This is a genomic window from Pseudofrankia sp. EUN1h, from assembly GCF_001854645.1.
Taxonomy (GTDB): Bacteria; Actinomycetota; Actinomycetes; order Frankiales; family Frankiaceae; genus Pseudofrankia; species Pseudofrankia saprophytica.
On the sequence record NZ_MBLN01000041.1, the window covers coordinates 57672 to 115342 of the forward strand.

The following is a 57671-nucleotide window of genomic DNA, read 5'->3' on the forward strand; positions in this document are numbered from 1 at the left end:
CCGCGATCCGTTGAACCGATGGCCTACGAGTGAACCGATGACCTGCGAGGTGCTTGATGCCGGATGCGACCGCCCCGCTGGCCGGGGTACGCGTGGTCGACGTGTCGATGCTCGGYCCGGGCGCGCTGACGACCCATCTGGCCGACCTCGGCGCGGACGTCATCAAGGTGGAGCCACCGGGCGGCGAGTACGTCCGCAGGATGGTCTGGCCGTTCATCCACGGCGTGTCACTGCTGCACTGGCACATCTCCCGGGGCAAGCGCTCGATCGAGCTCGACCTGCGCACCGACGCGGGCATCGAGGTCTTCAGGGAGCTCGTGCGCGGCGCCGACGCCGTCGTCGAGGCGATGCGGCCGGGGGCGCTCGACCGGCGTGGGCTCGGCTTCGCCGCGCTGCGCGAGATCAACCCGAAGATCGTCATGTGCTCCATCTCCGGCTACGGCGCCTCCGGCCCGTACCGCGACCTGCCGAGCCACGGCATCGCCTACGACACCTGGGCGGGTGTCGTGAAGCCGGCGGTCGACGATGACGGGTTCACCTACCTGCCGGAGCACGCCTCGATCGGCATCCACGCCGGCCCGCTGTTCGGCGCGTTCGCGCTCGTCGCGGCGGTGCTCGCGGCGCGCGAGACCGGGCAGGGGTCGCACGTCGAGGTCGGCCAGGCCGATGCCGCCGCCGCGATGGACTGGCTGCGCAGCGAGAGCTGGCGCGCCTACGAGCGGCCCGAGGACGAGGTGACCGGCAACCCGGTCGACAACTACGAGCGGCGCACCCCGGGAACCGCCGGCATGGAGGACGGGGTCCGCTACCAGATCTATCCCTCGGCGGACGGCCACATCCTGTTCATGGCCTCCGAGCGCAAGTTCTGGCGGAACTTCTGTGAGGGCGTCGGCCGGCTCGACCTCTTCGAGCGCCGCCCCGGGGCCGAGTTCGCCGACCACGCCCGCGGCGACACCGAGACACGCGTCGAGCTTGTCAAGATCTTCGCCACCCGGACGACGGCGGAGTGGATCCGGTTCGCGGGCGAGCACAACACGACGATCGCGCCGGTGAACACCCCAAAGTCGATCATGGAGGACCCGCAGTTCCGGGACCGGTTGCCCTGGCTGCCCGCGTCGAAGTTCGTCATCGACCAGCTGCCGTTCCCGGTCCGCTTCGACGGCCGCAACCCGGAGCCACAGGGGCCGGCGCCGTCGCCCGGTGAGGACTCCGCCGAGGTGCTCGCGGGCGTCCTCGGCTACGACGAGGCGAAGGTGGCGAGCCTGCGCGCGGCCGGCGCCTTCGGCAAGGTGGCCGACGCGGACGGCGGCGCCGACGCCGACGCGGGCGGAGCGGCGTGACGGCCGTCATTCACTTATGATATTTTATACAAAATCTTGATCAGCTGGCTGGGCTGACCGACGTAAGGGGCGGGCAATGGGGTTGCTCGACGGCAAGGTCGCGATCGTCACCGGTGCCGGGCACGGTATCGGCCGTGGCCACGCCCTGGAACTGGCCAAGCAGGGCGCGAAGGTCGTCGTCAACGACCTCGGCGGCTCGGTGYGCGGCGAGGGCGCCGGCCGAGCGGCCGACGAGACCGTCGCGCTGATCGAGAAGCGTGGCGGCACGGCCGTCACCGACTACTCCGACGTCGGTGACGCCGAGCAGTGCGGCGAGCTCGTCCAGCGGGCCGTCAGTACCTTCGGCAAGCTCGACATCCTGGTGAACAACGCCGGCATCGTGCGCGACGCGGTGATCTGGAACATGCCGCCGGAGGACTTCGACGCGGTCATCCGGGTCCACCTGCGCGGCACCTGGGCCACCTCCCACCACGCGGTGAAGTACTGGCGAGCGGTGGCGAAGTCCTCGGGCGGCAAGGTCGCCGGCCGGATCATCAACACCACCTCCGGCGCGGGCCTGGGCGGCAACTTCGGCCAGTCCGGCTACGCCGCCGCCAAGGCGGCCATCGTCGGCCTCACTCTGACGCTCGCGCTGGAGCTGCAGCGCACCGGCGTCACCGTGAACGCGGTCGGCCCCGCCGGCCTCACCCGGATCACCGCCACCATCCCCGGCATGGGGGAGGCGTTCGAGCCGGACGAGGTTCCCGACGGCGAGTTCCATCCGATGGACCCGTCGAACAGCTCCCCGCTGGTCGCCTGGCTCGCCAGCGACGAGGCCGACCATGTGACCGGCCAGGTCATCCGGGTCATCGACGACCGGATCATCTGGATGCGCGGCTGGACGGAGCGGGCGACCGTCGCCTCCGGCGGCAAGCGGTGGGACGCGACGAAGCTCGGTGAGATCCTCGCGCAGGACGTGTTCGAGACCCGGGGCGCCGGCCTGCGCTTCGCCCAGTCCTGACGCCATGGCGGTCGACCTCACCGAGCTGTTACGGCCGGCGCACACGGTCCTGCTCACCCAGGAGTGCCAGAACGGCGTCATCGGCACGCCCAGCTCCCTGCCGGCGCTCGCCGAGGTGGCACGCGCGTCGGGAATGATCGCCAACGTCGCGCGGCTGGCCGCCGGCGCCAGGGCCGCGGGCGCCGGCGTGCTGCACTGCATCGCGGCGCGCCGGCCCGACGGGCTGGGCGCCAGCACCAACGCCCGGCTGTTCCTCGGCACGGAGAAGTCGCCGGTCAGGCAGCTGCTCGGCACCCCGGCGGTCCAGGTGCTCGACGAGATCGGGCAGGAGCCGTCCGACCTGGTCTCGGTCCGGCTGCACGGCGTCTCGCCCGCCGGGGGCACCGACGTCGGCGCGCTGCTGACCAACCTCGGGGCGAGGACCGTTGTTATCGTCGGGGTGTCGACCAACGTCGCCATCCCGGCGGGGGTCTTCGACCTGGTGAACCTGGGCTACCAGGTCGTCGTCCCGCGCGACGCGATCGCTGGCTTCCCGATGGAGTACCGCGACATCCTGATTCGCAACTCGCTGTCGTTGTGCGCCACCATCGTCACGACCGACGACGTCCTGGCCGCGTGGGAGAAGGACGCCGCCGGCTGAGCGGTGTCGCGGCGGCGGACCTCCCGGCCACGGAACGCGAAGTTGACGTCAGAGTCAAAATCTTCTAGCGTGAGATGGCCCACGGGCCAGCTGGTGACCTTCCCGTGGCGAGCGAGTAACGACTGGAGGACGCATGACAGCGCTGAAGGCCGGCGCCCGGCTGCGGGATGACGCGACCGGGACGGAGGCGGTCGTCGTCCGGATCTCGGCGGAGTCGAGCCTCGAACTGCGCCCGGGCGGCCCGGTCTCGCTGGGCAAGCGTTACACCTGCGCGGTGTGCGACGCGCAGGTGCTCATAGCCAAGGCGGGCGCGGGAGAGCCGGTATGTCACGGCGAGGCGATGTCCATCGCGCAGGCCAAGCCGCTGCCGTCGTCCGACTGATTCCGCCGTCTGACTGATTCCTGATTCTCCCCGGCACGGAGCCGGCCGCCGCCGACTATTCGGCGGCGGCCTGGCCCGCGGGGGTCTCGGTGATCCGAAGGGCGTTCAGGAAAAGCTTTGCCAACTGTTCGACGCCCTCCTCGAACTCATAGTCGAACAGTTTTTGTACGAACCACATCTCGGCGAATCGGTTCATCATCGCGCCGAGTGCCGGCAGCGCCAGCTCCGGGTCCAGCGCCGGGTCGATGTGGCCGCGCTGCTGGAGCTGACGAATCATCCGCATGACCCGCGGGTTGCTCTCCTGCAGGTGCTCGTGGCGGGAGATGTTCAGCTCCCGGTCGTAACGGCAGACCAGCTCGATGACGCCGATGATGCGGGCCTCGGCCTGGTAGTTACGCAGGAACTGGCGGCTGCCCTGGCGGATCCGGTCGGCGGGGGAGGCCGTCGAGGTCGCGTCGAAGACGACGGTGGACAGCGGCGACTGGAGCAGGTCGGCGAGATCCATCGCGACCTCGCGGAAGATCTGCTCCTTGGAGTCGAAGTAATGGTAGAAGGAGCCGTGTGACAGGCTGGCGCGCTCGGCGATGTCGGAGATTCGCGCGTCGAGGAATCCGTCCTCCTCGAACACGGCCTTCGCCGCCCTGACCAGCCGCGCCCTGGTCGCGGCGCCCTTGCGGGAGCGCGGCCCCCCGGTCTTCTCCCGGTCCGCCGGCGCTGCCGTGGACACGTCATCCGTGGACGTCACGGTTATCCTCCACGAAATTCCTCCCACCGACGGTGTGGGACGAGTCTACCGGTGGATTGTCATTGACGTCGACGTTAAAATTAAATTGGGCGTGTCGATCCCGCCAGTACCGACCGGCCGGACTGGCCGGTCGGATGCGTGCCCATCGGTACGGCGAGATCGCCGGCCGCCCGGGACGGGTCGCCGGCCGCCGCCGGGCGCCAGCCATACCAGGTACCCAGTACTCCAGTTTCACCATGGCCACCGGGGCCCCGGCTATGCGGGCCTCGCGCCAACTATGTCAGGGAGAGTCGACATGTCGTTATTCGACGCGTTCCGCTACGACGGCAAGCACGTGTTGGTGGTAGGTGGCGCCACCGGTATGGGCGCGGCCGCCGCCGAGCTCGCGCTCGCCGCCGGCGCCGAGGTCACCGTCCTGGACATCGCCGAGATCACCGTGCCCGGTGTCAAGGCCGTCCCCGTCGACCTGCGCGACCCGGCGTCGATCGACGCGGCGCTCGGCACCCTCGGCGGCCCGGTCCACGCGGTGCTGTGCGCCGCCGGGGTCGCCGACGGCACGCCGGGCATCGAGAAGACCAACTTCCTCGGCCACCGCTACCTGCTCGAGAAGCTGCTCGCCGCGGACAGGCTGCCGCGCGGCTCGGCCATCGGCTTCATCTCGTCGGCCGCCGGGCTTGGCTGGGAGCGCAGCCTCGACGAGCTGAAGGAGTACCTGGCCATCGCCGACCTCGAGGAGGCGTCGGCGTGGGCGATCGAGCGCAAGCACGCGGACTACATGTGGAGCAAACAGGCCGTCTGCGCCTACGTCGCGACCCAGGCGCTGCCGCTGCTCAAGCGCGGCATCCGGATCAACGCGATCTGCCCCGGGCCGACCGACACGCCGCTGGCGCGGGCGAACGCCGAGACCTGGCTCGGGTTCGGCGCCGGCTACCGGGCCGAGGTCGGCATCGAGGCGGCCACCCCGCTGGAGCAGGGCTACCCGCTGGTCTTCCTGTGCTCCGACGCGGCCGCCGGGATCAGCGGCATCACACTGATCACCGACGCCGGCCACTTCGCCGCGGGCAACACCGAGACGTGGCCGGCGGACACGGGGGCCGTCCGCTTCCTGCTGGGCAAGTTTTGAGCCCCGCGCATGACCTCGGCACGACCGGTGACCTCGTCGGTGACGTCGCTGGCCGGCCGGCGCCGGGCGGCCCGCCCCCGCTGACGGGCGCGGTCTCGGCCGCCGACGTGCCGGGCATCCCGGGTGCCCGGCACGTGCGGCACGTGGCCCCGGAGGAACACGTCTTCGCGCCGATCCGGGTCTTCGTGCGCCGCGTCGGCGACGAGTTGCACGGTTCGATTCCGATGGTGCCCGAGCTGTACGTGCCGGGAACGACCTGCGTGCGGATGGCGGCGCTGGCCATCTGGACGGACTACCTCGGTGGGCGACTGTCCATCGGCGTGCTGGCGCCGCGGGTGCCCGTCACGCTCGACCTCGGCGTGGAGCTCAACACCCGTTCCTGGGAGACGCCCGAGATCCGGGTGACCGGTCGGCTGGTCAAGTCGGGGCGCTCGGTCGTCGTCATCGCGACCGACTTCCGGCGCCCCGACGGGACGCCGCTGGCGCTGGGCACGGCGGCGTTCATGACGGCGGGGGATCCGTCGCTGGTCATGCCGCCGCTGCGCTGGGAGGACGAGGACGAGACGCTGCGCTTCCCGCGCCCGCCGCTGCGCGGCCCACTGGCCGAGCACGCCGGCTGCGAGGTGCGCGCGCCGGGGGTCGCCGCGGTGGCGCGCACGGAGAACGGGCTCAACTCGTCGGACACCGTCAACGGCGGGCTGATCGCACTCGCAGCCGAGGAGGCGGCCCTGTCGCTCACCCCCGGGGTGCCACTTTCCTCGATGCTGCTGCGGTTCCTGAGCCCGGTGCGGCGGGGGCCCGCGGTCGCGACGGCGCGGGTGTCTGACGGCCTCGGAGTGGTGGAGGTACGCGACGCCGGGGCCGAGGACCGGCTCGCGGTCCACGCGGTGACGCGGAGCTTCCCTGACATCAGCAGTATGTGAATGCCCACTCCGGTGCCGAGGCAGCCGCCTGCCTCGGCACCGGCGGGTTCACGTGGGTGTCAGAGGCGGTAGAGCTTGCGGGCGTTCTCGCCGAGGATCTTGGCCTTCGCCTCGGGCGAGATCGTGTTCATCTTGTCCGCGACGGCCTCGAGCGGGGCGGGGTAGAGGCAGGTCGGGTGCGGGAAGTCGGTCTCGAACAGGATGCGGTCCTCGCCGACGGCCTCGACGAGCGCCGCCAGCTTGCCCTGGTTCTTCTCGAACCAGAATGTCGCGTAAATGTTGCTCCTGAAGTACTCCGACGGCGGCTTCTTCATCGCGGCCAGCTGGCGGGGAGCATTCTCGCTCATCTCGTAGTCGAGCGTCTCGAGAATGAACGGAATCCAGCCGACGCCGCTTTCCACCGACACGGTCTGTAGGTCGGGGTGCCGGTCGAATATGCCGGAGAGGATTAGGTTCGTCACCACCCGCGCATTGCCGATGAACAGCAGCGTGCCGCCGATGGCGAGCTTGGTGTTGGCGTCGTGTGACGGCCACGGGTACTTGCCGTAGAACGTCATGCCGGTGACGCTCGCGCCGATGTGGAAGTGCACCGGCAGCTGGAGCTCGGTGCAGGCCTCCCAGAAGGGGTCCCAGGCCGGGTCCCCGAGGTCGGGGGAGCCGAGGTCCTGCGGGTCCGAGGTCATGTTCACGCCGCGCGCGCCCAGCGCGGCCACCCGGCGCGCCTCGGTGACGCAGAAGTCGATGTCCCAGGCCGGCATCAGCGGGAGCGGGAGCAGCCGGTTGCCGGACTGCTCCTGGATCTCGGCCATCTCGTCGTTGTAGATCTGGATGGTCAGCTTCGTGAGCTCCGGGTCGGCGGACGTGCCCAGGTCCTGGCCGCCGAGGCCGATCGTGCTGGGAAAAATGATCTGGGCGTCGATGCCAAGGTCGTCCAGGACGCCGATGCGGACCTTGGGGTCGTGCGCACCCAGGTGGATCTGGTCGAATGTCCAGTGGAACAGGGCCTTGTCGGCTTCTTCCTTGCTGCCGTCCCGGGCGATGACGCCACCGGGGCTGAAGTGCCCCATAGGGTGACCGTCCATGACCCAGGTCGGCACACCGTTCACGTCACGTGGCTGGGGTACCCGGTCCTTGTAGGCGGCGGGCGCTCGGCTGGTGAAAAGATCGGCTCGTTCGGACCAGTGGGAGTCGGCGTCTACGATAAATAAGCCGTCCTTCGACATAGACGTCAATGCTAGATTTTCCCCATGGCATACGCAACCGTAGACGGTTTATCGATCTCCTATGAGATCGTCGGCTCGGGCGACGGTCAGGCATGGGCGATCACTCCGGGTGGCCGTTACAGTAAGGACACGCCCGGTATCCGTGAGCTGGCCACGGCACTCGCCGAGGGAACCGGCGGGCGGGCCCTGATCTGGGACCGTCCCAACACCGGCGCCTCGGATGTGTGTTTTACCGGCGAATCCGAATCCCAGATGCAGGCCGATGCCTTGGGCGGGCTGATCCGTCAGCTCGGGCTCGGGCAGACGATCATCGCCGGCGGCTCCGGCGGCTCCCGGGTCTCGATGCTGACCGCGGCCCGCCACCGCGACATCGCCGCAGGGCTGGCGATCTGGTGGATCAGCGGCGGTATCTACGGGCTGATGAGCCTCGGCGTGCACTACTGCTCCGGTTCGTTCGTCGCGGCGTGGAACGGTGGCATGGAGGCCGTTGCCGCGCTGCCCGAGTGGGCCGAGGTCATCGAGGCCAACCCGGGCAACCGCCAGCGCATCCTCGACCAGGACCGGCAGACGTTCATGGCCACCCTGGAGCGCTGGATGGCGGTCTACTGCCCCGACGACAAGGCGCTGGTCCCCGGCCTGTCGGACGCGGAGGCCGCCAAGCTCGACCTGCCCACGCTGGTGCTGCGCAGCGGTGCGAGCGACATCCACCACCGCCGCGAGACGTCCGAGAAGATCGCCGCCGCGCTGCCGAACGCCCTGCTGCGCGAGCCCCCGTGGGGCGACACCGAGTGGGCCGACCGGCACACCCCCGAGGCGGCCAAGGAGGGCCTGTTCGCCCGCTGGCCGCTGCTCGCGCCGTCGCTGCTCGAGTGGTGGCGCGAGGCCTCCGCCTGAGCGGCCCACCGGTACCCGTGGGCCGGCCCCGTCGCGGGCCGGCCCACAGGCCGGTCGTCTCACCTCTCCTCGGGGCGGCCCGGCGGCGGACTGGCGATCAGTCGCTGCTCGATAAGTAGGCATTTACTCTCTTTGTGGTTTTCGGGACGGGGTGTGCGATGGCGGCGCCGGTGCGGGTGGGAGTACTGGACGACCTCGCGGACGGGCCGCCGAGCCCGACGGACCTCACCCGCTGGCTGCGCCTCGTCGCCGACGAGGCGGTCGCCGGCGGCCGGCTCGACCGGGACGTCGAGCTCGTCCCCGCGTATGGCCTGGGCCTGCCGTCCGGTACGGCGGCGGCCGTCGAACGGGCCTTCGCCCGGCTCGTCGACGAGGATGTGCTGCTGGTCGTCGGACCGGCGATCGGTGACAACGCGTTGGTCGCCGCCCCGCTGGCCGAGCACCACCGGATCGCGACGATCAACTGGGCCGGGACGGAGCGGGCCCGCGGCGAGTGGATGTTCCACCTGCAGGTCGGCTCGCACGAGGACGAGGGCGTCGTGCTGGCCCAGCGCCTGGCCGCGCTCGGCGCCCGGCGCCTCGGCGTCGTCCACGACCGGTCGCCGATCGGGCGGCGCTACCTGCGGTTCCTGTCCGCCCAGGCGGACCTGCTAGGCCTCGCCGTCACGGCGACCGCGGTGCTGCCGCCGCTCGCCGAGGACGTCACGGCGCAGGTCGGGCAGGTCCTCGGCGCCGGTGTCGACGCGCTCGTCTACCTGGGGCTGGGGCGGACGGCTTCCGCGACGGGTCTCGCCGCGGCGGCGGCCGGCTGGGACGGCCCGCGGGTGATGAACTCGGCCGGCATGTTCGGCCGCCAGCCCGGCGTCGCCCAGGCGATCGACGGCTGGACGTACATCGACATGTACTCCGACGACAACGCGACGCTCGCCGCGCTGCGCCACCGCCTCGGCGTCCCGCCGGAGCGCTCGGCGGCCGTCGCCAAGGGCTTCGACCTGGGCCGGCTCGTCGTCGAGGGCATCGCCCGCGCTCCCGAGCTGACCCGCGCCGGCGTCCGTGAGGGCCTGGAACAGATCAAGTGGGTCCCGGCGGCCGAGGGTCACGAGGGCACCCTGCTCTCCTTCGGCCAGCACGACCGCGGCGCCCTGCACGGCCGCTACCTCGTCCTGCGCCAGTGGTCGGGCGGCGAATCCGTCGAGGTGCGCTGACCGGCGCCGGCTCCGGCTCCGCCCGCGCCTCGGTGGATGACGCTGGGTGTTGGCCGACGTGCCGCGTCAGCGGCTCTCGTAGCGGGCGCGGGCGAGGGCCGTCGCGGTGTGCGCGGCCTGCTCGAAGGGCTCGAGGGTTCCGGCGGCACGGCACAGGACGTGGGCGCCTTCGAGAAGCATGAGCAGGGCGGTGGCCAGGCCGGCCGCCTCGTCGGGCGGAAGCCCAGCCGCCGCCATCCGCTCGGCCAGCGTCCGGGTCCACGACGCGAAGATGCTGGCGGCGGTGCGCCGGAGGTTCGTGTCGCCAGGCTCCCCCTCACCATCGGCGACGCTGATTGCCGCGACCGCACAGCCACCGCCCGTCGCCGAGGCGGCCAGCACGGGCCGGACGGCGTCGAGGAACGCCGTGACCACGACGAGCGGGTCGCCTGCCGGCAGCGCGGCCAGACCGGTGCGCACGTCCTCGCCGTTGCGCGTCGCCGCCTCGGCGACGAGCTGCGCCTTGCCGCCGGGAAAGTGGTGGTAGATCGCGCCGCGGGCGGCGCCGCTGTCACGGAGAACGTCGGTGAACGACATCCCGGCCACACCGCGGCGCTGCAGCGCCTGGACTGTCGCGTCGACCATCCGGCCACGGGTGTCGGCCACAACGCACCTCCGCACGCCTTGACTAGTACGACCATCCTAGTGCAGGGTAATCGCTAGTACGTACGTACTAGCAACCGAAGCGGAGACCTTCATGCCCATCACCGTCACCGCCCCGCGCGGCGAACTCACCGAGACCGGCGAGCGCCAGATCCTCCCGCTGCTGACCGAGGCCCTGATGGCGGCCAGCGAGGCGACCGGCAATCCGTTCTTCACCAGCATCGTCGGCGGTACCGTCCATGTCCTGGACCCCCAGGACATCTATGCCGGCGGCGTCCATCGCCGGCTCGTGATGGTGGAGCTCAAGCTGCCGAACATCGGCCTGCCCGACCCCGCCAGCCGAGCCGCGTTCATCGCCGCGGCGACCGACATCGTCGACGACCTGACTGTGGACGGCCACGGCCGCGACGACACCTGGGTCAACATCCTCAACGCCCCCGACGGCGGCTGGGGTATCGGCGGCGTCGCCTACACCGGCGACGCCCTCGTCACCGCGGCCACCCGGTCCGCCCTGCTCGCCTGACGCCACCCCAGGAGATCGCCGTGCACGTGTTGTCAGCGTCGCGATCGCAGCGAAATCCCGACGCTGACAACACGTCGGTGCCGATCAAGGTGGTTGGCTGAGGACGCTAGGTCGATTTCTCGCCGGGGTTTCTGAGGCGCCGCGTTTGGAGAAGTCGTTGGCGCGTTGGCGCGTTGGCGCGTCGCGCCCGGGACCCGAGGACGGCCTGGTTCATGCCACGGACGATTGCTCGACGGTTGCGGGCCAGACGCGCGCAGCGTTGACGTTCTTCGTCGTTGCTTGGCTTGTGCGGCGCGCCGGCGTCGATGGCCGACGTCGCCGCGCTGGAGACCTTGTGGATCGTCGCACGGAAGACTTCGCCGCCGAGGATCTGACCGAGCAGGACCGGCCCGCCACGAGCCGGCGCGTGATCGGCCGTCGCGGTGTGATCGCCGGCCTGGCCGCCGCACCCGTCCTCGCCGCCGCATCCGCCTCTGCCGCCGCTGCCGCCGGGGCGGGCAGCGGGCAGGGCAAGCCCGGGCGGCCTGCGACCCTGGTGATCGGGCACCGCGGCGCGTCCGGCTACCGGCCAGAGCACACCCTTGCCTCGTACGAACTGGCCGCCCGGCTGGGCGCCGACTTCGTCGAGCCGGACCTCGTCGCCACCAAGGACGGCCACCTCGTCTGCCGGCACGAGCCCGACATCGGCGGCACGACCAACGTCGCCGACCACCCCGAGTTCGCCGCCCGCAAGGTGACGAAGACGCTCGACGGCGTCGCCCTGACCGGCTGGTTCACCGAGGACTTCACGCTCGCCGAGCTCAAGACGCTGCGCGCCAAGGAGCGGATCCCGGACGTCCGCCAGCACAACACGCTCTACAACGGCCGCTTCGAGATCCCGACGCTGATCGAGGTGCTCGACCTGCGGGGGCGCCTGTCGGCGGAGCTCGGCCGGGAGATCGGCGTCTACCCGGAGACCAAGCACCCGACCTACTTCCAGAAGGCCGGGCTCGCGCTGGAGAAGCGGCTGCTGGACACGCTGGTCCGCTACGGCCTCAACGACAAGAACGCGCCCGTGTTCGTGCAGTCCTTCGAGACGAAGAACCTGGGCCAGCTGCGCAAGCTCGGCCTGAAGGCCCGCGCCGTGCAGCTGCTCAGCGCCGCCGGCGCCCCGTTCGACCTGGTCGACGCCGGCGACCCGCGCACCTACGCGGACCTGATCACCCCGGCCGGCCTGAAGACGATCGCGACGTACGCGAACGGCATCGGGCCCGACAAGAACCAGATCATCCCGCGGGACGCCAGCGGCAACCTCGGCACCCCGACCACGCTCGTCGCCGACGCGCACAAGGCCGGTCTCGTCCTGCACCCGTACACGTTCCGCGCCGAGAACAGCTTCCTGCCCACCGACTACCGCGTCGGCACGGTGGCCAGCGACTACGGCCGGGCCATCGACGAGCAGGTGACCTTCCTCAGGACCGGCATCGACGGCCTGTTCACCGACAACACCGACGTCGGCATCCTCGCCCGCGCCGCTTTCCTGGGCGGCTGACCGCCCTCGGCACGCACCAGCACGATGGCGGCCGGCCGGGACCAACCACCGGACTCCCGGCCGGCGCACCATCCGTCCTGCGGCGCAGCCCGTCCGCCGCGAGCGCCGCGGTGACCACGTGGTTGGAGGCCCGGGAGCAGAAGTCGTCCCCGGCCGCCGACATCCGGTCAAGGCGCACATTTGTTGGTTCGTGCAGGGGAGTACGCCCCGCGGGCGTCTCGGCGGGCCGTCCGGGCGTGCGCCTGTCAGGAATCCGTGTTCCCGGTCTGCGTATCCCCTGTGTCGGCCTCCCCGAGCAGTTTGAGCAGGGCATTCCACACCCCCGGCCGTTTAATGGCCTTGTCGAGTGCCCCATGGAATGCGTAGTAGGCCGTCACGTCGGCTCGCGAGCGTCGCTCGCTGGCTCTTCTCGGCTTCGCTACCCAGCGGACGTACACCGACCGAACCTCTGCCGTCTGCTCCTCCCACTGCGACCAGGCGTCCGCGCGGCTGAGCGCCTCAAACAACTCGTCCGGAACCAGGTCCCGATCATCCGCCACGACGATGATGCTCCCACCGAACCGCCCTGGCGTGTCCGGAGGTTCTGATGTTCCGGGGCATTTCAGAACTTGACCCGTGGGTTCGCCGCCAGAGAGCCGCGGATCGACTTCTCCATCTGATCGTCTGGTGGGAAAACCGTAGCAGCGCGCCAGGCCGCACCCAAGATCCCATCAGATCGCTGGGCCGTTCATGATCTGGTGAGATCCTCGGAGTCCCAGCTCCGAAAATCCCACCGGATCACCGGCAGCTTCTCGCCGTGCGATCGTCGGGGACTCTGGCTTCAGGGCCGGTGGCTGGCGAGTGGTGGAATGCTGGTGGGACACGAGCCGGGACGCGTCGGCTTGCAGTGTTCGGCTGCAGGGGGCAGGTGGAGCAKGGCCTGACGGCGGTAGAGCTGGCCGGTGGTGGCGGGCTGTCGACCAGCGAGATTGTCAGCCTGATCTTATTTTGCGAAATGGCCGGGCGCTCCGGGGATGGTGACGCGGTCGAAGCTGAGCGACCTGCTCCGGCACCACCGACCGGGCGGGACCGCCGCGCTCCCGATTCCACCCGCCCGCCCGGGCAGTACTCGAGTTTCGTGGCTGTACGCGAGCCAGTGCCCGGCCGGGCTGGAAACATCGAACCAGTCAGCGGGCCCGGGGCAGGTGGCGGGTGTGGGTGAAGGTGCCCTTGCCGAAGGCGAGGATCTTCGTCGGCCGGACCGCGAAGACGAGCGCCAGGCCACCGGCCTCGTGGTGGAAGCCGTCGTCGGCGACGTCGAACTTCCAGCTGCCGTCCCACCTGGTCCGCCAGGCCGCGGCGAGCCGGGTGAGGGATGCCCGGTCGGTGACGCGGACCGCCTCGCCCTCGACCACCACGTCGAGCCCCTGGTCCCAGGCGTCGCTGCCGGTGGTCAGCACGACGTTGGGGTTCGTGGCGAGATTGATCGCCTTCTGCTCCGTCGGGCCGGTGGTGAAGTGAAGCGCCTCGTCGAGCCACACCGCGACCAGTGGCGTGACGTGCGGTCGCCCGTCGCCCCGCACGGTCGAGATCCAGCTGATCTGGGCCGCCTCGAGCACGGCCCGGGCCGCGGCCCAGGTGGTGGGCTGGCTGTCGGGATCGCTGAACCGCTCGTCGAGCTGGGTCACCGGGTCATCCATCGTTACTCCGATCGTCGGTGGTTGGCTTGTCCGGCCTGGCGGAGCCGGGGAACGCGTCGGCCACGATGCGGTCGATCTCGGCCGCGGCGGACAGATCCTGGCTGAACCGGTTCCGCATCACCGCCACGGCCACGCCCGAGTCGAGGTCGGCGTACGCCGCCGAGCCGTTCGACCCGACCATGCCGAAGGTCGATCCGGGCCGCGAGCTGGCGCCGCCTGGCCGGTAGGGGCTGAACCCGAACGTCCAGGTGGTGGGCACCTCCATGACCTCGTCCCACCCCTCGTGGCTGAGCGTCGCCATGGCCGCGAGGCGCGCCGGCGACACCAGGGCGACGCCCTCCACGTCGCCGAGCAGGGCGGCGTAGACGCGCGCCGCCCCACGGGCGGTCATGGTGCCGGTGGAGACGAGGTCGGCCGTGAGCACGTCGCGGCGGTTGGCGAGGTCCGCGTCGGGCCGGATGGCCGGTGGAACCGCCCGGTCGGCCGGCGAGCCCGGCTCCGGCGAGCCCGGCTCCGGCGGCGGTCCGGTAGGCCGGTGCTGGTGCGCGACTCGGACCAGCAGGGCCTCGGGGACGCCGAAGTGCACGTCGTCCTCGATCCCGAGCGGCGTCGTGACCGCCTCGCGCAGCCACCACGACAGTGGGCGACCCGAGGCGCGGCGGACGGTCTCGCCGAGCAGGAAGCCGAAGGTCTGGGCGTGGTAGCCGAACCGCGCGCCGGGCACCCACCACGGCTCGGAGCCGGCCAGCGCGGCGCACATGTGGTTCCAGTCGCACAACTGCTCGACGGTCGTGTCGTACGGCGGCGCCGGCACGCCCACCGTGTGCAGCAGCACGTGTCGCAGTGTCGCGTCCCGCTTGCCGTGGGCACCGAACTCGGGCCAGACCTCGGCGATCCGCAGGTCGTCGGTGAGCACGCCCCGCTCGACGAGCACGTGCGCCACCGCGGATGCCACCCCCTTGGCGGTGGAGRCCGCGTAGAACAACGTGTCGGGCCGGACCGGGAGCCGCCGCCCGGCGTCGCGCTGACCAGCCACCGCGTCGACGACCAGCTGACCGTGCCGCACGACGGCCACCTGCAGCCCCACCTCCGCGCCGTCCCGGACCATCCGGTCGATCGCGGCCTGCACGCGTGCCTGGAGGTTGTTCGCGCTCATGCGCTCGTCCATACCCGTTGGACTGGCATGGCCGGTACGACTCATCGGTCGAGTCAGCCGTCGGTGAAGGAAGCTGATGGCCCGCCGCCACGGCATACGGCTGGCTTAGGGTCGGCGTATGGCCGCCACGGAGCCCGGGGAGACGCCTTCGCCGGAAGCCGAGCTTCACCGGAACCGGGCGCGGGCCGAGTCGTTCGGCGCCGACGCCGAGAAGTACGACCGGTCCCGCCCCCGGTATCCCGAGGAGCTGGTGAGCCGGATCGTCGCGGGCAGCCCGGGTCCCGACGTCGTCGACGTCGGCTGCGGGACCGGTATCGCCGCGCGGCAGTTCCTGGCCGCTGGCTGCCGGGTCCTCGGGGTCGAGGTCGACGCACGGATGGCTGGCGTGGCGCGGCGGCACGGTGTCGACGTCGAGGTGGCTCCGTTCGAGGCGTGGGACCCGGCCGGTCGGTCGTTCGACGCGGTGATCTCCGGACAGGCCTGGCACTGGGTGGACCCCGTCGCGGGCGCGGCGAAGGCCGCGGGGCTGCTGCGGCCGGGCGGCCGACTGGCCGTGTTCTGGAACCTGGGCCGACCGTCCACCGACGTGGCGGAGGAGCTCTCGGCGGTCTATCGGCGGGTGGCCCCGGAGCTCGAAGGCGGCCACCTGACCGGTCCCGCCGCCGGTGGTCCCGCGACGGCGGTGGGCAGGGCGGCCGACGGCATCCGGCGTGCGGGGGCGTTCGACGACCCCGAGGCATGGCGGTTCGACTGGGAGCGGCGCTACACCCGCGACGAGTGGCTCGACCAGCTGCCGACCCACAGCGACCACAGGCTCCTTTCGCCAGAAAGGCTCGCCGCGCTGCTCCCCGCCATCGGCGCGGCGATCGACGCCCTGGGCGGCGCCTTCACGATGGGCTTCACCACGGCCGTCGCGACCGCCACACGCGCCACCGGCGCCTGAGCGACCGGCGCCGGAACAGTCCGGCACCGGAGGACGACAGGCGCCGGAGAACGACAGGGCGGCGAGGCTTCGCCCCTTGGCCGGCGCGCCGGGATTACCTACCGGGCCGCGTCGTCGCGTCGGGCACGGACGATCGAGTCGTGGGTTGGGCCGTTGCCCCGGCGCTCGGCCGCCCGGGGGCGGATCTCGGCGGTCTCGATGACCCAGCCGGGGCCGAGGCCGGCGGCGATGTCGGCGGCGTCCCAGGCGACCTCCGCGAGGTGCGGGTCGGGGGCCGCGGGGCCTGCCTCACCGACCCCGCCAGGAGGCTGGGGAGCCGATCCTTCTCGCTCGTGCTCGTGCTCGTGCTCGTGGCCGTGCCCGTGGCCGGCGACGTGGCCGTGGCCGCCGTCGCCCGGGGCGTGGCCGACGAGGAGGAGGGTGCCGCCGGGGGCGACGGCGTCGGCGAGGTGGGCGAACAGGGTGCGCCGCTGCGCCGGCGGCAGGCACAGGTAGTGGGCGGTGACCAGGTCGAAGGTGGAGGGGGCCGGCTCGACGGCCAGGTCGGCCTGGACCCAGGTGATGGCGTGGCCGAGCCGGGCGGCTCGGGACTCGGCGCGCTCCAGGGCGGCGCTCGACAGGTCGACGGCGGTGACCTTCCAGCCGCCGGCGGCGAGCCAGCAGGCATCCGCGCCCGTGCCGGCGCCGGCGTCGAGTGCCGTGCCGGGCAGCAGGCCGGCGGCCGTCGCGGCCAGCGTCGGGCTCGGGTCGTCGCTGTCGGGGTGTGCGGCCGAACGCGCCCGGTGCCGCTCGCTCCAGGCCTGCTCGCTGAAGACCCGCTGGTAGCGGTACGCCTCCACGGCGACGCGGGTGTCCTCGGCGATGAGGTCGGCGTTGAGCGCCGCGGCGGTCGTGACGCCCGAGGCGGCCGACGAGATGACCTGTGCCTGGACGTCGGCGACGTTGCCCACCACCCACACCCCGGGCACCGAGGTGGCGCCGGCCGGGGCCGCCTCGATGCGGTCGCCGACGAGCAGCTCGCCGATGCGCGCCTCGGTCGGCCGCAGGCCCAGCGGCGCGAGCAGGTCGGCGCGGGCGGTGAGCCGCGACGCGACCGTCACCGCCTGGCGGGGGACGACCTCGCCGGAGCGCAGCCGGACGCCGACGAGCCGGTCGTCGGCCACCTCCAGCGCGGCAACCTCGCCCTCGACGACGGCGATGCCGCGGGCGGCGAGCTGCTCGGCCTGCTCCTCGGCGAGGTCGGGCGCGGTGTGGCGGAACAGGACCACGTCCGGGGTCCACTGCCGCCACATCAGCGCCTGGTGGACCGCGAGCTCGCTGGTCGCGAGCACGCCGACCGCCTGGTCGCGGACCTCCCAGCCGTGGCAGTACGGGCAGTGCAGGACGTCGCGGCCCCACCGCTCGGCGAGGCCGGGCACGTCGGGCAGCTCGTCGACGAGGCCGGTCGCGACGAGCAGCCGCCGGGCCCGTGCCGTCCGGCCGTCAGCGAGCGAGACCCGGAAGAGCGGACCGGCACCCTCGCCCACACCGCCCTCGTCGTCGAGGTGTTCGGCGGCGGTGACCGTCGCGGTGACGACCTCGCCGCCGTAGCCGGCGACCTCGGCACGGCCGATGGCGAGCAGCTCGCGCGGAGGTGTGCCCTCCCGGCCCAGGTAGTTGTGCACGTGCCCGGCGCGGGCGTTGCGTGGCTCGGCCGCGTCGACGACCAGCACCGAGCGCCGCGCCCGCGACAGGGTGAGCGCCGCGGAGAGCCCCGCCGGGCCGCCACCCACGACGACGACGTCGTACTGCCGCTCGTCGGCCGTCCCCGCCTCGACCGCCGGGACCTGGCTGGTCTCGATCGTCATGTGCTCCTCCTCGGATCCGCGGCGACGCGGGCGGGTCGCCGTCACTGGCCAGCGCTGGCCGGCTCTGCCGTCAGCCAGCACCGTCGTCGACGCCGCTGGCGCGGACGTCCCGCGCCCGCCATCGGACTGTCCGGTATCGAGGTGGGATTTGACAAACAACGTTGCCAGGATGGCAAACTTCCGGCGTGACGAACCGTGGGGAGCCGGGCGTGCGGACGGGGAAGGCCGACGGGCCGAGGAAGGCCGACGGACCGAGGACGGACGTGCCAGGGATGTTGGACGCCCCGGACACCTGGGCGCCGGACGACGACGAGATGGATCTCGACGGGGTGCTCGCGGCGGTGGGCCCGCGGCTGCGCGCGCTGCGCCAGGAGCGCGACCTGACGCTGCCGAGGCTGTCGAAGGCGACCGGGATCTCGGTCAGCACGCTGTCGCGGCTGGAGTCCGGCCAGCGCAAACTGACTTTGGAGCTGCTGCTACCGCTGGCTCGGGCCTACCGGGTCCCGCTCGACGAGCTGGTCGGTCATCCGCAGACAGCGGACCCGCGCATCCACCCGCGACCGTTCGTGCGGAACGGGATGACGGTCATCCCACTGTCCCGCCGGCCCGGCGGCCTACAGGCATTCAAGATGATCATCCCGGCCCACTGGCCCCCTTATGAGCCGGAACAGAAGGTCCATGAGGGCTACGACTGGCTCTACGTCCTGTCCGGGCGGCTGCGCCTGCAGCTCGGCGAGCACGACCTCGTGCTGGCCGCCGGCGAGGTGGCGGAGTTCGACACCCGCGTCCCGCACGCCTTCAGCAACCCGACCCCTCGCCCCGCCGAGATTCTCAGCCTCGTCGGACCCCAGGGCGAACGCGTCCACATCCGCGCCCGGTCCACCCCGTCGCATAGCGCTCGTGACGCATAGCGTTCCTGACATACAGCGTTCCTGACGTACAGCGTTCCCGCTGCCTGGTTCCGTCGCGAAGCCGTTTCTCCTGTGGGCGTCCGGTTCGGCGGGCACGCGCGGCGGCTGGTTGCCAGTCCCCCTGCCCCTGGCAACCAGCCGATGGTTCCGCGAATGACGAGTCGTGAGCGGTCAGACCAACACGAACTCGTTGCTCCTGCTGTGCGAGACGGTGTTGTTGCTGACGCCGACCAGCCTGGCCTTGTAGCGGTAGACATGCCCGCGGGCGCCGGTCGGGACCGGGACGGTGAACACCTGCTGGGTGACGAAGTTCCCGGCGAGGCCACCCGGCACCCAGGTGGTCGGCGAGAACTCCTGTGCCAGCGTGAACTGGCTGAGCGCGGGGGCGCCCGTGGTTTCGGCGACGGCGTCCAGGTAGAGCGTGTAGTTCGCGCCGCTGTTGCCGAGGACGTTGCCGGCCACTCCCTCGACGAAGAGGTAGAACTGCGCGGCCGCGGGAGAGCCCGGAGCGGCGGTGTTCGGCTCGCCGTCCTCGACGGCGGGGGCGGCGCTGACCGACGCGGTGAATACCCGGGTCAGCTCCGCGTCATTTGCTTCTGGCATTTTTCTGCCCTTTCATGGTGGAGAACCGATGGTCTCGACAATGAGAGGGATCCGCGGTCTTCCCTGATACATCGGGATCGGTTTTTCTCTGCCACCTCCGAACATTTTTCGCACGGTCAGGGAAGCAATACCCTGCCGACTCCCTGGACCACGGGCGCGTTGCTTACCAGATACTGCGCCGCCGTCTGGCCATCCACCTGCGCCGCCGACATGCGGGCCGCGGTCAACCCCGCGAGGATCGGCGTGGCGAAGGAGGTGCCGGACCACCTGGCGAGGCCGGTCGTGAAGTTCCTGACCTGCCCCCGTGAGCTTGTCTCGGTGGTCGTGTAGGTCCCGGTCGGGAAGGCGTTCACGAGTTCCGTCCCGGGCGCGAGGACGTCGACCCACGAGCCGTAGTTGCTGTAGGGGGCGCGCTGAGACTGCGCCGCGTCCAGCGCGCCGACGGCGAACACCGGGTCGAAGGCGGCCGGGTAGAACCGCTCGCAGCTGGCGTTGTTCCCGGCCGCCGCGATTAGTGCCAGGCCTCCGACCGCGGGGAGGTAGTCGTTCTGGAACCACTGCAGGACCAGCGGCAGCGTCCCGTTCAGGACCGTCGTGCCGGCCGAGAGGCTGATGACGTCCGGCTGGTCGAGGGCGATGAGGTCCACCAGCTCCGGGATGAGATCGGTCTCGAAGGCGGTGCCCACGGGGCTGAAGATGTCCCGCACGATCACCGTGGCCATCGGCGCCACGCGTCTCAGGACACCCGCGATGAACGTCCCGTGCCCGGAATAGGGACGCAGGACGTGCGGCCCCGAGCGCGGGATCTCGATCCGGGTGTCGACATCGCCCGTCAGCCCCTGCAGCCAGGAATAGGTGGTGGACGCGGTCGGGTCCAGTCCCGTATCGGGGATCAGAACGCGCACGCCGTCGCCGGCGGTGGGATCCGCCGCGGGCGGGGGCCAGGGAGGGCTCCCGACGGGTGGGACCTCGGGCTCACTCGCCGGGCAGAAGCCACCAACCGTGATCGACAGCAGGTAGTCCGGCGCCGCGACGCCGATCCCGAGCCGCTCGGTGACCTGCGCCAGCGCTCCCTCGACCGGACGGTCGATCCGGACGAGATGGAGTCCGTCGACGACGCCCCGGACGCGCCGCTCGCGTTCGCGCGCGAGGTCGCGGTTGGTGTCGACCAGGTCGAGCACCTGAAGGACCCGGTCGACGTAGTCGTCCCGGACGACGAGGTGCTCCTCGCGATAGAAGGTGTCCACCCCGTCGTCTCCCCATCCCGCGGGCTGGTTGACCTGCGCCCCGTGATAGGCGATGACCAGTCCGGCCTGCCGGATCTGCTGGAGGGTCGGCGGGCGGCGGTCGCGCCGGCGCCGGCGCGCCGCACGTCGATCTTCGTCCTGAGGTGGGCCGCCGGGGCCGCCGCCGCGGGCTGGCCGGGGGCCTGGCTCCTGGGCTGGTGGTTCGTCGCGTGATGTCATGTGGGCTTAGCTCCCTTTCGGCCAATGACGTGGTGGTCGTGTGGATTGGTCTTAAGGTTGATGGCATGGGGGGAACGGGGCGGAGCCGTCCATGGCGGGCTCGACGCCCTCCTGACTGATGGGCGGGCCCGTCCACGGCGATACCGCCACTGATCACGCCGCGCTGCTGGCGCTCGCGTTGTCCCGGCCCCTCGACGCGGTGGCGGCGGCGTCAAGGTGGCTCGACACCTCCGCGGACCCGTGCGCGCTTTCCGTCGCCCACCAGACGCTCGGGATCGTGGCGCGCGACAGCGGTCGGGCTGACGAGGCGGTCGCCGAGCTGCGCGCGGCGATGCGGTCGGCGCGGGCCTGCGGGGATCCCCGCCGCCTGGTCGACGTGCGGGCGACGATGGGGACGACCCTGGCGCTGAACGGCCATACCGCCGCCGGCCTCAGGCAGCTCGACGCGGCTGCCCGGCACAGCGACGGGCTGCTCGGCGGTCAGGTCCTGATGCGGCGCGGCGCGGTGCTCGGCGTTCTCGGGCGCCATGACGAGGCGCTGCGCGACCTGGGACGGGCGACGACGTTGCTGCGCGCCGCGGGTGACCCCATGTGGGAGGGACGGTGCCGCACCCACCGTGGCATGTCCTACCTCGCCCTCGGTCAGACAGACAGGGCCGAGCGGGACTTCGTGATCTCCGAACGACTGCTGACGGCCGCCGGCCAGGACCTGGAGATCGCCTGGTCGTGGCACAGCAGGGCACGGGTCGCCCAGCGCCGCGGCGAGCTGCCCACCGCGCTGCGCTTGCTCGACAGGGCCGCCGAGCGGTACGCCGCGCTGGCCACGTCCGAGCCCGAGCTCGCGATCGACCGGTGCAACGTGCTGCTGGCCGCAGGCCTGGCCGCCGACGCGCTGCGGGAGACCGACGGAGCCATCGCGGCCGCCGCCAAGGAGAACGTGCAGGTCACCCGCAAGGCGGAGCTGCTGTTCGCAGCGGCGACCGCGGCGCTCGCCGCGGCCAGCCCGGCGGTAGCCGCCCAGCGCGCCGCGGCGGCGCATGACCTGTTCCGCCAGCAGGCCCGGACCTGGTGGCAGCTGCGTGCGTCGTTCGTCCTGCTCAGCGCACAGCATGCGACCGGGGCCCGTGACGCGCGGCTGGCCACCCGCGCGGCGGACCTCGCGCACCGGCTCGGCGAGTTGCGGGCCGCCGAGGCCGCCCGGGCGTACCTGTTCGCCGGCCGGCTCGCGCTCGAAGGCGGCCGTGAGGCGGAGACCCTGCTCGGGCTCGCCGCGGGGTTCCGGCGTTCGGGCGCCGCGATCGACCGCGCCACCGGCTGGCTCGCGAAGGCGCTGTGGGCGAACGGCCGGGGCCAGGACCGGGAGACGCTGCTGGCCTGCGGCCGCGGCCTCGCCGCTGTCGAGGACCAGCTGCGCCACCTTGGCGCGCAGGAGCTGCGGGCGCATGCCACCGCCCACGGCGCCCAGCTGGCCGCCGTCGCGCAGCGGCTGGCGCTGCGCCGCCGCGACGCCCGGATGCTGTTGCGCTGGAGCGAGCGCTGGCGTGCCAGCGCCTTCGCGATGCCGGCTGCCCGCCCCCCTGACGATCCCCAGCTGACCGCGGATCTCGCCGCGCTGCGCGCTGTCGGGCAGGCGCTCGACGTGGCGCGGGAAAAAGGGCGGCCGACCGGCGGCCTGGATGGCCGACGGATCCGGCTGGAGGCGGCGATCCGCGCCCGCACCCGCCGGGTGGAGGCGGTCCGCTCGCCCATGAGCGGGCCCGGTCCCGCCCGCCCGTCGATCGCCGAGATCGTCGCGGCCCTTGGCGAGCTGCGCCTGCTGGAGATCATCGAGCTCGACGGGCTGCTGCACGTGGTGACCGTGGCCAACGGCCGAGTGCGGCTGCACCCGGCCGGTTCGGTGCGCGCGGCCGAGCGGGAGGTGCAGTTTGCGCGCTTCCTTCTCCGTCGACTGGCGCTGGGTCAGCCACCGCCCGGCTTCACCGGCCGGCTCGCGGCCGCCGGCCAGCTGCTCGAGGAGACCCTCCTCGGCGCCGCCGCCCGCGAGCTCGACGGTGGGCCGGTGCTCGTGGTGCCGCCCGGCAGCCTGCACGCGGTGCCCTGGTCCCTGCTCCCCAGCCTGCGGACGAGCGCGGTCCGGGTAGCCCCGTCGGCGACGGCCTGGCTCGCCGCGCACCGGGCCACCCCACCGCGGCGGCGCAGGGTCGCCCTCGTGGTCGGACCCGGGCTGGAGGGGACGGCCGCCGAGGTACGCCAGATCGCGACCGGCTACCCCGGCCCAGTCGTCCTGCGCGACGGCCAGGCGACGGCGGAGCGGACGCTGGCCCTGCTCGACGACGCCTGGCTGGCGCACGTGGCGGCGCATGGCACGTTCCGCGCGGACAGCCCACTGTTCTCGTCCTTGCGGCTCGACGACGGGCCGCTGACCGTCTACGACCTCGCTCGCCTGCGCCGCGCGCCGTACCAGCTGGTGCTCGCGAGCTGCGAGTCCGCAGTCGGGGTACCAGTCGGCGCCGACGAGCTGGTCGGCATGGTGGGTGCGCTCATCCCGAAGGGCACAGCGAGCCTGCTGGCCAGCGTCGTGCCGGTGAACGACGCGGCGACCGCCCCGCTCATGGTCGAGGTGCACGCGCGGCTGCGCGCCGGCGTCGACCTCGCACAGGCGCTGTCGGTCGCTCGTGCCGTGGCCGTCGACGATCCGGCGGGGCTCGCGGCGGGACTGGCGTTCGTGGCGCTCGGACGTTAGCCCGGTCGGAGGCGCGGCGGTGCGTCGCGGCCGGACCGACCGGTGCGCGTTCACACCGTGGTCCACGCGGTCGTCACGGTGGCCCCGTTGGTGGAGCGGCACCGTAGGCGGATGGGCCCGCGACGCAGCCCTTCCACGAAGAACCGCCCCAGCGTGTCGACCGCGACGTCGCGGGCGCCGCCCGCGTCCTCGATGACGCAGGTGGACTCGGCCGTGCCGACCACCTGGCCGACGATGTCGACCTGCTGCCCGCGGCCGGTGATCTCCAGGTCGATGTAGACGTCGGACGCGGCGAAGGACAGCACCAGCGGCGCACCCTCGGTGGGCTCACCCGCGCGCAGCGCGAGCCGTCCCCGCGGGTCGACGCGTCCAGATGCTGACGTCCCACCGGTCAGGCCCGCGTCCGCCAGCTCGTCGCCGGAAGCGGCGACAAGCCGTGCCAGCTCCCCATCGGGGTCGAGGAAGGTGATCGCGAGACGGGCGGCCTGCCGAGCCCGGTCGGAGACGGGGTCGACCTCGGTCGCGACCCGGCGCAGCGCGGCGAGCAGCTCGGCGTCTTCGGCGTTCAGGTCCTTCGCGGTCGCCTCGTCTTCGGCGTCGGCGGGGACGGGGACGGCCGTGCTGTCGTCATCCATGGCGCAGGCTCCCGGAATCAGACCCACCCGGCGGCTGGTCGTGGGCGGCCAACAAGGTACGAAGCTGCTCGAGGCATCGTTTTCGGGTCGGGCCGATGTAGCCGGGGGAGCAGTCCAGCGCGGCGGCGACCTCGGCGTAGCTCGGCGGCGGGTCGGCCATGAGCACGCGCAGCAGGTGCTGGCAGCGCGGCGCGAGGCGGCGGAACGCCCGCCACAGCGCCGCGTCCCGTTCGGCCAGCAGCAACACGTCCTCCGGCCCGGTGTCCGGTGGCGCGGGCTCGTCGGAGATCGTCTGGTCGAGGCCCGCGCGGACCCGTACTCGGCGCCGCAGTGTCGCCAGGCACTCCCGGCGGACCGTGGTGACCAGCCAGCTACCGACGTACTCGGGATCACGCAGGGCACCCAGGTTCTCGACGAGGCGCAGCCAGGTCGTCTGGATGGCGTCTTCGGCATCCATCTCGTCGAGACGCATCCCGCGTGCCACCGCCCACAGCAGGCCGATGTAGCGCTCGTTCAGCGCTGGCCACGCGGACAGGTCGCCCTCGCGTATCCGGCTCACCAGCTCCCCGGGCGTCAGTTCCGCCAGCGTCGCGTCCTCGCTCGCTGGTGCCGACGCGTCGGCCCGCTGGGGCTCAGGGCCGTCCCGCCTGTCGTCCCCGCCGGGGCCGGTCGCCGACGGCGGACACCCGGATTCCGGGCGCGGCGCCGACCGAGTTCCACCAGTCACCGTGTCGCCAACCTCCCCTGCTGCCGGCGACGGCCGCGCGCGGTGGGCGCGGCCGTGCTGTCGACGAAGGTGAGTAGTCAGTGGCGCCGCTGATACATGGTTGGGGAGATCCGTCGTCGACGATCATCGCCATTCCCGGAATGGGCGATCAGGTCGGGGAGACGGCGGCCAGACGGCAGGTGAGGGTCAGGATGCCGTCCGCGCGCCGGGTGGGGCCGTCGGGGAAGACCGAGCGGAACAGGGCCAGGGCGGGCGTGTTCTCGGCGAGGACCTCGGCGGTCAGGCAGACGAGACCGAGCTCGGCGGCGCGCTGGCCGATGGTGGTCAGCAGAAGGCGGCCGATGCCCTGCCGGTGCAGCGCGTCGGCGACCTCGATGGCGACCTCGGCCTCACCCGGCCCGGTGCGGGCCAGTCGGACGGTCCCGGCCGCGCGGGGGCCTTCCGGCGTGCAGACCACGGCCACGAGTGCCAGCCGGTCCTGGCCGTCGACGTCGAGAAGGGTCGCGCGAAACCGGCTGGACAGCCGGTGCAGCGGGGCATGGAAACGCAGGTAGCGGCTGCGCGGCGACAGGCCGGCGAACACCTCGTCGAGGGCCTCGCCGTCCTGCGGCGTCAGCTCGCGGATCAGCGGGACGGCCCGCCGGATGGCGCGGCGCGAACACGGCGCGGCGGCCCGCCGGCGGCCCTCGCCACGCTGACGGGGGATACCGCCGACCTGGCCGGCGCGGCTCTGCGCCTGGGCGCGGTCGGGCGAGTAGATGGAAACCGTCATGGTCCCAGTCCAGCCCCGACAGCCCGGAGCATCCGTACATCGTCGCCTCCCGGACGCCACCAGGGCACGTCGCGAAGTCGACAGCTGCCATGGGATTATCCTGAGCGGCGCGCCAGGTCAACATCTCAACCGACCGGGCGGCGCCCGGGTAGTGGGCGGGGCGTGCTCGACGCTCAGGAAAGATACCGGCGCGGGTTGCTGGTGCCACAGGCAAGGCACACCAGCCAGTCTCGTCGATAGCCGCCATCCTCGTCCGACGGGGCACTGACGACGTTGCTCTCTTCCTCGCCACAAAAGAAGCAGGTCGCCTCCTCTCCGGCAAGGCGTCGCATCGCCGTCAAGGGTCCGCCTTCGTGGTGCTGGTAGCCGATCCAATCGCACTGGCGGCATTCCCACCACAGCTCGGGCCTCGGTCTTGGCTCGGCATTGCCCCAGTTGTTCCGGCGGTGTACGACCGGCCGATCGGCCAGGGTATGCAGGCACCTCGGGCATTGAGGGCCGCGAGGTGAATGCCGTGCTGCGACCGCCTCATCCAAATCTTCACGCGCCCCTGGGATCCACGTCATCGCCACTCCGCACACCGGACGGCACCGCGCCCTGAACCCGACGACGCCCGGCAAATAGGCTATGTCCGCTAGCGTACGGTCGCTTCCGCCGAACACGTTGCCTGGCGGGAGGGATGGCAGATTCCCCGGCCGTACCGACAGGAGGGCGACGTTGACCTATCGGTTCGATCCCGAGCTGGCCGCGGTAATCCCGATGCTGCCGATGCTGGACTTCTCCGACCTGGCCAGCGTCCGGGCACTCCTTGCTGGGGTCCGTGGCGGCCAGCAACACGACACCACCGGGATCGACGTGCGAGACGTGCACGTCCCCGGGTCGCCAGACCACCCTGAGGTCCCCGTCCGGGTCTACCGGCCGGCCTGCCACCGGCCTACATCTTGGTCATGGAGTTCGACCCGCTGCGCGACGAGGGCATCGCCTACGCCCAAGCGCTGCTCGCCGCTGGTGTTCCAGTCGAGCTCCACCTGTTCCCCGGAACGTTCCACGGCTCCGGGATCGCGGCGCACGGCTGCTGTCAGCCGACGGGAACGCACCGAGGCCACGGCCGTCCTGGCCGCCGCCMTCGACCTCTCCCGCGAGACCGACGACTGACGACTGACCATGCTCGTGCGCCACACCGTTCGCCCGTGGAATCAGGCGGACCGCTGGCTGACGCGGGGGCCGGGGCGGAACGTGATCGGGAGGGTGTGCGGGGAGCGGGTGAGGGTGTTGTGGAAATGAACGTCCGCGCCGTCGGCCAGCCTGATGTCGTCGAGTCGCCTGGTGAGCTCCTCCAGCGCGATCCGCAGGTTCAGGCGGGCGACGTTGGAGCCGAGGCAGCGGTGCGGGCCGGCGCCGAAGGCGACGTGCCGGTTCGGTGAGCGGGCCGGGTCGAACGCCTCGGCGTCGGGGAACTCGCCGCCGTCGTGGTTGGCCGACGCCCAGTACAGCAGGACCTTGTCGCCGGCCTTGATCTCCCGGCCGCCCAGTTCGACGTCGCGGGTGGCGGTGCGGGCGATCGCGATGAACGGCGAGTCGAGGCGCAGCAGCTCCTCGACGGCGGTCGGGATGCGTTCCGGATGTGCGCGCAGCAGCGCCGGGATCTCAGGTTGGTGGGTGAAACGCAGCATCATCAGCCCGAGCGCGCCGGCCGTGGTCTCCAGACCACCGAGGACGAGCAGCTGGACGATGCCGATGGACTCGGCCTCGGTGAGCGGCCTGCCCTCGTACTCGGCCGCGAGCACGGCGTCGACGACGTCGCCGCGTGGCTCCGATCCCCGCCGCGTGGCCAGCAGATTGGTGATCCAGGCCGACAGCCCAGCCCAGCCCTCCTTGGCACGGGGATGGTTGGGCACCGAGGACACGGACGCCAGCTCGGCGACCTTCGCGATCTCGTCGCGCGGGGCGTGCAGCGCGAAGTCGAAGAACGACGTGCTCGGGAACGGCCGGGCGAAGTCGTCCATGAACTCGCACGCGCCGCGCTCGATGAAACCGTCGATCAGCCGGGTGACCAGCTCGCGGGCCGGCGTCTCCCAGTGCGCGATCGCCTTCGGCGTCAGGTGCGCGTTGACGAGCCGCTTGTAGACCCGCTGCTCGGGCGGGTCCACCTCGACCGGGATGTTGCGGACCTCGCCGCGGTACGGCGGGATGTTCAACCCCTCCGTGGAGGTGAACGTCTCCCAGTCCTGGGCGACGCGCAGCACGTCCTCGTACTTCGTCAACACCCAGAAGCCGCCGTGCGCCTCGCTGTGCGCGACGGGGCAGAGAGACCGCATCCGCGCCAGGGTCTCCGGCAGGACCGGGGCTAACTCGGGGGAGACGTGGTCGAACTCGCGCAGGCACCATTCGTCGGGCATCGGCGCGCCGGCCGCGACCATGCCGGCCGCCGCCGGGCCGTCCGGTGTCACCGAGGACGTTGGCTGCATTGTTCCTCCAGGACAGGAACGTTCGAAAACCCAGGAAAGCGGACGGAGGTCGGCCCGCGGCCCGGAAGAACCGGGAGGCGCGGGGCGCGGGCACGGGGCGCGGGGTCGTCAGTCGGTTCTGATCCAGACGGCTTTCACATTGAGGTAGGAGTCGAGCGCGTGCTCGCCCATCTCGCGGCCGTAGCCGCTCATCTTGTAGCCGCCGAACGGCACGGCCGGGTCCATGTCGAGCATGGTGTTGACCCACACGGTGCCGACCCGCAGCTCACCGGCCAACCGGTGCGCCCTGCCGACGTCCCGGGTCCAGACCCCGCCCGCCAGGCCGAACGGGCTGTCGTTGGACCGGGCCACGGCCTCCTCGACGGAGTCGAACGGCAGCACGCAGGCCACCGGGCCGAAGATCTCCTCGCGGGCGATCCGCATGTCGTCGCGGACGTCGGCGAAGACCGTCGGCGCGACGAAGTAGCCCCTCGCCAGGTCGCCGTCGGTCAGCCGGTGCCCGCCAGCGGTCGCCCGAGCGCCCTCGGCCTGGCCCAGGTCGAGGTAGCCCACCACCCGCTCGAGCTGGCGGGCGGACACCACCGGGCCGATGGCCGTGTCCGGGTCCACGCTGTTGCCGACGCGCAGCCCGCCCGCGAACGTCGACATCCGCTCGACGAACTCGTCGTAGATCGGCCGTTCGACGTAGACGCGCGTGCCGGCGCAGCAGACCTGGCCCGAGTTCGTGAACACGCCCATCGAGACGCCGGGGACGGCGCGGTCCAGGTCGGCGTCGGCGAACACGACGTCCGGCGACTTGCCGCCGAGCTCGAGGGTGACCCGCTTGATGTTGCCGGCCGAGGCCCGGATGATCTGCTGCCCGACGGCGGTCGAGCCGGTGAAGGCCACCTTGTCGACGTCCGGGTGCTCGGCGAGCGCCGCGCCCACCGTCGAGCCGTAGCCGGTGACGATGTTGACCACGCCGGGCGGCAGCCCGAGCTCGACCAGCAGCTCGCCGAGGCGGATCGTGGCGAGGCTCGCCTCCTCGCTTGGCTTGAGCACCATCGTCGCGCCCGCGGCCAGTACCGGCGCGATCTTCCAGATGGCGTTGCTGATCGGCCGGTTCCACGGCACGATCGCCCCGACCACGCCGACGGGTTCCTTCTGGGTGTAGGTGAGGACGGACCCCGGCAGCGAGTTCTGGATCGTCTCGCCCTGGATCTTCGTCGCCCAGCCGGCGAAGTAACGCAGGACGMTGGCCTCCCAGGAGGTGCGCGCCTTCGCGCGCGGGCGGCCGAGCGGGGCGCCCATGTCGAGCGCCTCCAGTAGCCGCAGCTCCTCGAAGTCGCGCTGGACCGCGTCGGCGAACGCCCACAGCAGGTCCTGGCGCTGCCGCGGTGTCATCCGCCGCCACGGGCCGGCCTCGAACGCGGCCCTGGCGGCCGCGACCGCGCGGTCCACGTCCGCCGCGTCGCCCTCGGCGAGCTCGGCGATCACCTCGCCCGTCGACGGGTTCACGCTGGTGAACGTCCGGCCGGAGGCCGCCTCGACCCACTCGCCGCCGATCAGCAGCCTCTTCGGGCCGGTGCTCAGGAACGGGAGCGCCAGCGCCTCCGCCCCCGCCGGGGCGATCGTCACGCGGTGGCCTCGGTGGTCTTGCCGACCTCGGTGAGGAGCTCGTAGATGTAGGTGACGGGCGGCGGGTTCATCCCCAGCGCGTCGCTCACCGCGCCCCGGTCGGGGCGGGTGCGCATCGCCTTCAGCGCCGCGTCGAGGTCGTCCGCCTCGATCTCGTAGATGGCGAGGTACCGGGGCGTGCCCTCGGCCGCCCGGACGTGGCCCCCCTCCCGCAGCCGGAAACGGCGGGCGGCGACGAACCCCGGGATCGTGAGGAGATCGGGGAGGTGGTCCTCGTCGTACCACCTGTTGAACTCGTCCTCGACCTCCGGGCTCGCCGGGCTCGCCTGGACGAGCATGATCCCCTTAGCCATCGCGCTCTCCTCTCGTCTCCGCCGCGCCGCGCCGCCCGTGCCTTCGCGTCAGGCGCCGGGGATGAGCGACGGTGGGAGACCGATGCTGCGCTTCTCCAGGAAGCTTTCCAACCCCTCCGGGCCCAGCTCCCGGCCGATGCCCGACTGCTTGAAGCCGCCGAACGGCACCATCGGGAAGGGCGGGTAGCTGCCGTTGACCGCGACGCTGCCGGTGCGCAGCCGGCGGGCGACGCCGAGCGCCCGCGCCGGGTCGCCGCTCCAGACCCCGCCGGACAGGCCGTAGTCCGAGTCGTTGGCGATCCGGACCGCGTCGGCGCCGTCCGAGTCCTCGTAGGGGATGAAGCTGAGGACCGGGCCGAAGATCTCCTCGCGGGCGATCCGCATCTCGTTGTGGACGTCGCCGAGGATCGTCGGCGCGACGTACCAGCCCTTCGGCAGGTGCGCGGGCCGCCTGCCGCCGGCGACGACGCGGACGCCGTCCGCGACCGCTGCGGCGATGAGGCCCTCGACGCGGGTGCGCTGGCGCTCGGCGACCAGCGGGCCGACGATGACCGCGGGGTCGTGCGGGTCGCCGACCGGCTCCGCGTCGGCCGCCGCGCCCGCGATGGCGAGCGCCTCCTCGTAGCGGGACCGGGGGATCAGCACCCGGGTGTGCGCGCCGCAGACCTGGCCGGACAGGTGCATGCCGCCGTGGACGACGGCCGGGATGACCGTGGCGAGGTCGGCGTCGTCGAGCAGGATCGAGGCGGACTTGCCGCCGAGCTCCAGCGAGACCCGCTTGATCTGCTCGCCGCACAGGCTCATGATCCGCTTGCCGGCGGCGGTGGAGCCGGTGAAGGCGATCTTGTCGGTGCCGGGGTGGGTGACCAGGTGCTCGCCGACCTCGCGGCCGCCGGGCACGAGGTTGATCAGGCCGGCGGGGACGCCGGCCGCCTCGAGCGCCTCGACGAAGACGTAGGCCGACAGCGGCGACTCGGGCGCGGGCTTGAGCACCACCGGGCACCCGGCGGCGAGCGCCGGCGCGGTCTTCCACGCGGCCAGCGTGATCGGGGCGTTCCACGGGACGATCGCGCCGACGACGCCGACCGGCTCTGAGGTCACCAGCCCGGCCCGGGGGCCGGCGGTGACGACCCGCTCGAACTCGTAGGACCGGATCAGCTCGGCGTAGTAGTCGAAGACGACGGCGACGAGGCCCGTCTGCGCGGCCTTGGACTGGCTCGCCGCGCAGCCCATCTCGTCGGTGGTGATGCGGGCGATGTCGTCCTCGCGTTTGCGCAGCTCCGCGGCGGCGCGGCTGAGCACGTCGGCGCGCTCGGCCGGGCTGGTGCGGGCCCAGGAGCCCTCGTCGGCCGCCGCCCGCGCCGCGGCGACCGCGCGGTCGATGTCCGCGGTCGTGGCCAGGGGGACCGCGCCGGCCCGCTCCTCCGTGGACGGTGAGATCACCTCGAGCAGCTCGCTGCTCGACGGCTCCACCCACGCGCCGTCGATGTAGAACGTGCGCCGGTACATCAGCGAGTCGCTCACGCAGCCCTCCCAGGGATCGTTCGGCCGAACGTAACACTACAGAGCGAGCGCTCGCTAGCTTGTGTCACAGGGGGTGACGGGTCGATGGTGCCCGGCTGACAGCCGGGTGGCGGCTCACCTGGGCCTCTTTTCGATCTGCTAACTATGTGAGGGCTCACTTGCGACGGTATGTGATCGCGGTTACACTACACTCCGCGATCTTCGGCGTGAGCCGTGCCCGTCGTGGCCGGCCCACACCGCCCGTCGCCATCGCCCGTCGGGGCTGGCGCAAGCCGCCCCTCCCCGTCGAACGTCCCTGGCCCCTCCTTCGGGGCGGGGGCGCGGCCGAGAGGAAAGACGTTGTCGCAGCTGTGGCAGTTCGCCCTGATCGGCTTAGCCGGCGGCGGCGCGTATGCGCTCGTCGCGCTCGGCGTGGTCGCGGTCTACCGGGGGTCGGGAATCCTGAACTTCGCCCAGGGCGCCATCGGCATGGTGGGCAGCTACATCTTCTGGGACCTGCACGCTGGCGGCGCGGGTAGCGGCGGCCTCTACTCGGGAACCAGCACCGAGGGGGGCGCGCACGCGTCGCTGCCCGTCGCCCCGGCCATGGCCATCGGGGTGGCGTCCGGCGCCGTGCTGGGCCTGCTGTTCTACCTGGTCGTGGTGCGGCTGCTGCGCAACAGCCCGGACATGGCCAAGGTGGTCGCCACCCTCGGGCTGATGCTGCTGCTGCAGAGCGTCGTCGTGAAGCGCTATGGCACCGAGTCCCACCTGCTCCCGCCGCTGTTCGGGCACGGAAAGATCACCATCGCGAGCGGTGTGATCACGAACGACACGCTCGCGATCCTCATCGTGACGTTCGCGCTCGCCCTCGGCCTGTGGCTCATGTTCGGCAAGACCAAGCTCGGGATGAACGCCACCGCGCTGCGGGAGAACCCCGTCGCGGCGAGCGCGATCGGGATCTCGCCACACCCGACGGGCCTCATCACCTGGGGCGTCGGCGGGGCGGTGGCCGCCTTCGCCGGCATCCTGCTGATCCCGGTCATCGGCCTCACCCCGGACGCGCTCACCCTGCTGGTGATCCCGGCGATGGCGGCGGCCCTCGTCGGCCGGTTCAACGGCGTGTGGATCACCGTCGCCGTCGGGCTGGCTCTCGGCGTCGCCGAGTCGGTGATGCGCCGTTACGACGTCAATCTCGGTATTACCTCCTCGCTCCCGTTCGCGGTGATCATCGTCGCGGTCATCCTCGGTGGCGCGGCGCTGCCGGGGCGGGGCGAGGCGTTGACCGGCAGGCTGCCGCGGGCCGGCACCGGCCGGTTCAAGCCGGTGACGGCGATCATCTGGGTGCTCGTCGCCGTCGCCATCCCGGTGTTCGCCTCGCCGTCCTGGTCGACAGCGATGATCAACAGCACCCTGTTCGGTCTGCTCGCCCTGTCGATCGTCGTCGTCACCGGCTATGCCGGGCAGATCAGCGTCGCCTGTGCCGCGCTCGCCGGCTTCGGCGCGTTCATCGCCGCCCGGCTGAGCAATGACGCTCACCTGCCATTCCTGCTGTGCCTGCTGGTCGGGACCGTCGCCGCCGTCGTGCTCGGCGTGGTCTTCGGCGCCCCGGCGGTGCGGGTACGCGGTGTCAACCTGGCGATCGTCACGCTCGGGCTCTCGCTCGCGGTCGAGAACCTGGTGCTCACCCAGCCGTCGCTGACCGGTGGCCTGGACGGCCTGACGGTGCACGACCCGTCGCTGTTCGGCCTGAGCATCAGCCCGTCCGCGCACCCGAACCGGTTCGCGCTCGTGTGCCTCGCCGCCTTCGTGCTCGCGGCGATCGCGGTGCTCAACCTGCGCCGCGGCGAGGCAGGACGGCGCTTCCTCGCGGTACGGGCGAACGAGCGGGGAGCGGCGTCCGTCGGCGTGTCGGTGCCGGGCGCGAAGCTCGGTGCGTTCGCCATCTCGGCCGGGATCGCCGGCCTCGCCGGCGCGCTGTCGGCGTTCCAGTTCCGGATCGCGGACTTCACCAGCTACGGAGTGTTCCGGTCGATCTCGGCGCTGGCGTTCACCGTCGTCGGCGGCGTCGGGTACGTCGCCGGGGCGGTCTTCTCGGCGTCCGCGGCCGCGGGCGGCGTGGTCGCCAACGCGGTGTCGGACTGGCTGTCCGTCGGCTCCATCGACGCGTGGCTGCCGATCGCGACGGGCCTGGTCGTCCTCGACGCCATGGTCCGCTCGCCCAGCGGCATCATCCCGGCGCAGGCGGCGATCAAGGACGGCCTGGTCCACCTCGTCCGCCGGCTCGCCGGCCGCCGACCGGCGGGGTCGACCGAGTCGACCGAGTCGGCGGACCTGGAGGGGCTGGCGGAGCCGGGCGCACCGAGCGCCACGGCCGCGACCAGCCCCGCCACGTTCGAGCCGAGCTGTCCGGTCCCGGCGGGGGAGACGGTGCTCGTCGCGCGCGACATCGAGGTGCGCTACGGCAGCACGGTCGCTGTCGGGGGGGTGTCGTTCGAGCTGACCGCTGGGCGGGTCGTGGGCGTGATCGGGCCGAACGGCGCTGGTAAGACCAGCCTCATCGACGCCCTCACCGGCTTCGCCAGGACCGCGGGCGGCACCGTCGAGCTGCTCGGCCGCGACGTCACCGGGCTGCGCGCGCCCGTGCGGGCCCGCCTCGGGCTTGGGCGGACGTTCCAGAACCTGGAGCTGTTCGACGACCTGAGCGTCCGGGAGAACATCCTCACGGCGCTCGACGGCCGTGGCGCGCTCGCCTACGTCCGCGACCTCGTCTACCCGCGCCGTGGCCGGCTGTCCGACGCCGCCGCGGCCGCGGTGACGATGCTCGGCCTCGACGACGTGCTCGACACGGTCGTCGCCGACCTGCCGCAGGGCCGGCGGCGGATGGTGGCGATCGCCCGGCTGGTGGCCCAACGCCCGGCCGCGGTGCTGCTCGACGAGCCGGCGGCCGGCCTCAACGGCTCCGAGCGGCGCACCGCGAGCGCGCTGTTCCGCCGGCTGGCGTCCGAGTCCGGCGCGGCGGTCCTGCTGGTCGAGCACAACATCGACGTGGTCGCCTCGACCTGCGACCACGTGGTCGTGCTCGACTTCGGCAAGGTCATCGCCTCCGGCCGGCCCGACGAGGTGCTGCGCGACCCGGCCGTGCGCGCCGCCTACCTCGGCCAGCTGAGCTCCGACGCCGCCGAGGCCGCCGCCCCCGAACCGGTCGCCGCCGAACCCGAGCCCGCGACCGCGGCGCCCGAGCCGGTAGCTGCCGAGGGCGTCTGACGCTCCCGGCGGGGACGGCGCCGCCCTACCCGCCGCCCCCAACGCCCGCCCGGCCGCAGGGCCGGTTGATCGCCGCTTACGTGTTGTCGCAGTCGTGAATTCGGCCGAATCGCGACGACGGCGACACGTAGGCGGCGATCATGGGTGGTGGGGAGCGCCGCGCGGCGCCGCGCGCCGGTCAGCGGCGGCGGCGGGTGGGCTCGAGGGTGGGGAAGAAGCCCTTGACGGTGCTCTGGGTGACCAGGCTGATCGCGCGGTCGCGGTTGAACAGGTCGTTGTGCCGGCTCTCGAGGGCCAGCACCAGGGCGATGCCCATGACGGCGCGGGCGGAGATGTCCGGGGACTCGAACTCGAAGCCGTAGCGGTCCTCGACCTCGCGCCAGGCCTCGGCCAGCCGGTCCATGGCGACGGTGAAGTGCTTGCGGTAGAAGCGCCGCGCCACCTTCGGGTCGCCGAAGAGCACCAGGCCCAGCAGCGGCAGGATCTCCTCCAGCGTCGAGATGAGCTGGCGGTACAGGCCGTTGAGGGTCTCGAGCTGACGCTCGGGCGTCAGCGGCTCGTCAAGGTCGACGACCTCGGTGGCGGCCACCAGCTCGTCGATCGCCTGGCGCAGCGGCTCGAAGACGGCCTCGTAGAAGAGCTGGTCCTTGCTCTCGAAATGGCGGTAAATTACGCCTTCGCTGATGCCACCGCGTTCGGCGATCTGCTTGATAGTGGTGCCGTTCATATCGCCGGTCTCTACGAACGCCTGCCGGGCGGCCTTTAGAATGGAACTCTTGCGCGCCTCGGCGGTCAGCCGCCGCGGCCGTGGCCTGGCCTYGGGCTCGGCATCGGCGGATGGAGCCGGGCCGGACTCCGGGACTGTCTGCTCCACCGTCGAGTCGGCCATCGGTCCTCCTGGTATGGCGCTGTCTCTGTCGGGCAATCGGCGCCAGGTGAATGAACGTACGCTATCTTACCTGCTCCGATCATGGTTCTCGTGTTGTCTCCGTCATGGGGTCGCGTCTCTGATCTCGATGTCGACGTCGATGACTTGACACGCGGATGGCGGCGATCTTAGGTTCATTAGGAAATGAGTGTTTACTTATTCCGTGATCCCAGGTCGCGGCGCCCGGCGGGAGCGAAGCCATGCATGACGTCGTGATCCGCGGCGGCGAGGTCGTCGACGGCACGGGGGCGCCGCCCCGGAAGGCGGACGTCGCGATCGACGGCGGCCGGGTCACCGAGGTGGGCGCGGTCGCCGAGCGGGGCCGGCGCGAGCTGGACGCCTCCGGGCGGCTGGTGACGCCCGGCTTCGTCGACATCCACACCCACCTCGACGCCCAGCTGTTCTGGGACCCGGTGGCCAGCCCGTCGAGCTCGCACGGGGTGACCACGGTGGTGCTCGGCAACTGCGGCGTCACGTTCGCGCCGGTTCGCCCCGGCCAGGAGCGCTRCCTCGCCGAGATGATGGAGGCCGTCGAGGACCTCCCGGCCGACACGATCATGACCGGCCTCGGCTGGGGCTGGGAGACCTACGGCGACTACCTGCGCGCTCTCGGGTCGCGCGCGCTGGGCGTCAACGTCGGCGGCCTCGTCGGCCACTGCGCCCTGCGCTACTACGTCATGGGGGAGCGCGGCCTCGAGGACGCGGCCGCCACCGACGACGACGTCGCCCGGATCGCGGCGCTCGTCGGCGAGGCTGTCGACGCCGGCGCGCTCGGCTTCTCCACCTCCCGCAGCTTCATGCACACCGTCCCGGACGGCCGGCCGGTGCCCGGAACGTTCGCCCGCCCCGAGGAGCTGGCCGCGATCGGCGGCGCGCTCGGTGCCCGCGGCAGGGGCACGATCGAGGTCGTCGCGCGCATCGGGGAGCGCGACGGGCCCACCCGGCGGAACTCGGTCGCCGAGCTCGCCTGGATGGAGGAGGTCAGCCGGGCCTCCGGCCGCCCGCTCAGCTTCGCCATCACGCAGAGCGACCGCCGGCCGGACCTGTGGTCCTGGGTGATGGACCAGGTCGCCGCCGCCCGCGCCCGCGGCGCCGACCTGCGCCCGCAGACGTCCGCCCGCGGCAGCGGCATCCTCTACGGGCTGGTCGGCCGTACCCCGTACGACACCCTGCCTGCCTGGGCGCGGCTCGCCGCCCGTCCCTTCCCGGAGCGCCTCGCCGCGATCGCCGACGAGGGCACCCGGGCGCTGCTGGTGGCGCAGGCGAACGAGCCGACCAGCCTGTCCGGCCCGCTCGCGCCGAAGGACCCGGGCAAGCTCTACCTGCTGCCGCCGGGCCCCGCGAGCTACGACGTCCGGCCGGAGAACAGCCTGGCGGCCGAGGCGACCCGGCGCGGCACGTCGCCCGCCRCCGCGTTCCTCGACTTCCTGTCCGACACCGCCGGCCTGGGTCTGCTCTACTACCCGGTGCTCAACCAGAGCCTCGACGCCGTCGCCGCGATGCTGACCAACCCGGACGTCGTCGTCGGCGTCGCGGACGCCGGGGCGCACGTCGCGCTGACGATGGACGCCGGCCAGTCCACCTATCTGCTCAGGCACTGGGTGCGCGAGACCGGACTGCTCGACATCGCCACCGCGGTCCGCAAGCTCACCCGCGAGGGCGCGGAGCTGTTCGGCATCCGCGACCGCGGCGTGCTCGCGCCCGGAGCGCACGCGGACGTCAACGTGATCGACCTGGAGAGGCTCGACCTGGACACGCCGGAGATGCGCGCCGACCTGCCGCTGGGAGCGCAGCGCTTCGTCCAGCGGGCCCGCGGCTACGACTACACGCTGGTCGGCGGGGAGATCCTCGTCGACCATGACCAGCTCACCGACGCCCGTCCCGGCCAGCTCGTCACGGCGGGCTGACGTGCCGGCGCTCGACGACGAGCCGACCCAGCCCGGAGGAACGGTGCCGCAGACAACGCCGCTCGGCGAGACGACGCGCATGGACGAGACGACGCCGCTTGACCAGACGTCGCCGCTTGACGGGACGCTGCCGGGAGAGGGCTTCCGGCTCGGCGGCCGGGTGGCGGTGGTGACGGGCGCGTCCTCGGGGCTCGGCGCCGCCGTCGCCCGGGCACTCGCGGCGGCCGGCGCGCGGGTCGCCATCGTCGCCCGCCGGGAGGACCGGCTGGCGGCGCTCGCGAAGGAGATCGGCGGGCTCGCCGTCGGCGCCGACCTGCTCGACCAGGCCCAGGTCGACACGGTCGTCCCGCGGGTGGCCGCCGAACTCGGCGGYCCGGAGATCCTCGTCAACGCGGCGGGCAACATCTTCTCCCGCGACCGGGCGGAGGACGAGACGGCCGACGCGATCCTCAGCACGCTGGGACTCAACCTGGTCGCGCCGTTCCGGCTGAGCCAGGCCGTCTTCGGGCACATGAAGGCGGCCGGGCGCGGGGCGATCGTGCACGTGTCGTCGGTCAGCGGCATCGTCGGCATCCCGAGCATCCCGCAGGCGTCCTACGCGGCCAGCAAGGCCGGGCTGTCGGGCCTGACGGTGGAGCTGGCGGTGCAGTGGGCGCGGCACCGGATCCGGGTGAACACCGTCGCCCCCGGCTTCTTCCGCAGCGAGATCACCGGCGATCTCTACGACACCGAGCGCGGCCAGACCTGGCTGCGGCGCAACACGCCGCTGCCGGATGACGGCAGCCCCGAGGACATCGTCGGCGCGGTGCTGTGGCTGGTCAGCGACGCCGGCCGCTACGTCACCGGCCAGACGATCGCCGTCGACGGCGGCTGGACGGCGCGCTAGGCCTTTCCCACGGCCACATTGACGCATTGCGTCCTCGCGGTGAGGCGGGTTTGGATGGAGAAGGCTCGGCGAGCCGGTCCGTCCTGCTGGGAGGTTCAGCCCCGAGCCGTCCTGATATCCAGCGAGGAACGGGTGACGGCATGCGCGAGTACCGGAAGTTCTACATCGGCGGCGAGTGGACCGACCCGGCCGGCACGGAGACCTTCGAGGTCGTGAACCCGGCCACCGAAGAGGTCGCCGGCACGGTCGCGATGGGCTCGGCCGCGGACGTGGACCGCGCCGTGGCGGCCGCCCGCGACGCATTCCCCGCCTGGTCGGCCACCAGCCGCGCGGAACGCCTGGAGTTACTCCGGCGCGTAGTAGGCGAGTACCAGAAGCGCATGCCCGACCTCGGCGCGGCACTCACCGAGGAGATGGGCGCGCCGGCCTCGCTCGCGGGCGGCTTCCAGGTGGGCCTCGGCATCGGGCATCTCGCCAAGGCGATCGAGCTGCTGGAGACCTTCGTCTTCGAGGAGGACCGCGGCGGCGGCCTGCTGCTGGTGCGGGAGCCGATCGGCGTCTGCGGCCTGATCACGCCGTGGAACTGGCCGCTGAACCAGATCGCCGTGAAGGTGTTCCCAGCCCTGGCGACCGGCTGTACGACGGTGCTGAAGCCCTCCGAGCGGTCGCCGTTCAGCGGGCAGATCTTCGCCGAGATCCTGGCCGCTGCCGGTGTTCCCGCCGGGGTGTTCAACCTGGTCCAGGGCGACGGCCCCAGCGTGGGCGTGCCGCTGTCCGCCCACCCGGGCGTCGACATGGTCTCCTTCACCGGCTCGACCCGGGCGGGCATCGAGATCGCGCGTAACGCCGCCCCGACCGTCAAGCGGGTGGCCCAGGAGCTCGGCGGCAAGGGCCCGAACATCATCCTCGACGACGAGGCCTTCGCCGCGAACGTGGCCAAGGGCGTCGCGAGCATGATGGGCAACTCGGGCCAGACCTGCAGCGCCCCGTCGCGGATGCTGGTGCCCAGCGAGCGGATGGCCGAGGCCATCGCGGCGGCGCGCGCCGCCGCCGAGCGGGTCACGGTCGGCGACCCGAACACCGAGGTCACGATCGGTCCGGTCGTCTCCGCCAGCCAGTTCGAGAAGATCCAGGCGCTTCTTCAGAAGGGCCTCGACGAGGGCGCGACGCTGGTCGCCGGCGGCCCCGGCCGCCCCGACGGGCTGACCAGGGGCTTCTACGTCCGCCCGACCGTCTTCGCCGACGTCAAGAACGACATGACGATCGCCCGCGAGGAGATCTTCGGCCCGGTTCTGGTGATCATCGGCTACGACGGCGTAGACCACGCGGTCGAGATCGCGAACGACACGGAGTACGGCCTCGCCGGCTACGTCGCGGGCGTCGACCTGGAAGCCTGCCGCGCCGTCGCCCGCCGCATCCGCGCCGGCATGGTGACCATCAACGACGGGTTCGACTTCGCCTGCCCGTTCGGCGGCTACAAGAAGAGCGGCAACGGCCGCGAGTGGGGCGAGTTCGGCTTCCACGAGTACCTGGAGACCAAGGGCATCCTTGGCTACACCCCCGCCGGGTCCGGCTCCTAGCCGGCGGACGGCCTGACGGCGGGCCCCCGGGCTGGCGCGGATCTCCAGCCTCAGACGCGGCTGGAGATCCGCGCGCCCCCGACCGGGGCGACGGCCTGCCAGGTCCGCGTCGACGCGGCGTGTATGTCGCTGTCGAAACGGTCGACGAGCAGCGCCTGCGACGCGGCGAGATGGGCGCGGGAGATGCGCTCGGCCTCGGCCGCCCGGCCGGCCTCGATCTCGGCGAGGATGCGCCGGTGCGTGCGCACGACGGCCTGGGCGTCCTCCTGCGCGGGGTACTCGCCGCGGCTCGTCAGCAGCTCCGCCCAGCGCACCTCCTGCGCCGACCACAGGGCGACCAGGCTGCTGACGACGAGGCGGACCGTCGCGTTCGGGGTGAACGCGACGATGAGCTCGTGGAACTGCCGCGCCGTCTCGGTGAAGGCGACGCCGCTGCCGACGAGCCCGCTGCCGCCGGGCCCGCTCCCGACCAGCTCGGCCGACTGGTCCACGTTGGCGCGCAGTGCCGGCACGACCTGCGTGTCGCGGTCGTCGCGGCGGGCGCACTCGGCCGCGCACAGCGGCTCCAGCAGTTGCAGCCCGCCTGCCAGGTCGCCGAGCGTGACCCGGCCGGCCTGCAGGACCAGGCCCAGGTGGTAAGCGGCGGACGACGGGTCCGGCCGGTGGACCTCCGCGCCGCCGACGTTGCCACGCCGGACGGTGACGAGCCCCTCGGTCTCCAGGATCCGGATCGCCTCCCGCACGGACGGGTAGCTCACCCCGAACTCCTCCACGAGCTGCTCCTGAGTGGGCAGCCGGTAGCCGTCGGCGTCGTTGCCGGCCAGGATCCGGTCGCGCAGCGTCGCGGCGATGGCTTCGGCGACGCGTAGCGGGGGGATGGCCCTGCGGCGGTTCGTCGGCACACCTCAATCTTACTATCCTTATAAGTATTGACCGTACTAGCGGGCCTGCATTACGGTCTGGCGTCCATGGAGTACGACCTGGGCCCAGCGGCGGCCGCGTTACGCGGGCGGCTGCGCGCGCTGGTGCGCGAGCACGTGCCCGCCGACTACCTCGGCGCGTTCACCGCCAACCCCGCCGACCTCGCCATCGCGCAGGACTTCTGCCGGCTGCTCGCCGATGAGGGCCTGCTGTGYATGGCCTGGCCGGAGGAGTTCGGCGGCCGCGGCGCGTCGCTGTGGGAGCAGACCGTCGTCCGCGAGGAGATGTGGGCCAGCCACGAGCCGCGCGGCGCCCAGTACATGGGCGTCAACTGGGTCGGGCCGACGATCATGCGGCACGGCACGGCCGCGCAGCGCGCCCGGCACCTGCCGCCGATCTCGCGCGGCGAGGTGATCTGGTGCCAGGGCTTCAGCGAGCCGGGCTCGGGGTCCGACCTCGCCTCGCTGCGCACCGCCGCCCGCCCGGACGAGAGCGGTGACGGCACCGGCGGCCGTGCCTGGCGGATCCACGGCCAGAAGATCTGGACCTCCTACGCCACCATGGCGCAGTGGTGCTTCCTGCTCGCCCGCACCTCGACGACCGGGCGCAAGCAGCAGGGCCTGACGATCTTCCTGGTGCCGATGGACTCGCCGGGGATCGAGGTCCGCCCGATCGCCTGCATGATGGGCCCGCACCACCTCAACGAGGTGTTCTTCGACGACGTGCGGGTCACCGAGCGGGACGTGCTCGGAGAGGTCGACGGCGGCTGGACCGTCGTGCAGGAGGTGCTCGCCTTCGAACGGGTCGGCATCGCGCGCTACGCCCGCTGCGAGCGGCTGCTGCAGGAGGCGCCGGYGGCGCTCGGTGACGCCTGGGAACAGCTGCCGGCGGAGCTGCGCGGCCGGTGGGCGCGGATGCTCGTGCATGCCCGGCGCGCCCGGCTGCTCGCCTACCGGGTCGTGTCCCGGCAGGGGACGGGCCAGGTCAGCCCGGTCGACTCGGCGGCCTACCGGATCGCGGTGACGAAGCTCGACCAGGACAGCGCCGAGGTGCTCATGGAGATCGTGACGGCCGCGGAGCCGGCGGGCGACGCCGGCGAGAGCGTTCGCTACGCGGACTGGGAGCGCTGGCGGCGCGCGGTCGAGGACCACGCGCGCTATTCGGTGGCCTCGACCGTCTCCTCCGGCAGCATCGAGATGCAGCGCATCCTGCTCTCCCGGGCGCTGCTGGCCGCCTCCGGCGCGCCGACGTCCGCGCAGCCCAGGGCGGCGGCCCCGGCGAAGGCGGGGGCGGCGTCATGACCGCGGTCGTGGGGGGCGCTGTGGACGGCCTCGCCGCCGGTGGCGGCGTGCTGATGGAGCTCTCGGACGAGGCGGCCGAGTTCGGCCGGACGGCGCTGCGCGCGCTCGAGGCGGCCGGCGGAGACGAGCTGGTCCAGACCGCCGAGCGGGAGCCCGCGCGGCGCGCCGAGCTGGTCGTGCCGGTGCTCGACGACCTCGGCGCCTGGGATCTCGACCCGAGGGGGAGTGCCGACGAGCTGGAGGCGGCGGCGGCGCTGTGCCGGGCCGCCGGCTGGTGGGCGGTGCCGTACCCGGTGGCCGAGCGGCTGTGCCGGCCGGCGGGCGGCGACGCCGACGCGCTGGTCGTCGTGGCGCCCGCGGCCCCGGCGGCTGCGGTCGCCGGGCTGGACCTGCGGCTCGCCGCCGTCACCCTCGACGGACGGCGGTACGCGGCGACGGCGCGCGAGCCGGACGTACCGGCGCGCAAGTCGGCGTTCGTGGTGGGCCTGGACCTCGCGCCGCTCGCCGGTGAGCCGGCTGGCGAGGATGCCGAGGCCGCCGCCGTCGGCGACGTCGCGCTCGGGCTGGTGCTCGGATGCTGGACGCTGCTCGGGATGCTGGACCGGGCGATGGCGCTGACCAGGACGTACATCCTGGAACGCGAGCAGTTCGGGCAGCCGCTCGCCCGTTTCCAGGGCGTGCAGTTCCAGCTCACCGACGCGGAGGTCGAGCGGGCAGGAGTCGCCGAGCTCGCCGGCTACGCGCTGTGGAGCGTCGAGGCGGGGCTGCCCGAGGCCGTCGACGACGCGCTGGCGCTGCGGCTGGCCGCCGTAGAGGCCGCCGAGACGGTCTTCCGGGTCACCCACCAGCTGCATGGCGCGATGGGGTTCTGCGACGAGACGACGCTGTCGTGGCTGTCGCGCTACAGCCTGCCGCCGCGCCGGCTGCCGCTCGGCCGCTCGGCCACCCAGGAAGCGCTCGCGAGCCGCCTCGGCCGGCGCGGTCTCACCGGCATCTTCGGCCCGAACGCCGTGACGGGCGCGGCGTGAACGCGACACTGGCCGACCTGGCCGAGCTGCGGGTCGCGGTCCGTGACTGGTGCCGGGCGCACGTCCCGGCCGACTGGCGCGGGGCACAGACCGGCGTCGGCGACGACGAGTTCGTCGCCTTCCAGCAGGCCTGGTTCCAGGAGCTGCGCCGCGCCGGCTACGCCGTGCCGCACTGGCCGGCCGAGTGGGGCGGCGGCATGTCGGCCGCCGAGCAGATGGTGCTCTACCAGGAGCTCGCCGCCGCGGACGCGCCCCGGCTGGTGCTCGCGTTCGTCTCGATCCACCACGCGGCGGCGACGCTGCTGACCGCCGGCACCGACGAGCAGCGCCGCCGGCACCTGCCGGGGATCCTCGACGGCGAGATCTGGGTCCAGGGCTTCTCCGAGCCGGAGGCGGGCTCGGACCTGGCGAGCCTGCGCACCACCGCCCGCCGGGACAGGCGCTCGGATGGGGACGTGTTCGTCGTCAACGGCCAGAAGCTGTGGGCGAGCGGCGCGGCGCACGCGGACTGGTGCCTGCTGCTCGCGCGCTCCGACCCGGCCGCGCCGAAGCGGCGCGGCATCTCCTACCTCCTGATGGACATGCGCTCGCCGGGCCTGGACGTGCGGCCGATCCGCAACGCGCTGGGGGATTCGCACTTCTGCGAGATCTTCCTGAACGACGTCGAGATCCCGGCGGAGAACCTCGTCGGGCCGGAGAACTCCGGCTGGCAGGTGGCGCAGGCGACGCTGTCCGCCGAGCGCGGGATGACCATGCTGGAACTCGCCGAGCGGCTCGGCAACGTCGGTCTGCGCTCGCTCGTCGACACCTGCAGGCGGCCGGACACGGCCGGGCACCGGCCGATCGACGACACGCTGGTGGCGGACCGGCTCGCCGCGTTCGACACCGAGATCGCCGGGCTGCGGGCGCTGTGCCGCGACCTGGTCGAGCGCCACGACGCCGGCACCGTCGGCCCGGCCGACGCCTCGGTCGTGAAGGTCTACTACAGCGAGCTGCTGCAGCGGATGACCGGCTTCGGCGCCCAGATCGCGGGACTCGGCGCCCTGACCGAGCTCGCCAAGCCCGCGTCCAGTGGCTGGGAGTCGGGCAGGTGGCTGCTCGACTTCATCGGCTCGTGGGAGTGGACGATCCCCGGCGGCACGAACGAGATCCAGCGCACGATCATCGGGGAACGGGGCCTCGGCCTGCCCAGGGAGCCGTGACTGCATGAACGCTCATTCATCCGAGCTGACCAGCGTCGCGCCGACGGCCGCGCCAGGAGCAGACGCCGGAGCTGACGAGGAACTGCGGGCCGAGCTGCGGGCGGTCGCCCGCGACCTGCTCGCGGCCGCCGGTGGCAAGGACGGCGGGGACGGCGCCGAGGTCGACTGGGCGCTGCTCGCCGAGGCCGGCTGGCTCGGGCTGGAGGTGCCGGACGAGCTGGACGGCGCCGGCGTCACCGTCGCCGAGACCGCCGTCGTCTGCCAGGAGCTGGGCCGCGCCGCCGCGCGGGCACCGTACCTGGGGACGGCCGTGCTGGGCGTGGGTGCGCTGCTGGCGCTGGAACCGGCCGACGGTCGTGACGACCTGCTGCGAGCGCTCGCCGGCGACGCGCCGCGGCTCGCGGTCGCGCTTCCCACCGGCGACGCGCCGCTCGGCCCGGCCGGTCTGCCGGCCGCGGTCCCGTTCCGGCTGGCGGGGGCGGGTGGCGCCCGGCGGCTCACCGGGCGCGCGCAGTTCGTGCCCGACGCCGCCGAGGCCGAGACGCTCCTGCTGCTGGCGCTGGACGAGGGCGACGAACCCGTCGTCGTGCGCGTCGCGCCCGGCCAGCGGGGAGTGCGGGTCACGGCCACGCCGGTGCTCGACGTCAGCCGGAGCCTGAGCGAGGTGGCCGCGACGGACGCGCCGGTCGAGGCGGGGTCGGTGTGGCGGTTCGGCGGCGATGGACGGGCCGGCGGGCGGCTGCTGCTCGCGCGGGGCGCGCTCGCCGTCGCGTGCGACAGCCTGGGCGCCGCCGAGGCGATGCTCGCGGCCACCGTCGAGTACGCGAGCGTGCGCCACCAGTTCGGCCGGCCGATCGGCTCGTTCCAGGCGGTCAAGCACGGCTGTGCCGACATGCTGGTGTCGGTCTCCGTCGGCCGCGGGCTGGTCGTCGAGGGCACGCGCGCGCTGGCCGCGGCGAGCGCCGCCCAGGTCGCCGGCGGTGCCGGCGGTGCCGGGGGCGTCGATGAGGCCGCCGTGAGCGCCGCCGAGGTCGCGGTGTCGCGCGCCAAGTCATACATGTGCGCGGCGGCCGTCGACGTCGCGGGCAAGGCGATGCAGCTGCACGGCGGCATCGGCTACACCTGGGAGAGCGGCGTGCACCGGTACCTCAAGCGCGCCGCTCTGTCTCGCGCCCTGTTCGGCTCGCCCGCCGCCCACCGGGCCCGCCTCGCCCGCCGTCTCGACGCCGACGCGGCGGGTAGGGCTTGATGACTCGCCGTGCCACCGGGTGGCGCCCGCGTCGGGACGCCGCCCGTCGGGGCGACGCCCCGACGGGCGGCAGGTCGCGGCCAGGTCCTTCGATCTGGATCTGGCGTCCGCGCCTCCGGCTGGCTAGGATGTGAGCGTTCGCTCTCTTAGAGGGCAGATCCATCCGTAGGCCCGAACCCTGCAGCCCACGGCTCCATACGCCCGCAACTCCGCAAGCCCGTAACAACTCCGCAAGCCCGTAACTCTGTCCGACCTATCGCCCAGCCGAAGGCGTCCCCGCGATGCCGGCCGGGCGGACCGCCCGCTGGAGGCCCTGTGTCGTTCAACTGGTTCGTCTCGGTCGACGACCACCTCATCGAGCCGGCTCGGCTGTGGCAGGAGCGGCTGCCCCAGCGCTGGCGGGACACCGGGCCCCGCATCGTCCGGGACGGCGCGTCGGAGTTCTGGGTCTACGAGGACCGCCAGATCGTCACCACGGGCCTGAACGCCGTCGCCGGCAAGTCGCGCGAGGAGTTCTCGCCCGAGCCGATCACCTACGAGGACATGCGCCTCGGCTGCTACGACCCGGCCGCCCGCGTCGCGGACATGGACCAGGGGCACGTGCTCTCGTCGATCCTGTTCCCGAGCTTCCCGCGTTACTGCGGGCAGGTGTTCCACGAGGCGAAGGACAAGGAGCTCGGCCTGCTCTGCGTCCAGGCCTGGAACGACTTCATCCTGGAGGAGTTCGCCGGTGACTTCCCCGGCCGCTTCATCCCGATGATGATCATTCCGCTGTGGGACCCGGCCGCGGCCGCGGCCGAGATCGAGCGGACGGCGGCGCGCGGCGGCAAGTCGATCGCGTTCTCGGAGAACCCGACGAAGCTCGGCCTGCCGTCGATCCACACCGACTACTGGGACCCGGTGTTCCAGGCCTGCAACGACACGAACTACGTCATCTCGATGCACGTCGGGTCGTCGTCCAACCTGATCCGCACCTCGGCGGACATGCCGACGCTCGCGTTCATGGCCTACTCGGCGGCGGCGAACCAGGCGGGCACGCTGCTCGACTGGCTGTTCAGCGGCATCTTCCCGAAGTTCCCGAACCTGAAGATCGCCCTTTCCGAGGGCTCGATCGGCTGGATTCCGTACTTCCTGGAGCGCGCCGAGCAGGTCATCGACAAGCAGCGTTTCTGGGCGTCGCGCTTCGACATCGACATGAATGCCTCCCACGAGCGCGGCGAGGCGAAGGGCGCGGCGTCCTTCGACCTGGACACCGACATCCGCAAGCTGTTCCACGACCACGTCTTCGGCACGTTCATCGAGGACCAGGCCGGCATCCGGCTGCTGGACATCATCGGCGAGGACAACGTGATGCTCGAGTGCGACTACCCGCACTCGGACTCCACCTGGCCGGACACCATCTCGATGGCCAACAAGTGGCTCGGCCACCTGTCCGAGGACGTCCAGCACAAGATCACCGTCGGGAACGCGGCTCGCGTCTACAACTTCACCCCGGCCGAACCGGCGGCAATCTCCTAACGCCCACCCGGTCGACAGCTTTGGCCGGCCGGCCGGTCGGTACCCCGGCCGGCCGGCTCGGCCCTTTCCACCACTCACCCGGCGCCGGACCCGCGCCCTCGGACCCGCGCCCCCGGGCCGGGTTCCCGCTGGCACCCGCGTCCGTCCAGTCGGCCCATTCGCCGGCCGCCGGCCGCCGGTTTCACCACGAGGTGACCGCGCCCGTGCGAACCCTTTTCAAAATCTCAGACCGCCATTCCAGGCGTTCTTTTCGCGTTCAACGATACGGAGAAATGAAAATGTCAGTAGTTCGGCCGAGCGCGGCTGGAAGACCCCGGATTCGCTTACCCCGCAAGCAGCTGGTCGCGGCGCTCTTAGGCGTGACGCTCGCCGTCGCGGCCTGCGGCAGCTCGTCGGACTCGGACAAGTCCGACGGCGCCGGGGCCACCGCCACCGCGCCCAAGCCGACCGGTGCCCCGATCAAGCTGGGGCTCATGACCGGCATCCAGACCGACGCGGTGTCCCAGCCGTGGGTCGCGCAGGCCGCGAAGATCGCGGCGGCGGCGGTCAACGCGAACGGCGGGATCCTGGGCCGGCCGGTCGAGATCGACGTCTGCGACGACCACAACACGCCTCAGGGTGCCTCGGTGTGCGCCCAGAAGCTGCTGGTCGAGGACAAGGTCCTCATGATGTCCGGTGACGACGGCACGATGGAGCCGAGCCTGCTCCCGACGCTGGACACGGCCAACACGATCTCCTGGGCGAGCCTCGGCGCCGCGTCGCCGTCCCTGCAGAACCCGCGCGTCTACATCCTGGAGCCGGTTCTCGTCGGCTACCGGATCCTCCCGCAGATGCTGCCGGCGAGCAGCAAGCACGTCGCCTACATCTCGGCGGACTCGGCCATCGCGCAGTCGTCGGCGAAGGTCTCGGCCAGCTACTACCCGCCGTCGGTCACGGTCGACCAGGTCAAGTTGGGCCTGACGGCCACCGACTTCCAGCCGACCTGCCTGCAGATCAAGCAGAGCGGCGCGGACACCGCGGTCGCCGCGATCAACCCGCGTCAACTCGCCCCGCTGATCCAGACCTGCAACCAGATCGGCCTGACCAAGCTGATGTGGGCGCTGCCGAGCATCGTGCTCACGCCGCAGGTCGTCGAGACCGTCACGAATCTCAAGCAGCCGAACCTGGTGGTGCTCGCCTTCGGTGAGGGTGCCATCGGCGCGTTCAACGACGACGTCGCCAAGTACGCGAAGCAGGTCGGCGGGATCACCAACACCATCGGTGACTCGGCGATCAACGCCTGGCTCAGCGTCAAGCTGCTCGCGGACATCATTCCCAAGGTCGGCGTCGTCGACGCGGTGAAGATCCGGGAGTACCTGGACAAGCAGACCGCGCTCGACACGCAGGGCGCGACCGCGCCGATCGACTTCACCTCCGCGGGCGTTCAGGGCATCCCGCGGGTGAAGAACCAGTCGGCGTCGCAGGGCGAAATCAAGGACGGCAAGCTCGTCGTCACCGTCGAGAAGCCGTTCATTGTGGGTAAGCCGCAGCAGTAGCCGCGCGCTCCGGCACGACGCGCCGGGCCGTGCCGCCGGGACATCGTGTCCGGCGGCGCGGCCCGGCACCGCCGTACGGCGGGCCCGGTCCGGGCCGGGCGGCGCGCGGACGGGGCGAACCGAACAGGAAGGACTGGCGGTGGACAGGGAAGCGCTCGAACACAGCCTCGCGCGTCGGTTGCTCGACCACATCGACAACCGCACGACGGACATGGCCGACGACGTCATGGAACTGCCGACCGACATCTACTCGGCGCAGCGGCAGGCCGAGGAGATCGAGGCGCTGTTCCTCGACCAGCCTCTCGTCCTCTGCCTGTCGGGCGCGCTACCAGAACCGGAGACCTACCGGACGGTCGACCTGCTCGGGACCCCCGTGCTGCTGACCAGGGACGGCGACGGCCAGGTGCACGCCTTCCTCAACGCCTGCCGCCATCGCGGTGTGCGGCTCGTCGACGGGGCGGGGGAGGCCATCCGGCTGACCTGCCCGTTCCACGCCTGGACCTATGGCCTCGACGGGAAGCTCGGCCGCATGCCGGTGCCCGACGGCTTCACCGGGCTGGACAAGAGCCGCAAGGGTCTGGTCCCACTCGAGGTCACCGAGGGCTACGGGCTCATCGTCGGCCGGCTGCGGCCCGGCCCACCGGTCGACATCGACGAGTATCTGGGCCCGGAGCTGGCCGGCGAGCTGGCGCTGCTCGACTTCGCCGACTGGCAACCTCACAGCGAGCCGCACGTGCACAAGGTGGGCGGCAACTGGAAGGTCACCCTGGACACCTTCCGGGAGAACTACCACTTCAACTACCTGCACAAGACCACGCTCGCCACCTACGCCGTCGGCGGCGTGCTGACGTTCGACCCGTTCGGCCGGCACCTGCGCAACAGCTCCGCGCTGAAGTCGATCGTCGAGCTGCGCGAGCGCCCCGAGGCCGACTGGGGCGACGTCGGCGGGCACTTCAGCTACCAGTACGCGCTGTTCCCGAACGTCAGCCTCACCTTCGACGCGCGGCACGTCGAGCTGTGGCAGATCCTCCCGGTCGACGAAAGCAGCTCCGAGGTCGTGCACACCTCCTACCTGCGTCCCGGCCTGACGGACGAGGAACGGTCGAAGGCGGTCGACATGGCGCCGTGGATCTGCGAGACCGTCGTCGACGGCGAGGACTTCTGGGTGGCCGGCCGCACCGAGCCGGGCGTGCGCCTCGGCATGATCGACACGGTCGTGTTCGGCCGCAACGAGCCGGCCCCGCAGCACCTGCACCGCGGGTTCGAGGCCGCGCTCGGGGCCCACCGCGCCCGCCACGCCGCCGGGGCGGGGTCGGCGTGAGCGGGACCTCCTCCGTCGGGTCCACCGACTCCGCCGGCGCTCCGTCGCCGACCGCTCCTTCACCGGCTGCTCCGTTGCTGACTGACGAGCCCGAGCCCGACCGCGTCGACGTGTCGGCGGCGGACGCCGCCACGGTGGTGACCGAGATGGCGCGCCGATTCCAGTCCGGTGACGTCGAGGGCGCGTTCGCGCTGATGTACCCGGAGATCCGGGTCCAGCAGCCGGACTCGCTGCCGCATGGCGGCTGGCACGAGGGCCAGGCCGGCATGGCGGCGATGAACGTCGAGGCCGGCCGCCACTGGGACCGTGCCATCACCAACCCGCTGGTCTTCGGCGACGCGACCCGCGCCGTCCAGCTCACCACCCAGACCTGGACCGCGAAGGCCACCGGCCGCTCGGCGACGGTCGACGTCATCGAGGTCTTCACCGTCGCCGGCGGCACCATCCGCGAGATCCGCGTCTTCCAGCAGGACACACATCTCCTGCTCGCCCTGCTCGCGGAGGACTAGGACCGGGCCCATGATCACCACGGACGTGTCGTCGCGGTCGTGATTCGACCGAATGCACGACGACGCCAACACGTCCGTGGTGATCAACCGGTCGTTCATCGCTTCCAGAAGGCCTGGCGTGACCTGCGCGTGGGGGCGTCCGGCGAGGAGCGGTCGTCGGTGAGCTGGTCGGCGCGTCCGTCGCGGATGGCCTCCAGGGTCGCGCGGGCGTGCTCCCAGAGCCGGGCCGCGTCCGACGGGTCCGGGGACGCGGCGGTGAGCTGGTTGGCGAGCCTCTCCAGCGCCGCGCACGCCGCCTCGTGCTGACCGGCTCGTCGCCACCCGGGCAGCGCCGCGCGGATGCGGCCGGCGAGCGCGGCCAGGTCGGCCGCCCCGCGGCGCGGCGAGGGCCCGTCGCCCGTGGACAGCACCGCCAGCTCGGCGGCGACGAACGCCCAGAGCGTGCCGGCACCCGGGTCGGCACCGGCGTCGGACGGTCCGGAACCGGTGGTCAGCTTGGCCTTTTGCCGGCCACGGCCGGTCCCTCGCCCGGGCCGCGGGCCGGGCCGCGGGCCGGGCCGAGGGGCGGCAGGTGAGCTCAGAGGGCCGCTGGCGAGGAAGTCAGGCACGTCGAAGTCATCCGAGCCCGCCGGGGTGTCCCGCCGCGCTCGGATGGGCGCGGGCCCGGCAGGCGCGGGAGGAACGACCGACGGAGGCATCGGCTGGTACATCGGGGGCGGTGGTCCGGCGGGCGCGGCGAAACTGGCGGCGACGGCGCTGCCGGCGAACAGCGGGACGCCGGCCGGCGTCCCGCCGGCGACCGGCGACTCGTAGGACCAGCCGCTGGGGAGGTCGACGGGCTGCGTCACCCGGCGGACCGTGCCGCCCTCGTTGACGACGCGCTGGTCGACGGCGACGAACGCGGTGAAGCGGGACAGCACCCGGTAGCGCAGCGACGTCTCGACGATGCGCTTCTCCAGCGCCTCATGGCCGCGCCGCTCGGCCTGGTCGGCCGCGTACCGGTCCTCCAGGTCGCGGATGCGGGCCCGTGCCCAGAGGGCCGTGAGAGCGGGGTTGCCGCTCGCCGCCGCGGCGGCCGCCGTCTGCCATGGAGAACCCCCGTCGGCGGCCTGCCCGGCGACGGTGACGGTCCCCACCGGCGGGCCGGTGAACCGGCCGGTGATGACGACGGGAGCACCGGTGAACAGGTCGGGCAGCGGCGCCGGGCTCAGCGAGTCGGCGTCGACGGCCAGGTCCGCCGGCCCCGCCGGGAGCAGCCGCAGGCCGGTGACCACGGGCGCGTCGATGCGGCGATGGATGTGGCGCATCGCGTCGTCCAGCCGGTCCTCGGACTCGACCAGCTCGCAGCGGCCGGCCGGGCCGGACAGCCGGCGCAGGAACGCCTCGTTCACCGCCCGGTCGATGCCGACGGTGTGGACCCGCACCCCGGTGAGGCCGGTGGCGAGCTCGCGCAGCAGCTGGTCCTCGTTGCCGACCTGGCCGTCGGTGACCAGCACGACGACCCGGTCGCGCTCGGGCGTCTCGGACCGCGGGCGGAGCAGGGCGGCGGCCTGCCGCAGCGGCTCCAGCATCTCCGTCCCGCCGCGGGCCTCCAGGGTGGCCAGGAACTCCACGGCCCGGAACCGGGCGCGGTCGCTGGCAGGCGCGAGCCCTGAGGGCAGGGCCGGCGGGGTGTCGACCCGGTTGTCGAAGGCCAGCACCGCGAAACGGTCACCGCCACGCAGGGTGTCGACGATCCGGCCGGCGGCCCGCCGCGCCGCGACCATCTTCCAGCCGCCCATCGAGCCGGACCGGTCGAGCACGATCACCACGTCCCGGTCCCGGGCCCGCGTCGTACCGGCCGGCGGCAGGATCGTGAGCGCGAACGTCCCGCCGCCCGCCGCGCCGCCCGCGCCGACAGTGGCTGTCTCGCCGTCCGCGGTCGTGGCGCCGTCCGCCGCAGGCTCGTCGGGCAGTACCGACAGCGAGGTGCTGACTGCCTCGTCCGCGTCGAACGTCAGGCGCAGCAGGAAGTCGCGGTCGGCTCGATCGCCCGGCTCCAGCCGGACGCGCAGGCCGTCCGTGCGTCGTTCGGTGATGACCGTGTGCAGGCTCGCGTCGACGGAGGCCAGCGGCAGGCCGGCCGGGTCGATGTCGACGGCCACCGAGAGGCGCTCCGGGTTCGGGAAGCCCGGCAGCAGCACCGGCGGGCTGATCCGGGACGCGTCCGRCACGGCGTCGGTGTCGGCCGTGACCCCGTCGCCGACCTGCTCGCCCGCGAGCGGGGCACCGGGGATGTAGCGGGGCGCGACGACGAGCGGGAAGCGGAAGGTCGCGGCGCCGTCCTCGTAGGACAGCTCTCCGGCCAGYGTCAGGCGGACGGTGACCCGCTCGCCGGGCAGGATGTTGCCGACCCGCATGGTGAAGACGCCGGGGCGCTCCTCTTCGGCGATCGACGCGCGCCTGCCCTGGGTGATGGCCGTGTCGTAGTCCGCCCGCGCCTGGCCACGTTCCTTGAGCTCGGCCTCGACGACCCGGCCGTCCGCCTCCATCCGTAGCGCGGTGACCGCGGCCCGCGGCGGCAGCGGGAAGATGTAGGTGGCCTCGAGTGGCTCGTCGTACGGGTTGTGAAAGCCCTGGCTGAGCGTGATGGTCGACGCGAGGCCGGTGACTGCGGCCTGGACGTCGATCGCGTCGAGTGGCAGGTTGCCGCGCCCGGTCCGCAGGCAGCCGAGGCCGTCCTCCTCGTTCCGTCGAGGCGCGTCCGCCTGGGCCGGCGGTTCCGGCTCGACCAGGTCGACCATGCCGACGGTGCTGATCCGTTCGAGGTCGGTGCTCACCGTTCCCCTTCCTCCGCCGCCTGTCCGCGACCACTCGACCCGACGAGCGGCGTTCCCGGCGTGCCCTGTCATCTTGACAGTGTCACGATGACACTGTCAAGATGGCCACATGAGGTCGCGCAGGGATGTCGAGCAGGGATCATGACTGTGGACCCTGACGTCGAGGCYGCGGGGGAGTACGCGGACGCCGGTCCGTGGACCCTCGGGGAGCTCCCCAGCCGGGTGGCGGCGCTGCTCGCCGGCAACTACGAGGGCCAGAGCAGTGGCCGCGTCGGCGAGCTGCCGACCGAGCGGACCGTCCGCTGGTACGCCACGATCGGCCTGGTCGACCGGCCGGTCGCCACTCGTGGCCGCGTCGCCCTCTACGGCCCTCGGCACGTGCTCCAACTCGCCGCGATCAAGAAGCTTCAGTCCGAGGGGCGGTCGCTCGCAGAGATCCAGCAGCGACTGCTCGGCGCGTCCGACCCTCAGCTCACGGAGCTGGTCGGAGCGCCGCGTCCCGTCCGCGCGTCCATGGCCGTCCCGCCCGCGGCGGCGCCCGCCGAGTTCTGGAAGCGCGGCGCGCCGAGGCGCCCGGCGGCGCGGCCGCCCACGTCGGTCGCCGCGTCAGCGTCAGCGCCCGGTCCCGCGCCCGGACCCGGACCCGGACCCGCGGGCGCGGGCGCGGCGACCGCCGTGCCAGCCATCCGGCTGGGTGACACTGTCACGCTCGTCCTGGGTGCCGCCGCCCGGACGCCGGACGCCGACGAGCTCGACGCCATCGCGGCGGCCGCGGTTCCCCTGCTCGATCTGCTCGTCCGCCTCGGCCTGGCTCCCGGTTACGGTTTCGGTGACCTGCGGCCAGAGGATGGAGACGGCCATGGAAGTCGCACCTGGGCGCGATGACTCACAGGAGACCCTCTGGAATGGCGCCGCCGCGCGTGGCTGGACGGTGGTGCAGGACCTGATCGACGAGATGTACCGGCCGTTCGAGGACCTGCTCGCGGAGGCGGTGGTTCCCGGCTCCAGCGTGCTCGATGTCGGCTGCGGTACGGGCGCGACGACCCTCGCCGCCGCGCGGCGGGCGGGCCCGGCGGGACGTTGCGTGGGCGTCGACGTCTCGGAGCCGATGATCGCGGCCGCCCGGGCGCGGATCGAACGGGCGGGTGTGTCGGCCGGCTTCGTCCGCGCCGACGCCGCCACGCACGCTTTCGAACCGGCCGGCTTCGAGCTGCTCGTCTCCCGCTTCGGCGTCATGTTCTTCGACGACTTCCCCCGAGCCTTCGCGAACCTGCGGCGGGCCGGGACGGACACCGCAACGATCCGGTTCATCACCTGGCGGAGCCCCGGCGAGAATCCGTTCCAGACGACGGCCGAGCGGGCCGCGGCGCCGCTCCTGCCACACCTGGCGCCCCGCGACCCGGACGCGCCCGGCCAGTTCGCCCTCGCGCGGGAGGACCGGGTCCGCGATTTCCTCGACGAGGGCGGCTGGACCGGCATCGACATCCAGCCGATCGACGTGGAGGTCGCGCTGCCGGAAACGGAGCTGGTTCGCTACCTCACCCTGCTCGGTCCCGTCGGCCGGGCGCTTCAGGGGGTCGACGAGCGGACCCGCGCCCAGGTCGTCGAGACTGTCCGCCCCGCCTTCGACCCCTACCAGCGGGGCACGGAGATCCGGTACACCGCGGCGTGCTGGCTGGTCGTCGCCCACGCACAGGCGGGGCAGCCGTAGCGCCGTGGCACGGAGGAGCACGGCCAACAGGACGCACCAGACGAGAGCGGAGCCGGTTCCCCCGGGGACCGAGCCGGCCGTCAGCCGGTTCAGGGCGAGGGACGGGCCTCCGGCCGACCAGCGTGGGTCGTCGATGCCGAACACCGCCGCCACGCTGCCCAGCGTCACGGTCAGGACGGCGAGGACGAACCGCGCGATGTTCTGTCCGAAAATGATCGCGGAGTCGGGCGCGAGCAGGGCCAGTGGATTCATCGTGGCGTCATTCCAAGCTGGGAGCGGCGGCGATACGTGGGCGAGGTGGTGCGACGAGGTAGGCGCGAGTCCCTGCTGGGCGGCGGCGGTGTTTCCGTCATTTCTCGTCGACCTCCGCGCTCGTTTCGGGCGGGCTATCTCAGGACGACCGCGAGCGTCGCCGCGATGATGACGATGCTCTGGGAGCTGTGGACGGCGATGCCGATGAGGGCGCTGCGGTAGCGTTTCGCCGGGTAGGAGAGAGCGAACGTGTCGAACAGCGCGCTGGAGATGGCCCACGGCATGTGCAGGTGGTAGGTGGCGAACAGGACGCCGTTCGCGACCCAGTCACGCCGGCCGAAGACGCCGTTCATGCGGGGCAGCAGCAGACCTCGGAACAACAGCTCCTCACCCARCACCGTGTTGAAGACGGCGAGCGCCACGACCAGGGCGAACCAGCTCCATGATCCGGAGAAGAGCTGCTGGCCGGCGGGCGAGTCGAGGAACGTCCCCATGTCGCGATTCGCCGGATACGGCGCCATGGGCAGGAACTCCTCGGCCGCGAAGAGCAGCAGGCATGGAACGAGCACGAGCCAGAGCCGCCCGCCGCGACGTTCCGTGCGCGTGCCGCGCGGGGCACGCAGCCACAACACGTCCCGCACGCGGGACCACCGCAGGGACCGCTGCTCCCTGGCGACCAGGATGACGACGAGCAGGAACTGCCAGACCAGGCCCATCGTCATGCAGAGCAGGAGGGCGCGGGCCAGCGGCGCGGGCCCATCGAGCCGGTGCGCGAGCCAGGGAGTGGCCACCCAGGACAGAAATGCCATCGGCAACGCGGCCGCCGCCCAGACCGCGCCGATCTGGCGAAGCGAATACTGCGGCGGCTGGCCACGTTCCGCGGCGTTTTCGTCGGTGGTACGCGCAGTCAATCTTTCTCCGGCCGCGCTCGATGTCATGGCGGTCATCGCCGATCCTTTCGGTCGTCTGGTCGTGATGCCGAATACGACGTTATGGACGCGACAAGGCGATGTCATCGAGCCAAGGGAACATTGACGTTCCTACCCCAGGGGGAGCCGCCTCTTACTTTGGTCGGAGGCGAGGAGCCCTAAAGGGCGCTATGTTCGACGCGTGAAGCGCCTGTGGTCGTTCGCGCGGTGGTTCGTCCGTAGCCACGGTCTGGACCTGCTCATCGTGGTCGCCGCGGTTGAGGGCGCTCTCGACGCCGCCTGGTGGCGGGACCCCGCCGACGAGCAGGCGTCCCGCTGGTTCGCCGTGCCCGCGACGGTCCTCGTCGTGATACCGCTGCTCGGCCGTCATGTCCGGAGCGGTTGGCCAGGTCGCGGCGACTCGGGCCGGGCTGGTTCGGCGGTGATCGATTCGGGTAGTCCAGAGGTGGCCGGCTCTGGCGGCGCGAGCGGCTGGCGGTTCGCGGCGCCAGTGCTGGTCTTCCTGCTGGCGGGCGCGTTCTCGTTCGTCGACGGGTCCCTCGTCACCGCCAGCGCGGGCGTGTTCGCGGCGGGAATGGTCGCGTCCCTGCTGCTGGGGCAGCTCGCGGACAGCCGGCAGGCCGGCATCGGTCTCGCCGTCGTCCTCGCCGGCACGGAGATCATCGTCTCCAACGACCCAGCCCATGACACCGACAACTTCGTCTTCACGCCCGCGCTGTTCGCGATCGCCTGGCTCGCCGGCTTCGCGCTGCGCGAGCGCACCGCGCAGGCGGCCGCGGCCGAGGAACGAGCCCTGCTGGCCGAACGTGAGCGCGCCGCCGGGGCTCGGGTCGCCGTGGCGGAGGAACGTGCCCGGATCGCGCGCGAGCTGCACGACGTCGTCGCCCACGCGGTCAGCGTGATCGTGCTGCAGTCCGGTGCCGTCCGCCACGGCCTGCCCGACGCGTTCCAGGAGGAGAAGGAAGCGCTGCGCGGTGTGGAACGGACCGGCCGGACGGCGCTGGGCGACATGCGTCGCCTGCTCGGCGCGTTGCGCCGCGACGACGAGCACCCCGACCTTTCGCCCCAGCCGGGGCTTGGCAACCTGGAGCTCCTGACGGCCGACTTCCGCCACGCGGGCCTGCCGGTGCGGCTACGGGTCGAGGGCGAGCGCGGCGAGCTGCCACCGGCGCTCGATCTCTCCGCCTACCGGATCATCCAGGAAGGGCTCACGA

General features: G+C 72.4%; 50 protein-coding genes and 1 pseudogene (1 of these 51 only partly in view). 31 read left to right on the plus strand and 20 right to left on the minus strand.

The features are described from left to right. The first annotated feature begins 56 nt into the window (after window positions 1–56). The 4 genes from BCD49_RS08895 (at window position 57) to BCD49_RS08910 (ending at window position 3362) form a co-directional block, all read left to right on the plus strand. Window positions 57–1340, plus strand: coding sequence for a CaiB/BaiF CoA transferase family protein (locus BCD49_RS08895; RefSeq protein WP_007508338.1), 1284 nt, complete (start codon window positions 57–59; stop codon window positions 1338–1340). A gap of 76 nt (window positions 1341–1416) precedes the next feature. Next, window positions 1417–2340, plus strand: a complete 924-nt coding sequence (locus tag BCD49_RS08900; protein WP_071041381.1) for an SDR family NAD(P)-dependent oxidoreductase — start codon at window positions 1417–1419, stop codon at window positions 2338–2340. 4 nt (window positions 2341–2344) lie between these two features. Continuing rightward, on the plus strand, window positions 2345–2980 hold the full coding sequence (locus tag BCD49_RS08905; protein ID WP_007508334.1) for a cysteine hydrolase family protein: 636 nt from the start codon (window positions 2345–2347) through the stop codon (window positions 2978–2980). Window positions 2981–3113: 133 nt separating this feature from the next. After that, window positions 3114–3362, plus strand: a complete 249-nt coding sequence (locus tag BCD49_RS08910; protein ID WP_007508331.1) for a hypothetical protein — start codon at window positions 3114–3116, stop codon at window positions 3360–3362. 55 nt (window positions 3363–3417) lie between these two features. Here BCD49_RS08910 and BCD49_RS08915 read toward each other — a convergent pair whose 3' ends face one another. Beyond that, the gene (locus BCD49_RS08915) at window positions 3418–4107 is read right to left on the minus strand and encodes a TetR/AcrR family transcriptional regulator (protein ID WP_007508330.1); all 690 of its coding nucleotides are present in this window, start codon (window positions 4105–4107) and stop codon (window positions 3418–3420) included. 295 nt (window positions 4108–4402) lie between these two features. Here BCD49_RS08915 and BCD49_RS08920 point away from each other — a divergent pair, with 295 nt between their 5' ends. Next, window positions 4403–5230: an SDR family oxidoreductase gene (locus BCD49_RS08920; protein ID WP_007508328.1), complete on the plus strand. Its 828-nt coding sequence runs from the start codon at window positions 4403–4405 to the stop codon at window positions 5228–5230. Beyond that, the gene (locus tag BCD49_RS08925) at window positions 5227–6153 is read left to right on the plus strand and encodes a hypothetical protein (protein ID WP_007508326.1); all 927 of its coding nucleotides are present in this window, start codon (window positions 5227–5229) and stop codon (window positions 6151–6153) included. The genes BCD49_RS08920 and BCD49_RS08925 overlap by 4 nt, the downstream gene beginning before the upstream one ends. Window positions 6154–6212: 59 nt before the next feature. On the opposite strand, the gene BCD49_RS08930 is transcribed toward BCD49_RS08925, so the two are convergent. Next, on the minus strand, window positions 6213–7376 hold the full coding sequence (locus tag BCD49_RS08930) for an amidohydrolase family protein (RefSeq protein ID WP_007508325.1): 1164 nt from the start codon (window positions 7374–7376) through the stop codon (window positions 6213–6215). Between the two features lie 24 nt (window positions 7377–7400). On the opposite strand from BCD49_RS08930, the gene BCD49_RS08935 reads away from it, so the two are divergent. Then, on the plus strand, window positions 7401–8270 hold the full coding sequence (locus BCD49_RS08935) for an alpha/beta fold hydrolase (protein ID WP_007508323.1): 870 nt from the start codon (window positions 7401–7403) through the stop codon (window positions 8268–8270). Between the two features lie 158 nt (window positions 8271–8428). After that, on the plus strand, window positions 8429–9475 hold the full coding sequence (locus BCD49_RS08940) for an ABC transporter substrate-binding protein (RefSeq protein ID WP_007508321.1): 1047 nt from the start codon (window positions 8429–8431) through the stop codon (window positions 9473–9475). Between the two features lie 66 nt (window positions 9476–9541). On the opposite strand, the gene BCD49_RS08945 is transcribed toward BCD49_RS08940, so the two are convergent. Next, a complete protein-coding gene (locus BCD49_RS08945) occupies window positions 9542–10120 on the minus strand; it encodes a TetR/AcrR family transcriptional regulator (protein ID WP_007508319.1) in 579 nt (192 codons plus the stop codon). A 91-nt stretch (window positions 10121–10211) separates the two neighbouring features. Here BCD49_RS08945 and BCD49_RS08950 point away from each other — a divergent pair, with 91 nt between their 5' ends. Together BCD49_RS08950 and BCD49_RS08955 are read left to right on the plus strand one after the other, a co-directional pair. Continuing rightward, window positions 10212–10640 (plus strand): hypothetical protein, encoded by a 429-nt coding sequence (locus BCD49_RS08950; protein WP_007508317.1) that lies wholly within the window; start codon window positions 10212–10214, stop codon window positions 10638–10640. A gap of 409 nt (window positions 10641–11049) precedes the next feature. Continuing rightward, window positions 11050–12171, plus strand: a complete 1122-nt coding sequence (locus BCD49_RS08955) for a glycerophosphodiester phosphodiesterase (protein ID WP_035930381.1) — start codon at window positions 11050–11052, stop codon at window positions 12169–12171. Window positions 12172–12416: 245 nt separating this feature from the next. Here the strand turns inward: BCD49_RS08955 and BCD49_RS08960 are convergent, their stop codons facing one another. From BCD49_RS08960 to BCD49_RS08970, 3 genes are all read right to left on the minus strand, one after another. Beyond that, window positions 12417–12710, minus strand: coding sequence for a YdeI/OmpD-associated family protein (locus tag BCD49_RS08960; protein ID WP_007508313.1), 294 nt, complete (start codon window positions 12708–12710; stop codon window positions 12417–12419). A 627-nt stretch (window positions 12711–13337) separates the two neighbouring features. After that, window positions 13338–13850, minus strand: coding sequence for a pyridoxamine 5'-phosphate oxidase family protein (locus BCD49_RS08965; RefSeq protein WP_007508311.1), 513 nt, complete (start codon window positions 13848–13850; stop codon window positions 13338–13340). Next, window positions 13843–15006: a serine hydrolase domain-containing protein gene (locus BCD49_RS08970; protein ID WP_083401362.1), complete on the minus strand. Its 1164-nt coding sequence runs from the start codon at window positions 15004–15006 to the stop codon at window positions 13843–13845. Before BCD49_RS08970 ends, BCD49_RS08965 begins: the two co-directional genes overlap by 8 nt. Window positions 15007–15124: 118 nt before the next feature. Between BCD49_RS08970 and BCD49_RS08975 the strand changes: the two genes are divergently transcribed. Then, window positions 15125–15949 carry a class I SAM-dependent methyltransferase gene (locus tag BCD49_RS08975; RefSeq protein ID WP_007508307.1) on the plus strand — a complete coding sequence of 275 codons (825 nt, stop codon included), beginning with the start codon at window positions 15125–15127 and terminating at the stop codon, window positions 15947–15949. A 98-nt stretch (window positions 15950–16047) separates the two neighbouring features. Here BCD49_RS08975 and BCD49_RS08980 read toward each other — a convergent pair whose 3' ends face one another. After that, on the minus strand, window positions 16048–17796 hold the full coding sequence (locus BCD49_RS08980; protein WP_007508306.1) for a bifunctional NAD(P)/FAD-dependent oxidoreductase/class I SAM-dependent methyltransferase: 1749 nt from the start codon (window positions 17794–17796) through the stop codon (window positions 16048–16050). Window positions 17797–18068: 272 nt separating this feature from the next. On the opposite strand from BCD49_RS08980, the gene BCD49_RS08985 reads away from it, so the two are divergent. Further along, window positions 18069–18707, plus strand: coding sequence for a helix-turn-helix domain-containing protein (locus BCD49_RS08985; protein WP_051466425.1), 639 nt, complete (start codon window positions 18069–18071; stop codon window positions 18705–18707). 171 nt (window positions 18708–18878) lie between these two features. On the opposite strand, the gene BCD49_RS08990 is transcribed toward BCD49_RS08985, so the two are convergent. Then, entirely contained in the window at window positions 18879–19310 is a 432-nt protein-coding gene (locus BCD49_RS08990) for a hypothetical protein (protein ID WP_007508302.1), read from the minus strand. Between the two features lie 116 nt (window positions 19311–19426). Continuing rightward, a complete protein-coding gene (locus BCD49_RS08995; RefSeq protein ID WP_027141117.1) occupies window positions 19427–20557 on the minus strand; it encodes a S8/S53 family peptidase in 1131 nt (376 codons plus the stop codon). A 42-nt stretch (window positions 20558–20599) separates the two neighbouring features. Between BCD49_RS08995 and BCD49_RS43460 the strand changes: the two genes are divergently transcribed. Next, entirely contained in the window at window positions 20600–20770 is a 171-nt protein-coding gene (locus BCD49_RS43460) for a hypothetical protein (RefSeq protein ID WP_157845281.1), read from the plus strand. 124 nt (window positions 20771–20894) lie between these two features. Beyond that, window positions 20895–23519, plus strand: coding sequence for a CHAT domain-containing protein (locus BCD49_RS09000; RefSeq protein ID WP_007508298.1), 2625 nt, complete (start codon window positions 20895–20897; stop codon window positions 23517–23519). 50 nt (window positions 23520–23569) lie between these two features. Here BCD49_RS09000 and BCD49_RS09005 read toward each other — a convergent pair whose 3' ends face one another. From BCD49_RS09005 to BCD49_RS09015, 3 genes are all read right to left on the minus strand, one after another. Continuing rightward, complete coding sequence (locus BCD49_RS09005; RefSeq protein WP_007508296.1) at window positions 23570–24154, minus strand: hypothetical protein; 585 nt, start codon at window positions 24152–24154, stop codon at window positions 23570–23572. Beyond that, a complete protein-coding gene (locus tag BCD49_RS09010; RefSeq protein WP_063630314.1) occupies window positions 24147–24740 on the minus strand; it encodes an RNA polymerase sigma factor in 594 nt (197 codons plus the stop codon). The genes BCD49_RS09005 and BCD49_RS09010 overlap by 8 nt, the downstream gene beginning before the upstream one ends. A 289-nt stretch (window positions 24741–25029) precedes the next feature. Further along, a complete protein-coding gene (locus BCD49_RS09015; RefSeq protein WP_007508292.1) occupies window positions 25030–25653 on the minus strand; it encodes a GNAT family N-acetyltransferase in 624 nt (207 codons plus the stop codon). Between the two features lie 917 nt (window positions 25654–26570). Here BCD49_RS09015 and BCD49_RS46355 point away from each other — a divergent pair. Beyond that, window positions 26571–26705 (plus strand): annotated as a pseudogene (locus BCD49_RS46355) (alpha/beta hydrolase fold domain-containing protein); the annotation flags it as partial. Window positions 26706–26849: 144 nt separating this feature from the next. Here the strand turns inward: BCD49_RS46355 and BCD49_RS09020 are convergent. The 4 genes from BCD49_RS09020 to BCD49_RS09035 form a co-directional block, all read right to left on the minus strand. Next, window positions 26850–28121, minus strand: coding sequence for a cytochrome P450 (locus BCD49_RS09020; protein WP_007508289.1), 1272 nt, complete (start codon window positions 28119–28121; stop codon window positions 26850–26852). Between the two features lie 108 nt (window positions 28122–28229). After that, on the minus strand, window positions 28230–29738 hold the full coding sequence (locus tag BCD49_RS09025) for an aldehyde dehydrogenase family protein (protein WP_083401361.1): 1509 nt from the start codon (window positions 29736–29738) through the stop codon (window positions 28230–28232). Beyond that, window positions 29735–30091: a DUF4286 family protein gene (locus tag BCD49_RS09030; protein WP_007508285.1), complete on the minus strand. Its 357-nt coding sequence runs from the start codon at window positions 30089–30091 to the stop codon at window positions 29735–29737. The genes BCD49_RS09025 and BCD49_RS09030 overlap by 4 nt, the downstream gene beginning before the upstream one ends. A 48-nt stretch (window positions 30092–30139) precedes the next feature. After that, window positions 30140–31615, minus strand: coding sequence for an aldehyde dehydrogenase (locus tag BCD49_RS09035; protein WP_007508283.1), 1476 nt, complete (start codon window positions 31613–31615; stop codon window positions 30140–30142). A gap of 339 nt (window positions 31616–31954) precedes the next feature. Here BCD49_RS09035 and BCD49_RS09040 point away from each other — a divergent pair, with 339 nt between their 5' ends. Beyond that, entirely contained in the window at window positions 31955–34861 is a 2907-nt protein-coding gene (locus tag BCD49_RS09040; RefSeq protein WP_007508280.1) for a branched-chain amino acid ABC transporter permease/ATP-binding protein, read from the plus strand. A gap of 178 nt (window positions 34862–35039) precedes the next feature. Here BCD49_RS09040 and BCD49_RS09045 read toward each other — a convergent pair whose 3' ends face one another. Next, complete coding sequence (locus tag BCD49_RS09045; protein ID WP_198939430.1) at window positions 35040–35750, minus strand: TetR/AcrR family transcriptional regulator; 711 nt, start codon at window positions 35748–35750, stop codon at window positions 35040–35042. Between the two features lie 239 nt (window positions 35751–35989). Between BCD49_RS09045 and BCD49_RS09050 the strand changes: the two genes are divergently transcribed. The 3 genes from BCD49_RS09050 to BCD49_RS09060 all read left to right on the plus strand — a co-directional run bounded on the left by BCD49_RS09050 (window position 35990) and on the right by BCD49_RS09060 (window position 40162). After that, window positions 35990–37696, plus strand: coding sequence for an N-acyl-D-amino-acid deacylase family protein (locus tag BCD49_RS09050; RefSeq protein WP_071041383.1), 1707 nt, complete (start codon window positions 35990–35992; stop codon window positions 37694–37696). Between the two features lie 79 nt (window positions 37697–37775). After that, window positions 37776–38582 (plus strand): SDR family NAD(P)-dependent oxidoreductase, encoded by an 807-nt coding sequence (locus tag BCD49_RS09055; RefSeq protein WP_051467315.1) that lies wholly within the window; start codon window positions 37776–37778, stop codon window positions 38580–38582. A 140-nt stretch (window positions 38583–38722) separates the two neighbouring features. After that, complete coding sequence (locus tag BCD49_RS09060; protein WP_007508272.1) at window positions 38723–40162, plus strand: aldehyde dehydrogenase family protein; 1440 nt, start codon at window positions 38723–38725, stop codon at window positions 40160–40162. Between the two features lie 50 nt (window positions 40163–40212). On the opposite strand, the gene BCD49_RS09065 is transcribed toward BCD49_RS09060, so the two are convergent. Beyond that, a complete protein-coding gene (locus tag BCD49_RS09065; protein ID WP_007508270.1) occupies window positions 40213–41064 on the minus strand; it encodes a FadR/GntR family transcriptional regulator in 852 nt (283 codons plus the stop codon). Window positions 41065–41130: 66 nt separating this feature from the next. Here BCD49_RS09065 and BCD49_RS09070 point away from each other — a divergent pair, with 66 nt between their 5' ends. The 8 genes from BCD49_RS09070 to BCD49_RS09105 all read left to right on the plus strand — a co-directional run bounded on the left by BCD49_RS09070 (window position 41131) and on the right by BCD49_RS09105 (window position 50746). Then, window positions 41131–42384 (plus strand): acyl-CoA dehydrogenase family protein, encoded by a 1254-nt coding sequence (locus BCD49_RS09070; protein ID WP_071041384.1) that lies wholly within the window; start codon window positions 41131–41133, stop codon window positions 42382–42384. A 47-nt stretch (window positions 42385–42431) separates the two neighbouring features. Next, window positions 42432–43412 carry an acyl-CoA dehydrogenase family protein gene (locus BCD49_RS09075; protein ID WP_071041392.1) on the plus strand — a complete coding sequence of 327 codons (981 nt, stop codon included), beginning with the start codon at window positions 42432–42434 and terminating at the stop codon, window positions 43410–43412. Then, on the plus strand, window positions 43409–44614 hold the full coding sequence (locus BCD49_RS09080; protein ID WP_007508265.1) for an acyl-CoA dehydrogenase family protein: 1206 nt from the start codon (window positions 43409–43411) through the stop codon (window positions 44612–44614). The genes BCD49_RS09075 and BCD49_RS09080 overlap by 4 nt, the downstream gene beginning before the upstream one ends. A 4-nt stretch (window positions 44615–44618) precedes the next feature. Continuing rightward, on the plus strand, window positions 44619–45863 hold the full coding sequence (locus BCD49_RS09085; protein WP_007508264.1) for an acyl-CoA dehydrogenase family protein: 1245 nt from the start codon (window positions 44619–44621) through the stop codon (window positions 45861–45863). Window positions 45864–46178: 315 nt separating this feature from the next. Beyond that, on the plus strand, window positions 46179–47381 hold the full coding sequence (locus BCD49_RS09090; RefSeq protein ID WP_007508263.1) for an amidohydrolase family protein: 1203 nt from the start codon (window positions 46179–46181) through the stop codon (window positions 47379–47381). 359 nt (window positions 47382–47740) lie between these two features. Further along, the gene (locus BCD49_RS09095) at window positions 47741–48916 is read left to right on the plus strand and encodes an ABC transporter substrate-binding protein (RefSeq protein WP_232794210.1); all 1176 of its coding nucleotides are present in this window, start codon (window positions 47741–47743) and stop codon (window positions 48914–48916) included. A 139-nt stretch (window positions 48917–49055) separates the two neighbouring features. Beyond that, entirely contained in the window at window positions 49056–50237 is a 1182-nt protein-coding gene (locus tag BCD49_RS09100) for an aromatic ring-hydroxylating oxygenase subunit alpha (protein ID WP_007508261.1), read from the plus strand. A 74-nt stretch (window positions 50238–50311) separates the two neighbouring features. Continuing rightward, the gene (locus tag BCD49_RS09105) at window positions 50312–50746 is read left to right on the plus strand and encodes a nuclear transport factor 2 family protein (RefSeq protein WP_232794209.1); all 435 of its coding nucleotides are present in this window, start codon (window positions 50312–50314) and stop codon (window positions 50744–50746) included. Between the two features lie 95 nt (window positions 50747–50841). Here BCD49_RS09105 and BCD49_RS09110 read toward each other — a convergent pair whose 3' ends face one another. Continuing rightward, window positions 50842–53565, minus strand: coding sequence for a VIT domain-containing protein (locus BCD49_RS09110; protein WP_071041385.1), 2724 nt, complete (start codon window positions 53563–53565; stop codon window positions 50842–50844). Between the two features lie 141 nt (window positions 53566–53706). Here BCD49_RS09110 and BCD49_RS09115 point away from each other — a divergent pair, with 141 nt between their 5' ends. Continuing rightward, a complete protein-coding gene (locus BCD49_RS09115; RefSeq protein ID WP_007508256.1) occupies window positions 53707–54450 on the plus strand; it encodes a helix-turn-helix domain-containing protein in 744 nt (247 codons plus the stop codon). Then, a complete protein-coding gene (locus tag BCD49_RS09120; RefSeq protein WP_007508254.1) occupies window positions 54425–55276 on the plus strand; it encodes a class I SAM-dependent methyltransferase in 852 nt (283 codons plus the stop codon). The genes BCD49_RS09115 and BCD49_RS09120 overlap by 26 nt, the downstream gene beginning before the upstream one ends. 386 nt (window positions 55277–55662) lie before the next feature. Here the strand turns inward: BCD49_RS09120 and BCD49_RS09125 are convergent, their stop codons facing one another. After that, the gene (locus BCD49_RS09125; RefSeq protein WP_198536055.1) at window positions 55663–56319 is read right to left on the minus strand and encodes a CPBP family intramembrane glutamic endopeptidase; all 657 of its coding nucleotides are present in this window, start codon (window positions 56317–56319) and stop codon (window positions 55663–55665) included. On the opposite strand from BCD49_RS09125, the gene BCD49_RS44040 reads away from it, so the two are divergent. Together BCD49_RS44040 and BCD49_RS09130 are read left to right on the plus strand one after the other, a co-directional pair. Next, window positions 56312–56563, plus strand: a complete 252-nt coding sequence (locus BCD49_RS44040) for a hypothetical protein (RefSeq protein ID WP_198536054.1) — start codon at window positions 56312–56314, stop codon at window positions 56561–56563. The two genes, BCD49_RS09125 and BCD49_RS44040, sit on opposite strands and share 8 nt — an antisense overlap. A 75-nt stretch (window positions 56564–56638) precedes the next feature. After that, window positions 56639–57671, plus strand: the 5' portion of a protein-coding gene (locus BCD49_RS09130; RefSeq protein WP_071041386.1) for a sensor histidine kinase. Its footprint extends 338 nt past the window's final position; 1033 of the gene's 1371 nt are visible here — the first part of the coding sequence; its start codon is at window positions 56639–56641; its stop codon lies beyond the right edge, outside the window.

Bases quoted from the DNA above. Each gene is read 5' to 3' on its own strand.
- BCD49_RS08905 (WP_007508334.1), top strand. From the start codon at position 2,345: ATGGCGGTCGACCTCACCGAGCTGTTACGGCCGGCGCACACGGTCCTG.
- BCD49_RS08910 (WP_007508331.1), top strand. From the start codon at position 3,114: ATGACAGCGCTGAAGGCCGGCGCCCGGCTGCGGGATGACGCGACCGGG.
- BCD49_RS08920 (WP_007508328.1), top strand. From the start codon at position 4,403: ATGTCGTTATTCGACGCGTTCCGCTACGACGGCAAGCACGTGTTGGTG.
- BCD49_RS08930 (WP_007508325.1), bottom strand. From the start codon at position 7,376: ATGTCGAAGGACGGCTTATTTATCGTAGACGCCGACTCCCACTGGTCC.
- BCD49_RS08935 (WP_007508323.1), top strand. From the start codon at position 7,401: ATGGCATACGCAACCGTAGACGGTTTATCGATCTCCTATGAGATCGTC.
- BCD49_RS08940 (WP_007508321.1), top strand. From the start codon at position 8,429: ATGGCGGCGCCGGTGCGGGTGGGAGTACTGGACGACCTCGCGGACGGG.
- BCD49_RS08950 (WP_007508317.1), top strand. From the start codon at position 10,212: ATGCCCATCACCGTCACCGCCCCGCGCGGCGAACTCACCGAGACCGGC.
- BCD49_RS08965 (WP_007508311.1), bottom strand. From the start codon at position 13,850: ATGGATGACCCGGTGACCCAGCTCGACGAGCGGTTCAGCGATCCCGAC.
- BCD49_RS08975 (WP_007508307.1), top strand. From the start codon at position 15,125: ATGGCCGCCACGGAGCCCGGGGAGACGCCTTCGCCGGAAGCCGAGCTT.
- BCD49_RS08980 (WP_007508306.1), bottom strand. From the start codon at position 17,796: ATGACGATCGAGACCAGCCAGGTCCCGGCGGTCGAGGCGGGGACGGCC.
- BCD49_RS08985 (WP_051466425.1), top strand. From the start codon at position 18,069: ATGTTGGACGCCCCGGACACCTGGGCGCCGGACGACGACGAGATGGAT.
- BCD49_RS08990 (WP_007508302.1), bottom strand. From the start codon at position 19,310: ATGCCAGAAGCAAATGACGCGGAGCTGACCCGGGTATTCACCGCGTCG.
- BCD49_RS09000 (WP_007508298.1), top strand. From the start codon at position 20,895: ATGGGCGGGCCCGTCCACGGCGATACCGCCACTGATCACGCCGCGCTG.
- BCD49_RS09005 (WP_007508296.1), bottom strand. From the start codon at position 24,154: ATGGATGACGACAGCACGGCCGTCCCCGTCCCCGCCGACGCCGAAGAC.
- BCD49_RS09015 (WP_007508292.1), bottom strand. From the start codon at position 25,653: ATGACGGTTTCCATCTACTCGCCCGACCGCGCCCAGGCGCAGAGCCGC.
- BCD49_RS09020 (WP_007508289.1), bottom strand. From the start codon at position 28,121: ATGCAGCCAACGTCCTCGGTGACACCGGACGGCCCGGCGGCGGCCGGC.
- BCD49_RS09030 (WP_007508285.1), bottom strand. From the start codon at position 30,091: ATGGCTAAGGGGATCATGCTCGTCCAGGCGAGCCCGGCGAGCCCGGAG.
- BCD49_RS09060 (WP_007508272.1), top strand. From the start codon at position 38,723: ATGCGCGAGTACCGGAAGTTCTACATCGGCGGCGAGTGGACCGACCCG.
- BCD49_RS09085 (WP_007508264.1), top strand. From the start codon at position 44,619: ATGAACGCTCATTCATCCGAGCTGACCAGCGTCGCGCCGACGGCCGCG.
- BCD49_RS09120 (WP_007508254.1), top strand. From the start codon at position 54,425: ATGGAAGTCGCACCTGGGCGCGATGACTCACAGGAGACCCTCTGGAAT.